This is a genomic window from Phaeacidiphilus oryzae TH49 (assembly GCF_000744815.1).
In the GTDB taxonomy this organism is placed as follows: domain Bacteria; phylum Actinomycetota; class Actinomycetes; order Streptomycetales; family Streptomycetaceae; genus Phaeacidiphilus; species Phaeacidiphilus oryzae.
Map to the genome: position 1 here is coordinate 6,330,879 of NZ_JQMQ01000005.1, position 55,329 is coordinate 6,386,207.

Below are 55,329 nucleotides of genomic sequence, written 5' to 3' on the forward strand. Positions count from 1 at the left end.
CGGCCACCAGCGCCGTGAACTCCGGGTGGGCGGCGGTGAAGCGGGGGAAGGCCCGGTGGGTGCTGATGTCGTCGATCACCATCAGGCCGCCGGGGCGGAGGGCGGCGGCCACCCGGGTCATCTCGAAGCGGGTGTTGCGTTCGGTGTGGAGGCTGTCGTGGAGGAAGAGGTCCACCGCGCCCAGCCCCCGCAGCAGCGGCGGTAGCCGGCGGCGGCTGGAGCCCGGCAGGTACTTCCAGCGGCCGCCGATCCGCTGCTCCGGCGGGACGGCCACCGCGGTCAGCCGGTGGAGCTCCGGGTGGAAGAGGTGCGGCTGGTCGACGCTGTAGAGGGTGGCGGAGGAGTCCGCGTTGGCGTCCAGGGCGTCCAGGATGACGCGGGTGGAGACGCCGTGCGCCACACCGGTCTCCAGGACCGTGCTCGGCCGCAGATGGCGGACCGCGCACCAGGCCGCCCGGGTGAGTGCCCGGTCGCCGTCGCTGTAGGCGCCGTAGGTGTGCCGGCCGAGCCGGGCCCCGGCCGACTCCACCCGGCGCCGGGCCGCCTCCCAACTGCGGTTGCAGGCAAGCGACTCCGGGCAGGGCCAGGGCGCTCCCAGCAGCGCGTGGAACCGGCTCTCCCAGTCCGGGTCCGGGCGGTACGGCGGCGGCTGCTCGCGCACGGCGATCAGCTTCTCCACGGCGTATGCGCCGACCGAGCGCGGCTCGGTGCCCAGCGCCCGCGCGAGCCGGCGGGTCCCCTCGGCCCAGCCGATCCGCTGCCGCGCGTCGTCTCCCACCCGGCCGACGCTACCGCCGCGCCCGGCCCCCGCCGAGCCGCGCACCGGCCATCGGCGGCCGGGCCGTCCTCCGGGTACCCGGGGGTACGGATTCCGGCCCGCGCCCGCTGCCCGGCGCCCCGGCCTGCGAAGGCCCCGGAGCGGGGGCCCGGGGTCCGCTTCCGCCCTGCGCGCGGGCACTCCGCCGTGGCGCAGCGGCCGATCGGCGTTCACCGGACGGCCGCCGGCCGGCTGGCCGGAAACCTTCGGGGGCCGGCGTCGGGGAGAATCGGCGGATGACTGGGCAACGAGAAGCGCGAGCGGATTCCTTCGGCCGGGTCGCCGGGCGGTACGCGGCCGCCCGGCCGGGTTACCCCGGCGAGCTGTTCGACGTGCTGGCGGAGTCGGCGGGACGCCGGCTCGCCGGCGCCAGGGTGGCGGACATCGGGGCCGGGACGGGGATCGCCTCGGCCGCCCTGCGGGCGCGCGGAGCCGAGGTGGTGGGGGTGGAGCCGGCCGAGGGGATGGCCGCGGAGTTCCGCCGGGCGCTGCCGGACCTGCCGCTGGTGCGCGGCGACGGCAACGCGCTGCCGTTCGCGGACGGGATCTTCGACCTGGTGGCCTACGCCCAGTCCTGGCACTGGACCGAGCAGCGCCGTTCGCTGCCGGAGGCCTGGCGGGTGCTGCGGCCCGGCGGCGCGCTGGCGCTCTGGTGGAACACCAGCGACCTGGGCCGGGACTGGATCGCGGAGCAGCACCAGCGGATGGCGCGGTACTGCGGGGTGGAGGCGGCGCCGGGGGCGCGGAACCTCGGCGACGCGCGGGCGGTGGAGGTCGCCGGCCTGGCCGGCTATGGGGCCGTGCGGCGGCTGATCCCGTGGAGCCGGCGGGTGCCGGCCGAACTCCATCTGGCGAACCTGGGCAGCCACTCGGCGCTGCTGGTGCTGGGGGAGGAGCGGGCCGGGGCGTTCCTGGCGGAGGAGCGGAGGCGGCTGGCCGCGCTCTTCCCGGACGGGGTGGTCGAGGAGGCGTACGTGGTGGACCTGCTGGTGGCCCGGCGCCCGGCTGATCAGTAGCGGTCAGGGGCGGCGGGGGCCGGGGCCGAGGGCGCGGCCCCGGACGCGGCCCGGCCGGGCGGCCCGCCGCTGACGCCCGCTCAGCCGGGTGGGCGCGTCAGATCAGGCCCCGCCGGGCCGCCCATACCGCGGCCTGGAGAGGGGTGCGCACGCCGAGCCGGTCGCAGAGCGCCCGGATCCGGCGGCGGACCGTACGGGAGGAGGTGAGCAGCCGGCGGGCGATCGCCTCCTCCGGGAGGCCGCGGCAGAGGAGGACCAGGAGGAGGTGCTCCTGTTCGGTGAGCCCCTCCGCCGGGGGCTGTCCGGCGGCGTCCGGTTCGGCGGGGAGCGCGGTCGCGCGGCCGGGGCCGAGGCCGGGGAGTGGGCGGGGTTCGCGGCGGGGGAGGGGTGGGCCTGTGCGGCGAGCGCGGGGGCGGGCGCGGGCGCGGCGGCGGTCGCGGGCATGGGGCCTCCGGTCGGGGTGCGGTCGATCGGGCGGGGGAGCGGTGGAGCGGGGCGACCGGACAATTCGGGCATATATTGCGAAACGCATGATAGTAAAACGTTTCATACGCAACGCGACGGTGTCGCCCGCTCCGCCAAGTCGTATGCAAGATACGGTGATTGAACCTGTGGGGGAAGACCTCTGTAGACAGCGCTTACCTGTGAACGTCTGAGTGTCGGTGATCGATCCTGCGCGATGACGTTCGAACTGGCGGACCGGAGGCGGTCATCGCCCGCCTGCCGCCGCAGGCGGTTCCCGCCGAACCGGCCGGTGTCCGGTTCCGGACGCGGGCGCGGGCTTGACGAACCGTCAGGATCAGACCGAGCGGAGGGCGATCTCGACGTCCCGCTGGACGCCGCCCACCGGGAGGAAGTCCCGGCTGCTGCGCAGGTGGTCGAGGAGCGCCGGCGCGCGCGAGGCGTTGTCGGCCACGATCAGCGCGTCCGGCGCCAGGGCCGGTTCCACCAGCTTCAGCACGTCCAGGTAGCGGTCCTTGGCGCCGTCCAGGAAGAGGAGGTCGACGGGGGCCGGGAGGGTGTCCGGAGCGAGGGTCTCCAGCGCGTCGCCCACCCGGACCTCCACCAGGTCGCCGAGCCCCGCCTCGGCCAGCGAGGCGCGCGCCGCCTCCGCCTTGGACGGCTCGTACTCGCTGCCGATCAGACGGGGGAGCCCGGGCTCCCGGCCGTCGGCGGCCGCCGCCGGCTTGGGATTGTCGCGGAGGGCGGCCGCCATGCTGATCGCGGAGACGCCGAAGGAGGTGCCGAACTCGACGACGGCACGCGCCCTCCGGGCCCGGACCAGGGTGTACAGCAGCCGGCCGGTCTCCGGGGATACCGCCAGGTACAGCGTCCGCGCCGCCGCGTAGTAGGCGCGGGAGTCGTGCTCCATCGCCGCCCGCTCGGAGGCGGAGAGCTCGGACATCCGCCGGTTGAAGTCCTCCCCGCTGCGCCGGGCGTCCTCGTAGAGCCGGCGCAGCAGCCCGGCCACCGGTTCGCTCGTCAGTGTCGTCGTCATGCCCTCCAGACTGACATTCAGCCATGAGAGGAAGCTCAACCTCCCACCGACGAACCGCCTTTGCCCCGGCGGCCCGACAGCCCGGCGGCCCGGCGGTGTTCCGGAGCCGTGGCGCTATCCTCATCGCCCAGCGGTACGCCGACTCGCTGACCGTGGCCGGGATCGCGACCGGCGAGGGCGGCGGCAGGGGCGGCGGCCCCGAGGAGACCCCCGGCCGGGCCCGGCCGTCGAGGATCGGAGCGCGGATGGCCACCCCCCGGGCAGGCACCCTCCACCACGTCGAACTCTGGGTCCCCGACCTCGGCCGGGCCGTCCGAAGTCTCGGATGGCTGCTCACCGCCATGGGCTACCAGCCCTACCAGGACTGGCCCGAGGGCCGCAGCTGGCGCCTCGGCGGCACCTACCTGGTCGTCGAGCAGTCCCCTGCGCTCACCTCGGACGTCCACGACCGCCGCCGTCCGGGACTGAACCATCTCGCCTTTCACGTCCACGGACGGGCGGCGGTCGATGCCCTCGCCGATGAGGCCCCGCGGCACGGTTGGCGCCTCCTCTTCCCCGATCGCCATCCCCACGCTGGCGGTGAGCGGCACTATGCCGCCTATCTGGAGGACGCGGACGGGTTCGAGGTCGAGTTGGTCGCCTCCGATCCGGGAGTGGTCAGCGGTGCGGGTCCGGGGTGAAGCCCTCCGGGGGTTGGTCGAGGAAGGCGATGATCGAGACGATGCGGCCGTTGTCGGCGATGCTGAGGACGTCGGTGCCGGTGGCGAAGGAGGTCTCCTCCTTGCCGGTGAGGAGTTCCCACTTCAGGCGGGCGCAGTGGTGGTGGCGCTGCGGCTGCTCGCGCAGCCGGAGGGTGAAGGCGCCCACGTGGTCGGCGAACTGCCGGCGGAAGCCGGCCAGCGCCTGCTTGCCGCCGAAGACGCCGACGTGGGAGCTGTACTCGACGCCCTCCGCGAAGACCTCGTCGGCGAGCCGCCGCTGCTCCTCCTCGCTGCCGGCGTTCCAGAACCGGACGTAGCGGTCGAGGAGGTCGAGCGCCCGGGCGTCGGACTCGGTGGTGGTGGTGTCCGTCATGGTCGTCTCCCTGGTCGGAACGGTTGCTGTCTCGACTCTGCGGGCGTCCCCGGCGGACTGTCGATGACCTCCGAGGTCATTGCCGCCGCCCGCGCCGCCGGGCAGCCTTGGCGGCATGACGACCACCACCACCGAGCCGGTCGGGGCGCAGCTGCGGCGCTGGCGTGAGCGCCGACGGCGCTCCCAGCTCGACGTCTCGCTCGCGGCGGAGCTCTCCACCCGGCACCTCAGCTGCATCGAGACCGGGCGGGCGAACCCGAGCCGGGAGATGATCGGGCGGTTGTGCGACGAGCTGGACGTGCCGCTGCGCGAGCGGAACACCCTCTACCTGGCGGGGGGTTTCGCCCCCGTCCACCCCGAGCGGGCGCTCGCCGATCTCGGTGCCGCGCGGGCCGCCGTGGACGCCGTGCTGACCGGCCACGAGCCGAACCCGGCGCTCGCGGTGAACGTCCGCTGGGAACTGCTGGCCGCCAACCGGGCGGCGGGGCTGTTCCTCGGGGACGTCGGCGGAGGCCCGGCGCCGGAGCCGTTCAACGTGCTGCGGGCGACGCTGCGGCCGGACGGGCTGGCCGGGCGGATCCGCAACCTCCCGCAGTGGCGGGCGCAGGTGCTGCGACGGGTGCGCCGCCAGCTGGAGCGCACCTCGGCGCCCGGACTCGCCGAGCTGCTGGCCGAGTTGGAGGGCTACCCGGCCCCCGCCGAGGTGGAGCCGGACTCCGCCGGCGCGCCGGGGCCGGCCAACGACCTGGTCCTTCCGCTGTGCCTGGGCACCGAGTACGGGGAGCTCCGACTCCTCTACACCACAACGGTGTTCGGCTCGCCCCGCGATGTCACCCTGGACGAGATCGCCGTCGAGACCTTCTTCCCGGCGGACGCGGCCACGGCGGCGCTGCTGCGGGCGGCGACCGCCCAGCCGGCCGGCTGAGCCGCCGGGGCCGCTACGGCCGGGCCGTCCCCTCCGGCCGTGCCGTCCCCTCCGGCCGTGCCGTCCCCTCCGGCTCGAACCCGTCGGCACCTCGACGGTCGGCGACCGCCACGTGGAGGTCCCGGACCACGTGGACGCGACCACCGGGCACCCGCTGGGCGTCTGACCGGCGGGCCGCGCCTGCGTGCTAGTGTTCGGCTGCCGGAAACCTTCACGATCGTGCAGATTTCCGGCAGCGCGCCAGGCAGCGAAGCCGGTGACGTCCGTGCCGCTCCGGTACGGGCCAGTCCGGCGCTGTCCCGCAACTGTATGGGCCGCCGCCCCCGCGGCGGCCCGAGCCAGGTCGCCTCCTGTCGCGCGCTCTACGACATCGACCCTCGAGGGAAGGGCGATCCGTTTCCGTCGGCGCGTGGGTGATCCGCACCGGCGCGGCCTGCCGGCGGATCAGCTTCCTCCCGAGCGCACAGGAGGAAGCCGCGCCATGGCGCAACACCCCATCCCGTCCCGGTCCCGCTCCGGGTCCCGCTCCCGCTCCCTTCGGCGCGGGCCGGCCGTCCGCGCGGCGGCCTCGGCGGTCGCCGCGGTCGCGGCCGTGGCCGTTCTCGCGGGCTGCGGTTCCGGCTCCGGTTCCGGCTCTGCTTCCGCCTCTGCTTCCGGCTCCGGCGGATCGTCGGCGGCGGCCCCGTCCGGCTCCTTCCCGGTCAAGGTGACCGCGGCCAACGGCTCGGTCACCGTCAAGAGCCGGCCCGAGCACATCGTCTCGCTGGCGCCGACCCTCACCGAGGACCTGTACGCGGTCGGCGCGGGCAAGCAGGTGGTCGCGGTGGACGCGGACTCCGACTACCCGGCCGGCGTCCCGCACACCGGCCTCAGCGGGCTCACCCCCAACATCGAGGCGATCGTCCGGTACCAGCCGGACCTGGTCGTCGCCTCGCAGGACTCCGGCGGCCTGGTCGCCGGCCTGCGCAAGCTCGGCGTGCCGGTGCTGATCGAGCCCGCGGTGGCCACCCTGAACGGCGCCTACGCGCAGCTGCAGCAGGTCGGCCAGGCCACCGGGCACGCCGCGGAGGCGGCGCGGACCGTGGCCGGGATGAAGTCCTCGATCGCGGCCACCGTCAGGAAGGCCGGCAGCGGCCACGCCGACCTCAGCTACTTCTGGGAGCTCGGCGCCGACCCGTACTACTCGGCCACCTCCAAGACCTTCGTCGGCGAGATCGCCTCCCTCTTCGGTCTGAGGAACATCGCCGACAAGGCGGACAAGGCCACCGACGGGGGCTATCCCGAGCTGTCCCAGGAGTACATCGTCAAGGCCCGGCCGCAGCTGGTCTTCCTGACCGACGGAGGCCCGTCCAACGGCGGCCAGTCCCCGGCCGGGGTCGCCCGCAGGCCCGGCTGGGCGGAGGTTCCGGCGGTGAGGAACCACCAGGTCATCGACCTGAACGCGGACATCGCCTCGCGCTGGGGACCGCGGCTTCCGCAGCTGGTCGCGGAGATCGCCCAGGCGGTCGAGAAGGCCTCCGGGCGATGACCCCGTCCCGTCGCTCCCGTGCCGTGCGCGGCTACGCCCTCGCGGTGGTCTTCCTCGCCGCCGCGGTGCTGGTCGGCGCCATGGCGGGGGCGGCGGACCTCAACCCGCTGGCCACCGCGGCCGCGCTGGTGGACCGGCTGCCGCTGGTCCACCTGCCGGGCGGGCTGGGCCCGCTGGACCGGGCGGTGCTCTTCCAGATCCGGCTGCCCCGGGTGGTGCTGGGGGCGCTGGTCGGCGGGGCGCTCTCGCTGGCCGGCGCCGGCTACCAGGGGGTGTTCCGCAACCCGCTGGTGGACTCCTCACTGCTGGGGGCCTCCGCCGGGGCCGGGCTCGGCGCGACCGTCGCGATCGTCTCGCTCGGCGGCACGGCGCCGGCCGCGGTGCCGGTGGCCGCCTTCGCGGGCTCGCTGGCCGGGGTCGCCTTCGCCTACCTGGCGGGCACCGCCGGCGGGCGGGGCACCGCGACGCTGCTGCTGGCCGGGCTCGCCGTCTCGATGTTCCTGACGGCCGTCCAGACCTACCTGCTGCAGCGGTCCAGCCAGGACATCCAGCGGGTGTACTCCTGGCTGCTGGGCTCGCTCGCCGGGGCGACCTGGCACCAGGTGCTTGAGGTGCTGCCCTATCTGGCGGTCTCCGCGGCGATCGTGCTGCTGCACGGCCGCCACCTGGACGTGCTGTCGGTCGGGGACGAGGAGGCCCGGGCGCTCGGCCTCCACCCGGGCCGGGTGCGGCTGGCGGTGGTGGCCTCCTGCGCGCTGGCGGCGGCGAGCGCGGTCGCGGTCAGCGGGCTGATCGGGTTTGTCGGGATCGTCGTCCCGCACGCGGTGCGGCGGCTGGCGGGGGTGTCGTACCGGGTGGTGCTTCCGCTGTCGCTGCTGTTCGGGGCCGGATTCCTGGTGCTGGCCGACACCCTGGCCCGTACCGTCGTCGCGCCGGCCGAGCTGCCGATCGGGGTGGTCACCGCGCTGATCGGCTCGCCGGCCTTCGTCTGGATCCTCCGCTCGACCCGGGCGGTGCGGACATGAGCGGGGCCCGGGGGGCCGCTCTCGACGTCACCGCCCTGGACGTCGACCTGGACCGGGCGCCGGTGGTCCGGGACGTCTCCTGCTCGGTCGCGCCCGGCGGCTGGCTGGCGCTGATCGGGCCCAACGGCGCCGGGAAGTCCACCCTGCTGCGCGCCGTCGCCGGGCTGGTCCGGAGGCGCGGCGGCACCGTCCTCGTCGACGGCGGCGACCTCGGCCGGCTGCGGCCCCGGGAGCGGGCCCGGCTGATCGGCTACGTCCCGCAGACCCCGGTGCTGCCCCCCGACCTGACGGTCCGTGAGTACGTGCTGCTCGGCCGCACCCCGCACCTCGGCTACCTGGCCAACCCGGGGGAGCGGGACCGCTCGGCCGTGGAGCGCACCCTGGACGCCCTGGACCTCGCCCGGTTCGCCGACCGCCGGCTCTCCGCGCTCTCCGGGGGCGAGCGGCAGCGCGCCACCGTGGCCCGGGCGCTGGCCCAGGAGCCGCGGCTGCTGCTGCTCGACGAGCCCACCTCGGCGCTCGACCTCGGCCACCAGCAGCACGTCCTCGACCTGGTCGAGGGGCTGCGGGCGGACCACGGGCTGACCGTGGTCACCACCCTCCACGACCTGACCACCGCGGGCCAGTACGCCGACCGGCTGGTGCTGCTGGACAAGGGGCGGGTGGAGGCGGCGGGCGCCCCCGGCGAGGTCATCACCCAGGAGCTGGTCGCCCGCGTGTACGGGGCCCGGGTCGCCGTCACCCGCGGCCCGGACGGGCGGCCGGTGGTCACCCCGCTGCATGGCGGGTGAACGGCGCCGCGCGGCCGGTCAGCGCCCGGCCGTTCAGCGTCCGGGTTGATCGAGGCCCGGCCGGTCAGCGCCCCGCCCGGCCGGTCAGCGCCCGGTCGCCAGGCCGAGTGCCAGGGCGGCGGCGGCCAGCGCGAGGTAGAGGCCGGGGAAGGCGAGGTTGTAGAGGACGCGGGCGCGCAGGTGCGCCGCCATCGCGCCCAGGTAGAACAGGACCAGGCCGATCGCGGCGGCGGTGCCGACCACCGGGACGCCCAGCAGGCCGAGCAGCAGACCCCCGGCCCCGGCCGCCTTCAGAGCGGCGAGGCGCGGCAGCCAGCTCTCCGGGACGCCGACCTCGGCGGAGTTGGCCAGCACGAAGCGGGCCCGGGCCAGATCGGCGGCGGCGATTCCGGCGTTGGCGACCAGGGCGGCCACGGTGACGAGAAGGTATCCGGCAGTCATGGGACGAGCCTCCGCGCGGCGCCGGGCCACCGTCCAATACCTGCTTCTATAACCTGGGAGCATGGATGTGGACACCCGCCTGCTGCGCTACTTCGCGGCCGTCGCCGAGGAGGGCGCGCTGACCCGGGCCGCCGAGCGGCTGTTCGTCTCGCAGCCCGCGCTGACCAAGCAGATCAAGCAGTTGGAGGCGCTGCTCGGGGTGCGCCTCTTCGAGCGTTCCCGCTCCGGGATGGCGCTCACCGAACCGGGCCGCGCGCTGGCCGGCCGGCTGCCGGAGCTGCTCGGTGTCTGGGACCGGACGGTGGCGGAGACGCGGGGCGCGGCGAGCCGGGCCGCTCGGGTGCTGCGGGTCGGCTTCATCGCCAGCGCCGCGAACGAGGCCACCCAGGAGATCGTCGCCGGGTTCGCGGCCCGGCGCCCGGGGTGGCGAGTGGAGATGCGGCAGGCGTCCTGGGGCGACCCGAGCGCGGGTCTGGCCGACGGCGAGGTCGATGTGGCGCTGCTGCGGCTGCCCTTCCCCGGGCAGGAGGCGCTGCGTACCGAGGAACTCTTCGCCGAGGCCCGCTGGGTGGCTCTGCCCGCGGGGCACCGGCTGGCCTCCCGCGAGGTGGTCGCCTTCGCCGAGCTGTGGGACGAGCCGTTCGTCGCCGCCCCGGCGGAGACCGGGGGCTGGCGCGACTACTGGCTGGGCACGGACGAGCGTGGCGGCCGGCCGGTACGCGTGGGCGCCGTCACGGACCAGCCGGACGAGTGGCTGAGCGCGATCGCCAACGGCTACGGCGTCGCCTTGGCCCCTGCCTCGGCCGCCCGCTTCTACGCCCGGCCGGGGGTGGTCTACCGCCCGGTGGAGGGCGTCGGGCCCAGCCGGGTGGGGGTCGGCTGGTCGCCGGTGCACGACTCCGACCCGGTGGTCCGGGACTTCGTGGACTGCTGCCGGGAGACCGCGTCCGAGGAGGACCTGCGGTGGGGACCGCCCCCGGCGGGAGGCGGCTGACCCTGGATCAACTCCCGGTCCGCGGATCCCGGTCGGTCAGGCAGTACAGCCCGCCGGCCGGGTCGCGCATCACGGTCCATCCCCGGAACTCTTCCACGAAGGAGGCGCCGAGGCGCTCGTGGGCGGTGCGGGCGGCGGCCCTCGCCCCGCCGCAGGCGAAGTCCAGGTGGGCGCCGATCGGACCCGGGGTGTCCAGCCGCTGAAGCAGGAGGTGGACGGGCGGGGCCGGGACCTCGTCCGGCGCGTTCGGCCGCACCGTCCGGAACTCGGACCGCTGCCCGGGGACCACCCGCCACTCCGTCAGCCCGGCCCAGAACTCCGTCTCCGCCTCGTACGCGTCCGGCGGGACGTCGATGCAGACCTGGTCCAGGCGGATGCCGCCGGACTCCTCCGGCCGGGTGGTCTCGCCCTTCCAGGGCACCGCGCAGAACGGCTGCCCGGCCGGGGAGGACAGCACGGTGTGGCTGCTGTGCTCGGCGACCACCGCCGCCCCGCAGGAGACGGCCCGCGCCACCAGCGCCGCCACGTCCTCGACCGCGAGGCACACATGCGCGCCGCCCGCTCCCTCCCGCACCCCCTGCACCTTCACGCAGGGGTCCGCCCCGCCCGGCGGCAGCAGGGTGGCGAACTCGCCGTCCTGGCCTCGCCGTTCCGAGACCGAGGCCCCGGTGGCCGCCGCCCAGAACCGGGCCGCCTCCTCGAACCCCGCCGCCGGTCGATCCACGAACGCCCACACCCAGCGAATCACGCCTGCTCCTCCGTCCACTCGGTACCCGTCCCGCTGTATCACCTGCCCCATCCTGGCCGGTCGCGCAACGCCCGCGCGCTTCCTGTGATGTGCTGGGGCTTGATCAAGGAAGCGGCTCGGGAGAGGAACGCACGGTTGATCGACGGAGTGATGTTCGACTTCTCGGGGACGCTCCTGCGGATCGAGTCCGCGGCGGAGTGGCTGCGGGGGGCGCTGGACGAGGCCGGGGTGGAGGTCGGCGAGGAGGAGTTCGCCGGGTGCGTGGGGCGGCTGGAGGAGTTCGGGGCGCTGCCGGGGGGTGGGGAGCCGCGGGTGGTGCCGGGGCATCTGGAACGGCTCTGGCGGGAGCGGGACTTGACTGCCGAGCGGCATCGGGCCTGCTACACCGCGCTGGCGCGGGAGGCCGGGCTGCCGGATCCGGGCCTGGCCGACGTGCTGTACGACCGGCACCGCCGGCCGGTGGCCTGGCAGCCGTACCGGGACGCCGAGTCGACGCTGCGCGGGCTGCGCGAACGCGGGCTGCGGACCGCGGTGGTCAGCAACATCGGCTGGGACCTGCGGCCGGTCCTCGAGTTCCACGGTCTCGCCCGGTACGTCGACGCGTGGGTGTTGTCCTACGAGTTGGGGGTGAAGAAGCCCGATCCGCGGATCTTCGGTGCCGCCTGCGAGGAGCTCGGCCTGCCGCCGGCCTCGGTGCTGATGGTGGGGGACGACCGGCGGGCGGACACCGGCGCCGCCGCGCTCGGCTGCCCGGTGCATCTCGTCGACCACGCCCCGGTCGCCGAGCGCCCTGACCAGCTGAGCCGGGTCTTCGAACTGCTCTGAGCCGGCCTCCGGGCAACCCCTAAGGGGTCCCCGGACATCGCCCCCGGCCCAGGACGTCCGCGCCAGGACCAGCAACGGCGCGATCACGGTGACGGTGCCGGGCGGGCCGTATGCCGTCACCGCGGAGACGGGCGGCGACAAGAACATCGGTGTGCCGGACCCGGCCTCCGCCCCGCACACCCTGGACCTCCACACCAGCAACGGGGCGATCACCGTCAAGCCCGCGGCGTAGCGAAGAAGGCCGAGGGGCAGGGGGACAGGGAGGGCGAGAGGTCGGCTACCCCCACAGCTCCTTGGTGGCGGGGGCCGCCGCCAGTCCCTGGGCCAGCCCCGCCTCGCCGGCCGGGGTGCGGCTCGCGGGCGACAGCGGGTCGGTGCCGAAGGCCGCGCGGGCCGCCTCGTCCGGGACGATCACCTGGATCCGGCCGCCGGCACCGGCGATCGCGTCCGCGTCCGCCTCCAGCACCGGATCCGGCATCGGCGCGACGACCAGGGTACGGCCCGCCCGTCCGGCCGCCAGGTCGAGGTTGGTCATCGAGCGGACGCCGCCGTCGGTGTAGCGGGCCCCGCCGATCGTCACCGGCGGCCAGACCCCGGGCACCGAGCAGCTGGCGGCCACCGCGTCCACCAACGGCACGCCCGAGGAGCGGTCCAGGACCCTGGACTGGCCGGTGGCGGCGTCCACCACGACGATCTCCAGCCGGTGCGCGGGCCACTCGTGCGAGGGCAGCCGGGCCTCGATCACCGCCCGGCGGGCGGACTCGGGGACCGTCGCCGCCTTCAGGGCCAGGGCCCCGACCCGGCGCCGGCGCTCCACCGGGTCCCCGGTGTCCGAAGCCAGCTCCTGGAGGGCCGCGAAGGCCGCCTCCACGGCGCCCTCCGCCGGAAGTAACTCCTGGCGCTGGTGGGCGGGTTCGACCTGGGCCCGATACAGCTCGCCGAGCGGGGTGCCACTGCTGATCTGGGCCGTGACCGAGGAGCCGGCGGAGGTGCCGATCATCAGATCGGCGGCGGTGGCGTCCACGCCGCCGCGGGCCAGCCCGGTCAGCACGCCGGTGGCCCAGGCGATCCCGGCCACCCCGCCCCCACCGATCACCAGGGCCCGCTCGAATCCCGACTCGGCCATCTCCACGTTCCCACCCGTCACATTCGCCTCCGCACGCCCATGGGACCACCGGACCACTCCGGCACCAGGCCCCAACCGCCCGCGCGGGCGGGCCATTCCCCCGGCCCGGCGCCGAGGCGCGTCCGGGTGCGGGTGCGGGTCCGGGTCGGGAAACGAGCAGAACTGTGAGAGCCGTTGACGGGGCTCCGGGCGGGTGGTTCTCTTCCTGGCTGACAAATCGTCAGCAGAGAGGGGTGGGAGGATGGCAGGGACGGCCGCCTCACCCGTTCCGGTCGGCAGAGCCAGATGGACCAGGCTCATCCCGATCGCGATCGTGGTCTACGTCATCTCGTTCATGGACCGGACCAACATCGGCTTCGCGTTCACCGGGATCGGCAGCGATCTCCACGTCAACGCCGCCGACCAGGGACTGGCCGGCGGCATCTTCTTCATCGGCTACATGGTGCTGCAGATCCCCGGCGGGCACCTCGCCGAGCGGTGGAGCGCCAAGAAGTTCGTCGGGATCATGATCCTGGTCTGGGGCCTCTTCGCGATCCTCTCCGGGGTGGTGCAGAACTTCGCCGAGCTGCTGGTGGTGCGGTTCCTGCTGGGCGTCGCCGAGGGCGGCATCTGGCCCGCGATCCTGGTCCTGATCAGCCACTGGTTCCCGGTGGCGGAGCGGGCCAGGGCCTACGGCTTCTGGATGATGAACATCGCGATCTCCTCCATCATCACCGCGCCGCTGTCGGGCTGGATCCTCTCGATGGCCGACTGGCGGGTGCTCTTCTTCGTCGAGGGCGCCTTCCCATTCGTCATCGCGGCGCCGCTGTGGTGGGCGTTGGCGGCGGACCGGCCGTCGGAGGCCTCCTGGGTGTCCCGGGAGGAGCGCGAGTACATCGAGACGGCACTGGCCCGGGACGAGGTCGGCGCTCCGCAGCGGGCCGGGATGCGGGACGTCTTCCGCAGTGCCACGGTGTGGCGGCTGGTCGTGGTCTACTTCCTGATCCAGATCGGCTTCTACGGGCTCAACCTGTGGCTGCCCCACCTGGTGAAGACCACCACCGGCGGCTCCAGCACCATGGTCGGGCTGGTCACCGCGATCCCCTACCTCTTCGGCATCGCCGGACTGTGGTTCAACGCCCGTGCCGCGGACCGGGACCGGCGGTACTCCTTCCATGTGCTGGTGTCGATGGCGATCGGCGCGGTGGCACTAGTGCTGTCGGTGGCACTGGGCCACCAGCCCGAGGTGTCCATCCTGCTGGTGAGCATCGCGATGGGCGGTGCGCTGGCGTACGACGGGCCGTTCTGGGCCAGTGCCTCGCGGGCGATGCCGGTGGCGATCGCCGGCGGGGCGATGGGGCTGATCAACGCACTGGGCAACCTGGGTGGTTTCGCCGGTCCCTACCTCGGGGGCTATCTCCAGGACGTCAGTGGCGGCAGTTTCATGTCCACCGCGGTGGTGCTGGCGGTGGCCCTGCTGCTGGCCGGTCTGGTGATGTTGACGGTGCGTCACCGGACGGAGAGCGGCGGGGCAGGCGAGCCAGGCGGCGGCGAGCGGCAGGCGGTGGAGGCGGCGAGACGGGCGGCCGGCGAGGGGCCGGGTGGGGCTCCCGGTTCCGGCTCCGGGCCCGGCTCTGCGCCCGGCTCAGGTTCCGGCTCCGGCACCGCCGACTGAACTCCGGGCGCGCCTGCGGTGTCGAGGGCGCGGCCGGCCGTCGCCGGCCTTCCGCGAGCCCCGCGGGAGAGGCCGGCCGCGCACCGGTCGCGGGGAAAAACCCGCCACGGGTCTGGAGTTGTGCTGCGCCGGGGCGGACCCTGAACGGCCGGCGAGTCGCGGCGGCGACGGTCCTCGCGGACCCAGAGGAGGGGTGGGCACATGCGCTTCGTCTTCCACTACCCGGAGCTCTCCGGGCCGGACGGTGACCTGCTGGACGCCGGGGACTTCGGGGAGGTCGCGGCCGCCGCAGAGCGGTCGGGCTTCTCCGGGATCTCGGTGAGCGAGCATCCGGCGCCCGGAGCGCGCTGGCTGGCCTCGGGCGGGCACCAGACCCTCGACCCGTTCGTCGCCCTCGCCTTCGCCGCCGCCCGCACCAGCCGGCTGCGTCTCCTCACCTGTCTGGCCGTCGCCCCCTACCGGAATCCGGCCCTGCTGGCCAAGCAGGCCGCCACTCTGGACCGGCTCTCCGCCGGGCGGCTGATCCTCGGCCTCGGCGCGGGCTACCAGAAGTCCGAGTTCCACGCCCTGGGCGTGGACTTCGAGGAGCGCAACACCCTCTTCGACGAGGCGCTCGACGTCCTCCCGCTGCACTGGAAGGGGGAGCCGTTCAGCTACCGGGGCACCCACTTCAGCGCCCGGGACGTCCAGGCTCTGCCGCGCCCGGCCCAGGACCCGATACCGGTCTGGATCGGCGGCAACTCGAAGCTCTCCCGCCGCCGGGTGGCCGGCCGGGCCCAGGGCTGGATGCCGATGGCCGGACCGCCGCGGCTGGCGAGCACCGCCCGCACCCCGGTGCTCACCGACTCGGTGGCCGGGTTCGGCGCCGCCATCGCCGAGTTGCGGGCCGCCGCGGACGCCGCCGGCCGGGACGGCCAGGCCCTGGACGTCCTCCACGGCTACCGGGCCGAGGGCCTCCACGTTCCGGAGCGGGAGCCGGAGCGCCATCTGGCGGCCTTCGCCGAGCTGGAGAAGATCGGCGTGACCTGGACGGCGGTCTCCGTCCCCAGCCGGTCCCGGTCCGCGACCGTCGAGTTCATCGAGGCCTTCGGGGAGACGTACCTCGCTGACGGGCCATCAGAGGACTGACCGCGCAAGGCGGTTCGCCGTTCGCCTTCGCCGGATGCCGGACGGCGGGCGACGCGCGGACGCCCCGCCCGGGCCGCGTACGGCCGGACGGGGCGCCCAGGTGCCAGGAGCCGGTGCTACCGCGTCAGTTGGCGGTGACCGAGATCGGCGTCGAGCTCTGCGGGGCCGCGGCGTCGTTGCCCGCCCACGTCATGCGGTACTTGCCGGTCCACGGCTTGACCACGGTGGCTATCGACCCGGTGGACGTGGAGGAGATGGTCTTCCAGGTCTGCCAGGTGGACGAACCGGGCTTCTGGTACTGCACCGTGACCGTCTTCGGACCGTAGGCGGTGTAGGTGTGGGTCGCCCAGTTCGCCACGTTCAGCTGGCCGGTCAGGTTGATGTTGGTGCCGGACTTCACCGTGGTGGCCGAGGCCGTCTCGGTGAGGGTGGTGAGCCGCTCCATGTAGGGGGCCGAGGTGTCCGTCTCCTTGTACGGAGCGGTCGAGCTGTTCGGGTCGGTCGTGGCGTACATCGCGGTGTGCCAGACGTTGCCCGAGTCCAGCGCGGACTTGAGGTTGCTCCGCGGGTCGACCACGTAGTTCCCGGAGACCTTGAACTCGGTGCTGCTGACGTACGTGAAGGTCATGTTCGGGCCGTCGGCGCCGATGAAGTTGACCGGGTTGTTGGTGTCCCCGCGGAACAGCCCGGAGCCCACGTACAGGCCGTTCAGCTGGCTGGCGGTGCCCTTCACGTAGAAGTGGAAGGCGATGTTCTCCGCGTAGTACGTACCGATCCGGATCGGCTTGTTCCAGTTGATCGACAGCCCGGTGAAGGTCAGCCCGGAGAGGCTGGTGGCGGTGGCCGGGCGGATGGTGCCGGAGGTGCTCGCCGCACCGGTGTGCTGGGCGAAGGCCGTGGCCGGCGCGTGGAGGCCGGCGGCCGACGGCGTCGCCGCCTGGGCCGCGGGCATCGCCAGGGCGGTCCCGCCCAGCGCGCCGGCGAGCGTCGCCATGGCGGCGGCGGTGGCACGAATACGCATGTGTTGATTCCCAGAGGAGATGCGTCGCCGCCCGCGGACGCGGGGCGCCCGGTGGGCGGCGACGAGACGCAAGAGAACCGATTGGTTCTGATCCGGAGACCTCCGATGAGGCTGTTGGGTTGCATATGACAGCTGAGGCTTGGTGAAGGCTTGGCGAACGCATTGCAAAGGCATACGAACAACCCATGACCGATGGGGACACATGGGGTGTCACCGCCTCCGGAACCGGCGCCACTTGTGGAGGTCGCTTGCGGTGGCCGTCCGCCGTGCTGGAGCCTTCGGGGGTGACCTCCTCGATCGCCGCCTCCGTCGCCCACCTCTCCGACCCGCACTTCACCACCGGCCAACTCGGCGTCCCCCGGGCGCAGTCGCTCCACCAGGCGCTCAGCCGGATCCTGATGCTCGAACCCCGGCCGGACTGCGTGGTCGTCACCGGCGACCTGGTCGACGGCGGCAGCGCGGAGGAGTACCGGGAGCTGCGCGAGCTGCTCCGCCGCTTCCCGCTGCCGCTCCACCTGGTGGCCGGCAACCACGACCACCCCGGGCGGCTGGCCGCCGAGTTCGGCGGCACCGCCTTCCTGGGCGGCGGTGCCGAGACCCACTACGCCGTGGACTACCCGGGCTTCACCCTGGCGGTCCTGGACTCCTGGGTGCCGGGCGAGCCGGGCGGCCGGCTCGAGGCCGCCCAACTCGACTGGCTGGACGGCGAGATCGGCCGCCGGCCGGACGTCCCGGCGCTGGTCTGCCTCCACCATCCGCCGGTGCCGATCGGCATCCCGATGCTGGACGGGATGCGGCTGGAGAACGGGGAGGAGCTGGCCGCGGTGCTGGCCCGGCACGGCAACGTGGCCCGGGTGCTGGCCGGCCACGTCCACCGGCCGGTGACCGCCGCCTTCGGCGGGACGGTGCTGACCACCGCGCCGAGCACCTATCTGCAGAGCACCCTGCTGCTCGGCGAGGGCCGGCCCGGCTACCTCCCCGAGCCGACCTCCGTCCTCCTCCACGCCCGGGCCGGCGACGACTGGGTCACCCACACCGTCCAGGTGAGCCACGCCGCCGCGCCGGTCCTCGCCTTCTGAGCCTGCCGGGGCCGGCGTCCCCGCTCAGCCCTGCCAGCTGTCCGAGGTGGTGTAGCCGGCCGAACTCCCGGTGGTGTACGAGCGGTTGCCGCCGCCCTCCCAGGTGACGTTCCCCGAGGAGTCCTTCAGCAGGTACTTGTACTGGAAGGAGGTGCTCTTCGGGACGATCGCGAGACGCGACCAGCCGCCGGAGCCGGCGGAGTCGAGCGGGATCGCGTCCGCGGTGTTCCAGGCGCCCAGCTCCGGGATCGAGCCGGAGACGTAGACCTGCTCCGTGGTGGGCTCGGTGACGTGGAAGGTGACGTCGGTGGCGTCCGCGTCGGCCAGGTCCCAGCTGTTGTCCACGGTCTGCGGGGCGGTGGCGGTGGTGAGCGAGCGGTTGGCGTTGGACTCCCAGGTCACATTGCCCGAGGAGTCCTCCTCCAGGTACTTGTACTGGACCGCGCTGCTCTGCGGCAGGTCGACCGTGCCGCTCCAGACCGGGTAGCCGGCGGAGGACAGCTTGATCGCGTCCGCGGTGTTCCAGCCGCCCAACCGGGAGTCGCTGCCGACCAGGTAGACGCTGGTGCCGGGGGTGGTCGACGCGTACTCGTCGAAGGTGACCGGGGTCGCGGACGAGCCGGCCGCGGTGGTCTGGGCGGTGTCGATGGCGACCGCGCCGTAGGCCGGGACGGTGATGCTCGCCTTTCCGCCGGAGTCCACCGTCACCTCGGTGCCCTTGCAGCCGGAGCTGCCGGCCGCGCTGCCGCCGCCGCTGACGAGGTCGCAGTAATCGCCCGCCGCCAGGCCGGTGGTGAAGGTGTAGGCGGTGGCCGACGCGGTGTTGTTCAGCGCCAGGAAGCCGGTGGAGCCGCGGCTGAAGCCGATGATGTTCTGGCCGTCGGACTGCCAGTCGGAGACGCCGGTCCCGGCCACCGCGTTGTGGAAGGCGACCATGCCCAGGGTGGCGGTCTGGCGGTCCAGGCAGTACCAGGCACTGCTGGAGCAGTCGGTGTCGGTCACGAAGCCGCTGCCGTCGGCCGGCGGGCTCTGGTCGGTGCTGCTCCAGGTGAAGCCGGAGAAGACCTGCGGGGAGCCGTAGTCGAAGCCCAGCAGGAAGTCGGTGGCCAGCGGATAGCCGGTGGTGTCCTTGTAGTTGAGGGTCTGGCCGTTGCGCTCGGTGTCGTGGTTGGTGACGAAGGTGACCGCGTCCGCGCTGGGGTTGACGCCGGTCCAGGTCGAGCCCAGCGTCTGCAGGTTGGCCAGGCCGCCGTTGGAGCCGTCGAAGGCCTGCTTGAGGAAGATCGGGTACTGGAAGTCCAGCACCTTGCCGGTGCTGTAGTACTGGCTGGGCTGGACGGCCTCGCCCGAGCCCCACTGCACCTCCTGGAAGACGTACGGGCTCTCACCGGCCGCCGTCTTGTTCAGCAGGCCCTCGATGGCCGCCAGGTCGGCGTCCGGGATGTGCTTGGCCGCGTCCACCCGGAAGCCGTCCACGCCGTCCGCCTCAAGGGAGTTGAGGTACCCCGCGATGGCGCCGCGGACGTCGGACCGACCGGTGGCGAGGTCGGCCAGGCCGAGCAGCTGGCAGTTCTGGACGTTGCTCGCGCTGCCGGTGTAGTCGCCACTGGCGATGTCGTCGTCGCTGTTGGAGCAGTCGGCGGGGTAGTAGTGGAAGTCCGAGGTGGAGTACAGCGAACCGTAGCTGTACTTGCTGCTGGTGCTGGTCCCGGCATAGCCGGTGGCGCTGGTCTGCGCGGTCATGTGGTTGATCACGGCGTCCGCGTAGACCTTGACCCCGGCCGAGTGGCAGGCCGAGGTCATCGCCTTGAACTGGGCCTCGGTGCCGAAGCGGGAGTCGATGCGGTAGCTGATCGGCTGGTAGACGTCCCACCAGGGGTGGCCGTCTGCGGAGTCGTCGTAGGACTCCTCGGGCGGCGAGACCTCGACGGCGCCGTAGCCGCCGGGGCCAAGGACGCCGGTGCACTCGGCGGCGACCGAGTTCCAGTTCCAGCCGAAGAGATTGGCGCTGACATCGCTGGAGTTGAAGCCGGCGGCGTGGGCGCTGCCGCCGGCCAGGGTGAGGGGGAGCGTCAGTCCGGCCACGACCGCCAGCGCCGCTCCCACGGCGGCGGATGGTCGGAGTCGTCCTGGGCGCGAGAGCGTTCTCATGGTGAACCTCCGTTGCGGGTGGGGTCCCCGTGCGCCCATGACAGTGGACCGTCACCTGACGACCTATCAACCCCTGTGCGGCAACTTTCAGAAATTCTTTGCAGGCAGCGGGCCGGTCTTGCCGGTCATGGTGAAAGAGATTGCAGCGGCTTCACGCCAGGAGCGCTTTCAGATACCAGTCCCGCTGGTCCGCCACCCCCGGCAGGGCGAAGAAGTAGCCGCCGCCGAACGGCTGGACGTAGTCCACCAGCGGCTCCCCGGCCAGCCGCTCCTGGATGGTCTCGAACTGCCGCTTGAGGTCCTGCTGGTAGCAGACGAAGATGTGCCCGGCCTGCATGTTGCCGTTCTGGTCCATCCCCAGGTCGTAGTTGTACGAGCGGCGCAGCAGGCGCTGGTTCGCGGTGGCCGGGGTGCGCGGGTTGGCCAGCCGCATGTGGGAGTCGAGCGGGACCACCTTGCCGTGCGGGTCCGCCTGGTAGTCCGGGGTGTCGAACTCGTTGTTGCCGTCCAGCGGGGCGCCCGAGTCGCGGCGCCGGCCGAACATGTTCTCCTGCTCGTTGATGGAGACCCGGTCCCAGAACTCCACCAGCATCCGGATCAGCCGCACCACCTGGTAGCTGCCGCCCATGGTCCAGGCCGGCTCGGCCGGGTCGGCGCGGTGGTCGACCCAGACCAGGTCGGCGGCGGTGCCGCCGGTCGGGTTGGCCGTGCCGTCCTTGAAGCCGAGGAGGTTGCGGCCGGTGCCGGAGGGCCGCGGCGGCGAGTTGTAGCCCTCGATCTTCCAGCGGATCTGCATGGCCCCGCGGGTGTGCCGGGTGATGTCCCGGACCGCGTGGTGGACGGTGTCCTGGTGGTTGGCGCAGAACTGGATCAGCAGGTCGCCGTGCATCCAGGCGGCCTCGGGCGAGTCGTCGGGGAAGACCCGCATCGGGGTCAGCCGGGCCGGCTTGTGGGCGGCCAGGCCGAAGCGGTCGTCGAAGAGCGTCGAGCCGACGCCGAGGGTGACGGTCAGCCCGTCCGCCGGGACCACCGGGCCGAGGACGTCGCTGTCCGCCGGGGGCCTGCCGACCCCGGCGGGTGAGGGGGTGCCGCCGGCGGTGAGGAAGCGCGCCCGCTCCGTCAGGGTCCGCATCAGCCCGGCCAGTTCGGCCCGGCTCTTCGCGGTGACGTCGAAGGCGACGAAGCTGGACGCCATCTGCTTGGCCACCGGGTCGAGGATGCCCGCCTGGTGGGGGCCGTGGAACGGGTAGGAGTCGGCGGTCTCCACGGCTCCCGAGGAGGAGTCGGCCGCGTGGGCGTCGGCCCGCGCCCCGCCGATCACCAGTCCGCCGGCCAGCGCGGTACCGGCGGCACCCGCGGCGGTGCCGGAGAGGAAGCGTCGGCGGCTGACGTTCATGTGAACACCTGTCTGTATGCGAGGGGTTGGGGCGTGCGGCTGGTACGGGAGCGGCCGGGGCCGGCGCGGCCGTCAGTGGGTGGGCGGAACCTCAAGGAGGTTGGGCACCTGGGAGAGGTCCTCCAGCGCCTGGCCGAGGGCGGCGTCCACCGCCTCGCGGCGGGCGGTGGGCGTCTGGGCGATCGAGGGCCAGGTGCCGCCGTTGCCCGCCTTGGCGGCCTGCAGCGCGGACTCCAGGCCGTCCAGGTCCTTGTCCAGGGTCCCCGCCAGGGCGGGGGCGCGGCCGGCGAGGAGCGGCTGGAGCTCGCCGAGGACGGTCCGGGTGACGGCGACGTCCGCGTCCGTCATGGCGTAGGCGGCGCCCGCGCCCTCGTCGTCCATCCCGGAGAGGTGGTCGCGCTGGGCGTCCTCCAGGATCTCGTGGGCGCGGGTCGGCAGGTTGACGGGGTCGCCCGCCAGGTCGTCGCTGCCGAGGTTCTTCCGGACCCTGCCGATGTCGGCGGCGAGGCGGTCCGCCACCGGCATCAGCTCGGACGCGGACCGGCCGTGCCACAGCCCGTACTCCAGGCGGTGGAGGCCGGTGAAGGAGGGGTCGTCGACACCCTTCTGGAGGCCGTCCGGCAGTCCGTCGACGGCGGTGCCGAGGTCGCCGAAGCTGTTGTAGGAGGCGCCGACCCGCTCCCATTCCTGCTGCGCGGCCAGCCAGTCCCGCTGGGCGGCGGCACGGTCGTCGCGCTTGAGGTCGCCCTGGAGGGTCCGGACGTCGCCGGCCAGGGTCTGGAGGACACCGGCGGCGTAGGCCTGGTAGCGGTCGTTGGCGGGGGTGAGGTCCTTGGCGGTGACGGGGGCGACGGCGGCGGTGTCGGCGGCGCCGGTCGCCGCGCCGGCGCCGGCGACCTGGAGGGTGGGCGAGGAGGTGGTGGCCGAGCCGGACATCAGGCACTTGAAGGTGTAGCTGCCGCTGCCGAGGGTGCCGGTCATGTCGGCGGTGGTGGCCGGGCCGATGGTCTCGATCTCGGCGACGATCGCGCCGGCCGAGTTGACCAGGTTGATCTCGCCGGCCTTGCCGGACTCGTTGTCCACCTTGAAGGTCTGGGTACCGGCGTGCGCCTCGGTCCAGTCCTTGGCGCAGGAGGACTTGGTGACGGTCACGGTCTGCGCGGCGGACGCGGCCGGGGCGGGCAGCAGCGAGATCGTCGTGGCGGCGGCCGCGGCCGGCACCACGATCAGCACCCCGGCGACGCTCCACGGCCTGCGCCCTGCGGCCCGCTCCCACCAACTGGCATCCGCCACGGCGTCCCCGGCTCCGCCGGATCCGCCGCCCGGAGCGCCGGCGCCGGCGCCGGACGGCTCCGCTTCGCCGGACCCGTCGACCTTGGTGGCCACGGGGGCGGCCACACCCGCTCGTCCCTGCCCCGCTTCCCCCGCGCCCGCGGCGGCGGCGGCCGACTGTTCGTGCCGGCCGGTCTCGGCCCGCGTCCCTTCGGCGGTCCCGCCGGCCGAGCCGTCGGCGGCCGCGGCAGCGGTGGTCTTCGCGGCGGGGCGCGCCGTGGGCTTGGCGGCGGCGTAGAAGCAGATGAGGACGATGGCGAGGTAGACGGCCCAGACGACGACCTGGAGGACCGTCATCCTCGGGGTCAGCTCGGTGACACCGGTGATGATCGTGACCCACCAGGCGTTGGGATCGATGTGCGAGCTGAGGTCGAACGCCACCCAGTGGGTGCCGGGGATGATCCCCGCGTCCTGGAGGTCGCCCAGACCGTACGCGAAGACGCCCGCCGCGATGACGATCAGCGCCAGCGCGGTCCGGTTGAAGAAGACCCCCAGGTTCAGCCGCACCGCCTGGCGGAACAGCAGCCAGCACAGCACGATCGCGACGACCAGCCCGATCCCCGCGCCGACCAGCGGCGCCACCGTCGACCCCGAGGCCTTGGCGGCCGTCCAGAGGAAGAGGGTGGTCTCCAGGCCCTCCCGGCCCACCGCCAGGAACGCGGTCACCGCCAGCGCGCCCGAGCCGATCGCGACCGCCCTGGCCACCTCGCCGCGCAGCTGGCGGGAGAGCCCCGCCGCGGTCTTCCGCATCCAGAAGACCATCGCCGTGACCAGCCCCACCGCCAGCACGCTCAGCGAGCCGCCGACCGCCTCCTGCGCGGAGCTGGAGAGCACGTCGGTGGAGAAGGTGAGCACCGCGGCGAAGCTGCCCGCCACCGCCACCGCGCCCACCACGCCGAGCCAGACCGGCGCGCTGGAGGTCTTCGCTCCGGGCGCGGCGGTCTTGCGGAGGGCCGCCAGCAGGATGCTGACGACCAGTCCGGCCTCAAGCCCCTCGCGGAGCCCGATCAGGAGGTTCGGTACTGCTTCAGCCCAAGTCACAGTCCATAAGGTAAGGCATGCCTAATAAGGTCCGTCAACGGGGGGTCGCCCCGGAGTGGGTCACACCCCGATCGGGCCCAGGTGCCGTTAGGATCGCCGGGTGGCCGACGCCGTACGCGAGATCGCCCCCGGTGCGCGGCTGATCGCCGCCGTCGGGGTCCCCGGCCTCGTGCTGGAGGAGGCCGCCGCGGACGCCGAGGACCCGGCCCTCGACCTCCTGGGCCCCGAACACGCGGCCGTGGCCCGGGCGGTGATGAAGCGGCGGCGGGAGTTCGCGACCGTGCGGGCCTGCGCCCGGCGCGCCCTCGCCCGGCTCGGCGAGCCGCCCGCGCCGATCCTGCGGGGCGAGCGCGGGGCGCCGGTCTGGCCGGACGGGATCGTCGGCAGCATGACCCACTGCGAGGGGTATCGGGCGGCGGCGGTGGCCCGCTCCCGGCACGTTCTCTCGGTCGGCATCGACGCCGAGCCGGCCGGACCGCTGCCGCCCGGCGTCCTGGACCTGATCGCCCGGCCGGAGGAGCGCGCCCGCCTGGCCGGGCTCGACGCCGGCCGTCCCGGGATCCCCTGGGACCGGCTGCTGTTCACCGCCAAGGAGGCCGTCTACAAGACCTGGTTCCCGGTCGCCCGCCGCCGGCTCGACTTCCACCAGGCCGAGGTCGTCCTGCGGGCCGGGCCGGACGGCAGCGCCGGGACCTTCACCGCCCGCCTGCTCACCGCCGACCCGGCGCTGCCCGAGGCGCTGCCGGGCCACTGGCTGCACGCCGCCGGCCCCGGGCTGCTGCTGGCCGCGATCGCCCTGCCCGCGCCGCCCCGATCCGTTCCGGACCTCGAACCGGCGGGTTCACCGGCACCCTGACGTGGCTCGCCACCGGCCGGGTCGTCGGCAGCGGCGCCCGGGTCGCCCGCCTCAGCGGCCGGGGAGGCTGGACTGACGGACCACCAGTTCGGGCTGGAGGACGGTCTGCCGGTGGCGGTGGAGGTCCGCGTCCGGGCCGGTCTCCTCGATCAGGAGTTCGGCGGCGAGCCGGCCTAGGGCCACCGCCGGCTGGCGGACCGAGGTCAGCGGGACCGCGGCGGCCGCCGCGAACTCGATGTCGTCGTAGCCGACCAGGGCGATCTCCTCGGGCACCCGGACCCCCGCGGCGAAGAGCGCCTGGAGGACGCCGAGCGCCAGGAGGTCGTTGGCGCAGAAGACCGCGGACGGTCGGGGGGAGAGGCCCAGCAGCCGGGCGCCCGCGTCCCGCCCGGCGGCCACGTCCAGCCGGACCGCGTCCACCTCGCGCAGCACCCGCCCGCCGTCCAGCCCCGCCTCGGCGATCGCCGCCAGGGCGCCCGCCCGCCGGTCCCGCACCTGCGGCAGCTCGGAGGGGCCGCCGACGTAGGCGATCGAGCGGTGCCCGGCGGAGACCAGATGGCCGCCCGCCAGCCGGCCGCCGGCCACGTCGTCCACCGACACCGAGCACAGGTCCTCGCCCGGGGCCACCCGGTCCACCAGCACGTACGGGATGCCCTGGGCGCGCAGCGAGTCCAGGTTGCGGCCGGTGGTGTCGGCGGGGGTGACCAGCACCCCGCGCACCCGCTGCTCGGCGAAGAGCGAGAGGTACTCGGACTCCTCCGCCGGGCTCTGCGCGCTGTTGCAGACCATCACCCCGAGCCCGGCGGCCCGTGCCGCCCGCTCGGCGCCGGAGGCCACGTCCACGAAGAACGGGTTGCCCATGTCCAGCACCAGCAGCGCCACGATCCGGCTCTGCCCGGCGCGCAGATGGCGGGCGGACTCGCTGCGGACGTACCCCAGGCTGCGGATGGCGGACTGCACCCGGAGCCGGCTCTCCTCGCTCACCGAGTCCGGGCGGTTGAGGACGTTGGACACGGTGCCGACGGACACGCCGGCCTGCCGTGCCACGTCCTTGATGCTCACCATGCCGCGGGCCCTCCACCTGGGTGCCGAACGCTCTGCCGTCAGGTGAACCTATCCAAGCACGCGGGGCGGCGGCGGGAGTCCGGGGTGTCCGCGCCCGGCAACGGCCCCCGGATCAGCCCCGCCAGTCGAAGCGGTACGCCCGGTAGCTGTTCACCCCGGCCGGGAACTCCGCGTCGAAGACCAGCCGGCCCGCGCGGTCGAACTCGGACAGATAGGGCAGCGAGCCCCAGCCCACCACCTGGTCCCCGCCGGGGAGGGTCTGCGCGTCGCCCTGCGAGGAGGCGCTGCCACCGGCCGGCTGGTCGTTGCTGGCCACCAGCGTCGCGGTACGGGCCGCGTAGTCCAGGCTGACCGTCACCGAGCGGCTGTATGGGAGTTCCTCCACCGCGCCGGCGCCGGTGTTGCCCGCCCCCGCGGACTCGTTGTCGAAGAAGGTGTAGCGGCCGCCGCCCTGCGGCTCCGGGTCGTGCTGCCAGGCGAAGATCGTGCCGGCCTGGTTGAGCCGCTGGCCATCGGCCGCGCGCGGCGTGAAGCTGCTGTCCTTGCCGCCGAGCCGCCAGGCGATCCGCCCGCTGCGCCGGTCCACCTGGTACGTGGTCCAGGTGTTGCGGGCGCCGATCAGCAGCCGCCGCCCGCCGTCGTCCAGCTTGACCGCGTTGAGGTGGAACCAGTCCCAGGGGGTGCCGGCCGATGCGGGCAGCGGCTGCTCGCTCTCGCTGTAGGGCACGTGGTCGGCGGCGTCCCACTGGTGGAGGACGCGGCCGTCGGCTATGTCGATCTCCTGCACCACGCCGTCGATCACCTTCTGGTCGGCCGGGCCGCCGAGGGAGCGCAGGTCGGCGGTCTCCTCCCGGTAGGCGATGATCAGTGCGGTGTTCTGAGGGGTGATCAGGAACTCATGGCCGTCCGCCTGGTAGCCGTTGCCCGCGCGCACCTCGGCGATCCGGCGGTAGTGGGAGTCGTAGACGTAGTCCACGCCCTGCGAGACCCCGCCCAGGCCGGTGCCCTGCCACCAGGTGAGGACCCGCTGCCCGCGGTAGGTCTGGGCGCGGAAGTCGGCGGCGGCCTGGCCGGCCGGGAGGGTCTTGGACCAGACCACCCGCCGGCCGTCCGGACTGAGGATCTCCAGCCCGCTGGCGTAGTCCGGGCTCTGCGACTGCGGGGCGAGGAAGAGGTCCCCGCCTGAGCGGGCGCCGGCGGTGGCCGGGGTCAGCACCCGCACCGGCGGGAGCGGCTTGCCGGCCGCGGCGGCGGGCGGGGCGGCGGTGAGGAACGAGCCGGCCAGAGCGGCGACGGTGGCGGTGGCGGCGGCCGTGGCCGCGAGGAGACGGTGGTGGATGCGCATGGGGGCATGCCTCTCTCGCCGCCGGCGGGCGCGCCCGGGGCGCGGGCCGGCGGCAGTGGTCCTCGGAAGGGGTTCGCTGTCGGGCTCAGCGGCGACAGAGCGCGCTGCTCACCCGCAGCAGGTCCACATGCCGCCGCCCGCAGAGAGCGGCGGAGCGGCTGCGGGCAGGCCCGGCGGAGCGGCCGGAGAGGTGTCCGCGGCACGGTGCTGCCCGACGCATGCCGCCTCCTCGATCCGGTGACGATCACCGCCGACCAGGACCCTAGCCCGGGGCCGTCCCACCCCACAACGCCCGGGGGCCAACCGTCATCCGGCGCAACACGGCCGCAATGTTCGCGCGGCCGCCGGTAGCTGACGGTACGTCAACTCGCCAGCCAGGCCAGCGCCGCCACGCACAGCGCGGAGATCCCCGCGTCCAGCGTCGGCTGGACGACCGGTGCGAAGTACGGGCTGTGGTTGCCCGGGATCTCCTGGTCGGTGGTGCCCTTCCGCTCCGCGGCGGCGTACTTCGCGGGGTCGGTGCCGCCGACGCCCCAGTAGGTGGCCGGGCAGCCGAGGGCGGCCGGGAGGTCGCCGAAGTCCTCGCTGGCCGGGACCGGTTCGTCCAGCGTGGTCGCCCGGTCCGGGCCGAACCACTCCCGGAAGGCGTCCGCCACCCGCTCGGTGGCCGGGCCGTCGTTGGTCATCAGCGAGAAGTCGGCCAGCGTCTCGAACTCCGGCTCGGCCTCGGCGTGCGAGGCGGCGGCCTCGTCCCGGCAGATCCGCCGCACCGCGTCGTTCACCCGGCGGCGGGTGCCGTCGTCGAAGGTGCGGATGTTGAGCTGGAGTTCGGCCCGGTCCGGGATGATGTTCGGTCCGCTGCCGGCCCGCACCGAGCCGACCGTGACCACGGCGGGCGTGGTCGCGGCCACCTCCCGGGAGACGACGGTCTGCAGCCGCATCACGGTCGCGGCGGCCATCACCACCGGGTCGACGGTCCGCTCCGGCATCGAGCCGTGGCCGCCGCGGCCGTGGAGGGTGACCCGGAGGCTGTCGGCGGCCGAGGTCATCACCCCGGCCCGGGTGGCCAGCAGGCCGGCCGGCAGCGGCAGCACATGCTGCCCGAGGGCGACGTCCGGCCGCGGGATCCGGTCCGCGAGGCCGTCGGCGACCATGGCGCGGGCGCCCTCGCCGCCCTCCTCGTTCGGCTGGAACAGGGCGATCAGGGTGCCGCTCCAGTGCTCCTTGCCCTCGGCCAGCAGCCGGGCCGCCCCGAGGAGGCAGGTGACGTGGACGTCGTGGCCGCAGGCGTGCATCACCGGGACCTCGTCGCCGCCCTCGCCGTCGCCGGTGGCGGTCGCGGTGGAGGCGTACGGCAGCCCGGTGCGCTCGCGGACCGGCAGCGCGTCCATGTCCGCGCGCAGCAGCACCACCGGCCCGTCGCCGTTGGCGAGGACGCCGACCACGCCGGTCTCGCCGAGCCCCTCGATCACCTGATAACCCCAGCCGCCCAGCAGCTGGGCCGCGCGGGCGGCGGTCCGCCGCTCCTGGAAGCCGAGTTCGGGGTGGGCGTGGAGGTTGCGGTAGAAGGCCTCGGCGTCCGGGCGCAGGGCGTCCAGGCCGCCCAGCACCCGGCGGGCCGCGCCGGCCGCCGTCGCCGTCGCCGTTCCCTCTGCCGTGCCGTCGTCTGCCATCGCGGTGCCTCCCCGGGCCGGGACTGTGATCTCCGGCCAGCCTCGCCCGGCGCCGGTCGTCCTGCCACTCGGCTGGGAGGCGGGGCGAGGGGCGCGGGTCAGCGCGGGTCAGAGGGCGGAGACCCCGCCCTCCGGCGCCCGCTCCGTGCGGGCGAGCGCCCGCAGCACCGCGCTCTGGCCGTGCCGGCGGGCGGCCAGCCTGGCCAGCAGCACCAGCACGAGGTCGTAGGCCTCCTCGTCCACCGGCGGGGCCGGCTCGCGGCCGAGGGAGGCGGCGAGGTCGTCCAGGTGGACCACCAGCTCCAGCAGACGCGTGGTCAGGAACGTCCCCAGGGTGAGCGACCAGCCGGCGCGGGAGTCGTGGACCACACGCTCCTCCCACCCGCCGGAGTCCGTCCCGTCGGCGTCCGTCCCGAACTCCGCGCGGAGGCCGTCGAGAACCTTCCGCACCTGCCCCGCCACCGCCTCCGGGCCGGGGCGCGCCAACTCCTCGGCGCGGGCCAGGATGCCCGTGTTGATCTCCGCCTCGCGCGGGGCGCCGAGCCAGTCCGCCCGCGCGTAGCGCTCGTCCAGGTCGATCGGCTCGTCGCCCGGCGGCACGGGCGCGTCCACGGTCTCCCGGACGCTGTGGATCTGGTACGCCAGATGCGCGGCCAGGCCGCCGACCGTCATCCCGGGCAGGGCACTGGGCGCCGTCCACTCGCGCGCGACCTCGGGCTCGGAGAGCCGCCGCACCGTCTGCTCCGCCGTTCGAAGAAACGCCCCGAGGATTCCCATACCGCGTCCCACCTCATCCTCCGCCGCCGCCGACCTTCCGGCGGAGAACGCTCCCGGTTTCCGGGGGACCGGTCAAGCGGATTCCGTTGACCTGACGGGTCATCCGAGCTGACGGGTCATCGGCCGGACCGCCGGCCGGAGGTAGCGTGGAGGAAGGCAGCGGGGACGAGCGTCCGGACCGAAAGGGGAGACGGTTGTCCGTCGAACTGAACCACACCATCGTGAGCGCCCGGGACCGCGAGGAGTCGGCTGAGTTCCTGGCGGGCGTGCTGGGGCTGAAGGTCGGCGCGCCGACCGGCCCGTTCCTCCCGCTCACCACCGGCAACGGGGTGACGCTGGACTTCGCCACCGTCCCCGCCGGACAGGAGGTGGCCGGCCAGCACTACGCCTTCCTCCTCTCCGAGGACGCCTTCGACGCGTCCTTCGCCCGCATCCGCGCCCAGGGCCTGGACTACTGGGCCGACCCGGCGGGCGCCCTCCCCGGCGAGATCAACCACCGGGGCGGCGGCCGCGGCTGCTACTTCCGCGACCCGTCCGGCCACTGGATGGAGATCTTCACCCGCGGCTCGGGCTGATACGCCGTCCGACCTCAGTCCCGGGCCGGGTTGGCCAGCGCGGTGGTGGCCGAGTAGCCGATCGGGCCCGCGAGGTCGTACAGGTTGGCGCTGCCCACCGCGACGCCGTCGCTGCCGCTGTGCGCGGTCGCCTCCAGGCCGATCACGTCGCCGACCGGGAGCCGGGAGAGCAGCATGGTGAAGTCCGCGTTGATGTAGCGCAGTCCGCTGTCCGAGGCGTGCGCCAGCGGGCTGCCGGTGTCCGCGGCCAGCGCCGCCCGGACCAGCGGGCCGAGCTCCTCGCCGGCCACCAGCGGGGCCGTCTCGCGGAGCCAGGAGCGCCGGCGCTGGTCGCCCTTCCAGTTCCGCACCAGCTGGTGCTGCTCGTCGAAGCGCCAGAACTGCACGCCGTGCGCACCCTCCTGGTACGGCGGGGGCAGCTGCTCGGGCGGCGGGGCGTCCCACGGGCCGGTGGCCGGTATGTGACCGGGCGGCTCCTCGCCCTCCCGGAGCAGCACCGCGCTCGCCCGGGCGACCGTCCCGATCTCGCCCCGGACGGCGACGTCGACCACGCGGATCCGGCGGCCGTCGCGGACCCGCTCCGAGTCGAGGCGCAGCGGGCCCATCGGGGCGGTCCGGAACAGGTCGACGGTCAGCCGGGCCACCCGCAGGCCGGGCTCGACGTGGCCGCGGTCGACCTCGCGGGCGAGGAGGCCGGCCAGGAGCCTGCCGTGCACCATCCCCGGGGTCCACCAGCTGACGGCGTGCTCGGTCGGTATCAGGGCGTCGCCACTCGGCCGGAAGTACGCCTCGCTGTCCGCCACGCCCGTCCCCTGACTTCCCGCAGCCGCGCGCCTTCGCAGCCGTCGCCTCCGCCTGACCCGTTCAGTTTACGGGTGCGCACCGACACAAGATCGCCCCAGCCCCCCGCGACCGGCGGTCAGCCGCGCAGGACGCGGAAGCGGAGGCTGGTGGCGGTGGGGGACTCGGTCAGCGCGACCCGCTCCAGCGGGACCGGGCCGGCGCCGCCAGGCCGCTCGAAGAGCCGGACGCCGTCGCCGAGCAGGACCGGCACGATGGACACGAAGATCTCGTCGAGCTGGTCCTTCGCGATGCACTGGGCGGCGATCCGCGCGCCCAGCACGCCGACGTCGGACTCGCCGGCGGCCGCCTTGGCCGCCCCGATCGCGGTGTCCAGGTCGGTGACGAAGGTGATGCCGGGCCGGGGCGCGGCCGCCGGCACGGTGTGGGTCACCACGAACTGCGGGCCGTCCCAGCCCCCGCCGTACGGCTCGCCCTCGTTCTCCGTGCCGCGGTACGGGTCGTCGCCGGAGAAGGTGCGGCGGCCGACCAGGAGGGCGCCGGTCTGCCGGGTCAGCTCGGCGGCCGCCGGGTCCGGGGCGAGGTAGCCGGCGAGCCAGGACATGTCGCCGCCGGGGCCGGCGATGAAGCCGTCCAGGGACATCGCGCACTGGTACTGCAGACTCGCCATCGCCGGTCTCCGTCCGGATCGCTCGGGTGGTTCGGTCCTCGGCCGATGATGCCGCAAGCCGGCCGGCCGTGCGGCGGGCCCGGCCGTACGGCGGGCCCTGCCGTGCGGGTCGCGGCCGGGCCGGGTCAGCCCCCGGCGACCGAGACCGTCCCCTGGGCGACCGCGCACAGCATCCCCGGGCCGCCGTCCGCCGGGTGGACGGTCAGGTCGCAGCGGACGACCACGCGGGTGCGCCCCGCGCGGACCACCTCGGCGCGGGCGCGGAGCACAGCGCCGCGCGCCGGCCGCAGGTAGTCGATGGTGAAACCCGCCGTCAGCACCTCGGGCCCGGCCGCCGCGCCGGCCGCGAAGGTGATCGCGTTGTCGGCGGCGTAGGACAGCACTCCGCCGTGGAGGAATCCGTTCTGCTGGAGGAGGTCGTCCCTGAAGTCGAGTTCCAGGGTGGCCGTCCCGTCCCCGAACCCGGCGAGCCGGGTGCCGAGGAGGACGCTGAACGGCTGGGCGGCCAGGACCGCCTGGGCCTCCGCCCGGTCGATCCGGCGAGTGGCTGCGCTGGTCATGAGGCCGGAGCATCCCGGTTGCGGACCGGGCCTGTCAATGCCGGGCGGCAGGGTCGGCCGCGTCCCAGGGCAGCACCGAGGAGGTCCAGTGGGTGAGGACCGCCAACTGCTCGTTGGTGTAGAGGTGGCGGGGCGGCGTGGCGAAGGTCCCGTACGGCCGGCAGCGCAGCACCACCCGCTCCTCGGCCTCGCAGCGCTTGGCGACGAACGGCCTCGCCTCCTCGGCCAGTCGCTGGCCGGACATCCGCCAGCCGACCGCCATCAGCACGTCCACCGCCAGCGCCGGATCGCGGTCGACCACCGCGTCCGCGTAGACCTGGAGGTAGCTGAAGGGCCAGCGCTCGTCCAGGACGCAGAGCGATACCTTGCCGTCCCGGGCGACCGTCCTGGCCTTGCCGCGGCCGGCCATCGTGGAGACGAGGAGCTCGTCCTCGTCGGTGGGGACGTAGTAGACCACCGACATCCCCGGCCCGTCGTTGCGGCGGCGGTGGCCGAAGACGCAGGTGCGGTGGGTGCGGACGAACTCCCGTCGCTCGGACGGCAGCATGTCCCGGTCGGTCGGCGCGGTGAAGGGCTCGGCGGCGAACGGCAGCAGCTGCATACGCGCCGATTATCCGCGCCGGCCCGGGGAAGCGGAACCCTCGCGGCCCCCGGTGCGTCCTTCTCCAGCAAGGTCCACCGGCGTTTCGGGAGGTGCTGGGGAGCAGTGTCGCAGCGTGTGGTGCCGGCCGCTTCGGGCGAGGCGGGGAACGCGAGCGAACTCCACCTGGGCGCGGCCGTCGCGGAGATCGAGGGCCTGTGGGCGGCCGCGGTGCACGCCCGCCGGCCGGGGCACCGGAAGCGCCTGCTGGACGAACTCGGGCGGGCCGGCCTCCGGTTGACCGAACTGGCCGCGGCCGCGGCGGAGGAGGCGGCGGCCCGGGGCGGCTTCGCGGGCGCGGGCGGGGTCGCCACCCCGCGGCTGCTCGCGCCGCATGTGGGGCGGCGCTGCTCGACCGCCGCCCGCCATGTCGACTGGATCATCGACCGCTTCGGCCACCGGAGTTGACGACCGGGCGCGGGCCAGGCCGCCGGCCCTGCCGCGCGCGGTCGCGGCACGCCCGGTGACCCGGCGTTCGCCGCGGTCCGGTGCGCCCGCGCATATGGTGCGGTGGTCGGATCGGGGAGCCGCACGGCGGGAGGGACGGGATTGGCCAGGGTGGGTACCGGAGTCCGGCGGCGCTCCCGGCTGGCGGTCGCCGGCCGGCTGGGCGCCGCGGCGCTCTCCGCGACGGTGCTGGTGGTCGCCGGATGCTCCTGGTACGGCTACGGTTCGCTGACCGACGGCCTGCGCACCTCCGACGCCCTCTCGGTGACCGGGAAGGGCGCCCCGCCCGCGGCGGGCGACGCGGTCAACCTCCTCCTGATCGGCCTGGACAGCCGGAAGGACCAGAACGGGAACGACCTCCCCAGACGGTTCGTGCAGACCGAACTCCACGCCGGCTCCAGCGACATCGGCGGCTACAACACCAACACCCTGATCCTGCTGCACATCCCGCACGGCGGCGGCAAGGTGCAGGCCTTCTCCGTCCCGCGCGACGACTACGTGGAGACCTATGACGGGGACGGCCGCCCGCAGGGAATGCACAAGATCAAGGAGGCCTACGGGCTGGCCAAGGCCGCGGCCGTGCCCGGGCTCCGGGCCCAGGGGCTGACCGGCGCCGCCCTGGAGCAGAAGAGCCGCGAGGTCGGCCGGGAGGCGACCATCACCACCGTGCAGAAGCTCCTCGGCCTGCGGGTGGACCACTTCGCCGAGGTCAACCTCCTCGGCTTCTACGACATCGCGCAGGTGGTGCAGCCGATCACGGTCTGCCTCAAGCACGTCACCTCCGATCCGGCGATGGCCGGGCAGGGCTCCGGCGCCGACTTCCACGCCGGCCTCAACACCCTGGACGCCTCGCAGGCCCTGGCCTTCGTCCGGCAGCGGCACAACCTGACCGGCGGCGACCTGGACCGGACGCACCGTCAGCAGGCCTTCCTGGCCTCGGTGGAGTACAAGCTCAAGCAGCAGGGACTCTTCTCCGACCTGGGCCGGATGCAGTCGCTCTTCTCGGTGGTGAAGAAGGACGTGGTGCTGGACGACCGGTGGAACGTGCTGGACTTCGCCCAGCAGGCACCGAATCTGACGGGCGGTCATATCGCGTTCAACACCCTGCCGATCCAGGGCTTCGGCACCCGCGGCGGGGAGTCGGTCAACCTGGTGGACCCGGCGCAGATCCAGCGGATCGTCCGCCGGGTCACCGAGCCGGCGCCGTCCGCCGCGCCCGCCCCCTCCTCGGCGTCCGCCTCCACCTCCCCGGCGTCCGTCGCCCACGCGGTGGTCGACGTCTACAACGGCTCGGGGGTGGACGGCGGCGCCGCGGCCGAGGCGGACGCGCTGGCCGCCGCGGGGTACACCCGCGGCCGGGTGGCCAACGCCGCGCCCGCCGCCCGCACCCTGGTCCGCTACGGCAGCGGCGCCGCGGCGGCGGCCGGGCAGATCGCCGGCCGGCTGGGCGGCGGGGCGGGCGCGACCGCGTCCGGGTCGGTCGCCCCCGGCCATGTCGAGGTGGTCCTCGGCGCGGGCTTCACCCCGCCGCCGGCCACCGGGGGCGGCGCGGCCTCGTCCGGCGGCGGCTCGGCCATCCCGTTCCAGGGGCAGGCGGTCCAGGCCGGCGGCATCCCGTGCGTGGACTGACCCGGGACGGGAGGACTGGGCCGGGGGCGGCGGCTTGGGGAACCCTCAGGGCTGGGACGGGAGTCCGGCGCAGTTCGAGGCGGCCGGCTCGCCGTTGAGGCGGTCGGCCATCCAGGAGATGGCGGCGGTCTGGTCGGCGATCATCGGGGCCAGGTGGTTGGTGAGGAGCTTGTCGCCGAGGTTGGGCAGCCGGACCGGGACGTAGTCGACGTCGGCGCCCTTGGCGCACCACTCGACGGCCAACTGCCGGGCCTGGGCGTGCGGGACGATGTCGTCCCGGGTCCCGGTGGCGATCCGTACCGGCACCCCGGACGCGGGCTCGCCGTCGCCGATCCGCTGGTCGTCCAGGACCTGCTGGAGCGCCGGGACCTCGGCGATGATCCGGCTGAGCGATTCGCCGTCCTTGGTCCAGGAGGTGCTCCGCTGGAAGCCGTAGTGGAGGATCGCGTCACCCACGCACATCGTGGACAGGTCGGCGAGGGCGGCCTTCCCCTGCGCGTTGACGTACCGGTCGACGACCGCCTTCAACCGCGGGTAGCTCTGCGCGAATCCGTTGATGGACCAGCCGAGGGCGCCGGCCAGGGCGCTGCCGTCGATGCCCTTCACCACGGCGGCGAGATCCGCGGGCGGCGCGCCCGAGTAGACGCCGGCCAGCTGGACGTCGGGGGCGTAGGAGGGCTGGAGCTCGGCGGCGGCCGCACTGGCGCCGCCGCCCTGGCTGTAGCCGTAGAGGCCCACCTTCGAGTCCGGCGCCAGGTCGGTGCCGGGGAGCTCGCGGGCGGCCCGCACGGCGTCCAGCAGGGCGTGTCCCTCGTCCACCCGGTTGACGTAGGTGTGCAGCCGGTCGGTACTGCCGAGCCCGACATAGTAGGTGGCCACCACGGCGATGCCGCGCGCCAGCAGGCGGTAGATGCCCAGGTCCTCGTAGCCGACCGAGAGGGTGCCCGCGGTGACGGTCAGCGGGTTCTGCAGGGCCAGCGAGGGGGCGCACTGGTCGCCCTGGCCCATGGTGCCGGAGGCCACTGCCACCACCGGGCGGGGGCCGGTGCCGTGCCAGGCGGCGCTGGGCTGGATGTAGGCGCCGGTGACCGCGACCGGCCGGCCGCCGGAGTCGGTCGACCGGTACATCAGCCGGGTGGCGGTGCCGGGCAGCGGTCCGTTCAGGCCGGGCAGCGACAGTGCCAGGCGCAGCGGTTCGGTGCGGACCAGCGCGCCGTCGGTGGAGGGCAGTTGCGCCGGCGGGTCGTAGAACGGGGGGATGGCGACCCCGCGGGACACCTCCTGGGGGCCGGCGGCGCCGGTGCTCTGCCCGGTCGCCGCCGGGGCGCCCGGGGCGGCCGAGGCGGCCGGCGCCGCGGTGGCCGCCGTGGAGCCGAGCGGGCCGACGGCGGCGGCGACCACCAGTGCCCCGGTGGCGAGCAGCCGGCGCGACCGGCGCGACCGGTGCGGACGGTGCGGACGGTGCGGTCGGTGTTCCGGGTGTCGCATGGGAACTCCCTTGTTCCAGCCGTCACAGGACGTTCGGAGGCTAACCCCGGATGTTTCCGGCCGGTAACCCGCCGGTCGGTTACGGTGCAGTAACTTTCTGACGGGTAAGTAACCTTGAGGTCCCGGTGCGCCCGGCGGCGGCTGGTGGGGGCGCGTCCGTCAGCGGAGGCCCTCCCACACCGTCCGCTCCTCGGGGCGCGGGTCGTCCAGCACCTCGGAGGCGAGGTCGAACCGCATGGTGGCGCGGCGGCCCGGGTCGTAGGCGGGCCAGCCGGGGTCGCCGGTGGCGGCGAAGGACACCCAGGCGGAGTGCATCGCGTCGGCCACCGGCTGCGGCGGCGCCTCGCCGAGCAGCGGGGTGAAGCCCGGGTCGTCCAGGTTGTCGAAGACGAAGGCGATCTCCGAGGCGTGGCAGGCGCCGAGCCGCCCGCCGAACGTCGGCGGCCGCCAGGCGAACTCGTAGACGAAGGTGGCGCCCTGACGGGTCCGCGCATGCGCCTCGGCCAGGCGGATCGCGGGGACGCGGTAGAACCAGTCGGTGCCGACGGCCGCCAGCAGGTCGCCGTACGAGGCCTCCGGGCGGCTCTTGGCGTAGACGGCGAGGGCGGTGTCCGGGTCCAGCCCGTAGCCGGCCGCGCGCGCCCGCAGCAGCGGTTCGGTGACCGCGTCGATCAGGCCGGGGGGCACCAGGAAGAAGCGGAACTCCTCCGCGTTGCTGCCGACCAGCAGGTCGATCCCGGCCGCGCTGCCGTCCGCGATCGCCTCCAGCGGCGGCCGGGGCAGGGTGCGGCCGTCCACCACCGACTCGAAGGGCATGATGTTCCGGGCGGCCTCGCCCCAGCGGGCGGGATCGGGGTCGGCGGAGATCTCCGCCCTCAGCCGCTGCCCGGCCTCGACCAGCCGCTCGACCGGGACGCCGGCCAGCGCGGTCCGGTCGGCCGGAACGCCGAGCACCTCGGCGAGCCGACGGCCGACCAGCCGGGCGCTGTCCGTGCTCAGGGTGTGCTGGGCGGCGCCGCTCTGCAGGGCCGCGCGGTGGAAGAGCCCCTCGGCGGCGGGCATGGCGAGCAGCGCCCCGATGCCCATCGCCCCGGCCGACTCGCCGAAGACGGTGACGTTGCCGGGGTCTCCGCCGAAGTCCGCGATGTTGTCGCGGACCCACTCCAGGGCGGCGATCTGGTCCAGCAGCCCGAGGTTGGCGCGGTCCTCGCCGCCGAGGTGGAGGAAGCCGTCCGCGCCCAGCCGGTAGTTGACCCCGACGCACACCACCCCGTCCCGGGCGAACCGCGAACCGTCGTACCCGGCCACGGAGTTGGAGCCGTTGGCGAAGGCGCCGCCGTGCAGCCAGACCATCACCGGCAGCCGGGGGCCGGCGCCCGGTTCGGGGGTCCAGACGTTGAGGTTGAGGCAGTCCTCGCCGGCGATGAAGTTCTCCGGGATCAGGCGGTCGAAGGGGGCGGCGTAGGGCGCCTTGGGGGCCGTCGGGCCGTGCTCGACCGCCTCCCGCACCCCCGTCCAGGGGGCGACCGGGCGGGGCGGCAGGAAGCGGCGCTCGCCGAACGGCGGGGCGGCGTACGGCAGGCCGAGGAAGGCGGCGCCGTGCGCGCCGCGCAGGCCGCGTACCGCTCCCGCGCGGGTGCGGACGATCGGGTTCATGGGGCGGCTCCAGGGGATGGCGGGGTGCTCGGGTCCGCGGTGCGGCCGGGTACCGGTCAGCGGTAGACGCCGACCACGCGGAGGGCGTACTGGGCGTAGGAGTTGGCGACCTGTTCGCGGGTGAAGGCCTGGTCGGGGCCGAACCAGTGGGCCACCCGCAGGCCCATCGAACCGATCGCGGTGGCGGCCAGCAGGACGTCCGGCAGGTCGAACTCGCCGGCGGTCACCCCCTCCTCCAGGACGTCGAGGAACATCCGCCGGGAGTCCTTGCGCAACTCCAGGGCGGGGGCGGCCAGTTCGGGGGAGAGGCAGTGCAGCTCGCCGTTGGTGACCACGGCCAGCAGGGGGTGGTCGGCGTGCACCAGGACATGCGCCCGCACCAGCGCGGCCAGCCGGGCGGCGGCCGTCGGACGGGCGGTGGCCAGGGCCTCGGCGAGCCGGGCCCTGGTCTCCTCGTGGCCGATCCGGACCAGCGCCGCCAGGATGTGCTCCTTGGACGGGTAATGGGTGTACAGCGTCGCCGAGTTGATCCCGGCCGCGGCGGCGATCCGCCGGATCGACCCGGCAGCGAAGCCGATGTCGGCGAACACCCCGAGCGCCGCCTCCAGCACCCTCCCGCGCGTACCGGGCGGGGTCACCCCGTCCGGCAGCACCGGGGCGACGGCCGTCAGCCGGCGCGGCTCCCAACCGGGATCCTCCACCTGTGGGTTCCTTCCGGGCAGCCAATCGATCGATTGGGCCAGCCTTGGCCGCCGAGCGCCCGCTGTCAAGGACCGGGGCGCTGCGAGCACCGTTGACATGGCTCCGTCGGGGGCCGATGGTGGCTCAGCACCCATGCGGAAACCGATCGAACGATTGGCCCGGAGGATTCCCCGCCACCCAACGGAGTGTGTCCCATGAGGTTTCGCCCGTCCCGCCTCCTGTCCGGGAGGGCCAGAGCCCTGGCCGTCACCGGCACCGCCGCCCTCGCGGCCGCCGCGCTGTCGGCGCTCGGCCTGGTCGTCCCGGCCGCCCCGGCGCAGGCCGCGTCCGCCCCGCCCCTGCCGCGACTCGACATCACCGGCGACTACGTCACCGGCGTCTCCTCCGGCGGCTTCATGGCCACCCAGCTCCAGGTCGCCTACTCGGCCACCTTCAAGGGGGCCGGGATCGTCGCCGCCGGACCCTACGACTGCGGGCAGGGCACCGTCGTCGGCTTCGACGCCTGCGATCTGGGCATCGGCCTCGGCACCCTGGAACAGCAGGCCGCCACCTGGTCGCAGCAGGGCCGCATCGACCCCGTCGCCGACCTTCAGGGGAAGCCGGTGTACACCTACCACGGCACTGCCGACCCCGTGGTGAACTCGGCGGTCTCGGACGCCGGTGTGAGCTTCTACCAGCACTTCGGCGCCCGTACCACGTACCACGACACCGACCCCGCCGGGCACTCCTGGGTCACCCCGTACGGTCCGGTGGCCTGCTCGCTGACCTCGGCACCGTTCATGAACGACTGCGGGGACGACCCCGAGGGCGAGATGCTGCGCAGCTGGCTCGGCACCGTCGAGGCGCCCGACACCGGTGCCCCGCGGGGGACGCTGAGCCGGTTCGACCAGAACGGCTACGCTCCCGGCGGCTCGGCGCCCGCGCTCAGCATGGACACCACCGGGCAGGTCTACATTTCGCCGTCCTGCGCCGCCGGCGCGGCCTGCAAGCTGGTGGTCGCGCTGCACGGCTGCCTGTCCGGCCAGTACCTGCTGGGCGACGAGTTCGCCCGGCTCGGCAACCTCGACACCTACGCCGACACCAACGACCTGGTGGTGCTGTATCCGCAGGCCATCGCGAGCACCCTGCCCTACAACCCGCAGGGCTGCTGGGACTGGTTCGGCTACGACGGCGCGGACTTCGCCCTGAAGAGCGCCCCGCAGATGCGTGCCATCACCGCGATGGTGCACGCCCTCGGCGGCTGACCCGCAGGGCGAGGAGGGGCAGGCCGCGGCCGTCCGGGTCCAGCCGGGCGGTCGCGGCGGCGAAGAGCTCCGCGGCCCGGCGGTAGGACAGCCGGCCGCGGCCGGTCACCGGGCAGCGGTCGGCCGGCGGGGTGCTCGCGGGCGCGCGGCGGTCGGTGACGAAGACCGGGCCGGAGGCGCGGCCGAGCAGCAGCATCGGCAGCAGCCGGGCGGTTCCGGGGCCCCAGCGGACGGGCGGCGTACCGGCGTTGGGCCTGGTGCCGCGGCCCGGCAGGTCGAGGTGCTCGATGTCCAGGGCGAGCAGCCGGCCGACCGGCGCGCCGGACTCGTGGACGAGGTGCCAGAGCGTCAACTCGCGCAACGGGGCGGGGAGGGCGAGGGCGGCGCGGGCGGCGGTGGCGCGGGCGGCGGTGCGGGCATCCGCGGCCGGCTCGCCGGCGGGCCCGTCGGTCGGCCTCCGGGTGCTCAGGTGGTCCGTCGGTTCCGGCTCGGGCTCCCGCTCCGGCTCGGGTGGGGGCTTCGGCGCCTGTGCCGCGGCCGGGTCGACGGTCAGCCAGCCCTGCGCCCGCCACCAGGTCAACGCCGAGCGGAGGCAGGCCAGTTCGCGCCCCAGGGTGCGCCGGTCCACCTGCCCCGCGCGGATCCGTACGGCGGACCGGAGGCGTTCCTCGGCGCCGCCACCGTCCAGCAGCGCCAGCGGGAGAGTCGGCGGCACGGCTCCGCGGCGTTCGCGGCCGACCGGCGTGCCCCGGCCGACCAGCGGCCAGGCCAAGCCGGTCAGCGAGATCCGGTAGACGCGGGCGGAGGCGGCGCTCAGCACCGCGCTCGCCAGATACCGCTCGACGGCGGCGCCGTATTCCACCGGTACCGCAGTAAACGACTGGCTTCCCATCGGTCGGCAGCTCCTTCGGGTCTTCTCCGGCCAAGGGTATCCACCAGTGGATTCGCAGTAAACGGACGGCATTTACCGCGGCTGCTGCCAGAATTCGCCGAATTGATGCCGGAAGACTCAACTTCGCCGTTCCAGGGCCTTGCGCGGGGGTGGTCGGCGGGGGCAGATTCCCGAGGCATGGACTCCCGTGGCCGCGCCCTGCGCCATCCCGCGTTCCGCCGCTTCCTGATCGGGCAGAGCACCTCGCTCCTCGGCAGCGGAATGAACACCGTCGGCACCGCCTTCGCCGTCCTCGCGCTGCCCGGCGGTGGGCCGGACGCCGTCGGCCTGGTGATGGCGGTGCGGATCGTCGCCGTGCTGGTGGTGCTGCTCCTCGGCGGGGTGCTCACGGACCGGCTGGGCGCGCGGGCCGTGATGCTCGGCTCGGACGCGCTGCGGTTCGCCGCCCAGGGCGCCCTCGCCGCCCTCCTGCTGACCGGGGCGGCACGGCTCTGGGAGCTGGTGCTGCTCGCCGTCCTCCTCGGGGTGGGCGAGGGCGGCTTCGGGCCGGGCCTGACCGCGCTGGTGCCGGGACTCGTCCCCACCGCCGAGCTCACCAGGGCCAACTCGCTGCTGCAGATCGCCAAGGCGGTCGCCACGGTCGCCGGGCCGGGGCTGGCCGGACTGCTGGTGGCGGTCGCCGGCGCGGGGACGGTGGTCGCCGCCGACGCCGCCAGCTACGGGGTGAGCGTGGTCGCGCTGTGGGGGCTGCGGACCGTGTCGCCGGCCGCCGGCACACTGCCCGGCCGCGCCGGGCTGGCGGCCGAACTGGTCTCCGGCTGGCGGGAGTTCGCGTCCCGGACCTGGCTGTGGGTGACCACCCTCCACATCGGTCTCTTCAACCTGCTGCTGTGGGCGCCCTTCCTGGTACTCGGTCCGGTCATCGCCGCCCGGCGGCTCGGCGGCGCGGGGGAGTGGGGGATCGTCCTCGCCGTCTACGGCGCGGGTTCCGTGGCCGGCGGGGTGGCGCTGCTGGGGCGGCGGCCCCGGCGGGCGCTCTTCTGGTCGATGGCGGCCTCGGCCGGCTGGGCGCTGCCGGCCGGGGCGCTCGCCCTGGGGCGGGCGGCGGCTGGGTGGTGGCGGCGGCGTTTCCGGCCGGGGTGGGCGCGGCGGTGTGCGGGACGCTGTCCAGCGCGGTCGTCCAGAGCGAGGTGCCGGCCGAGGTCCGGGGCCGGATCGGGGCGTTCGACGCGCTGGGGTCCTTCGCGCTGGGCCCCCTGGGGCTGGCACTGGCCGGGCCGGTCGCGGCGGCGGTGGGTGCGGGACGGCTGCTCGGGGCCGGTGTGCTCTGGCAGCTCTGCGCCGTCGCGGCGGTGCTGAGCGTACCCTCCGTACGCCGGCTGTCGGCGGCGCCGGCCGACCCCGTTGACCTTCCCCCTGGGGGAAGCCGCAGCATCGGCGGGGCCGGGCGGACGGGCCCGGCCCGAGGAGGAGCGGAGGACCCGGAATGGAGTGGCTGACCATCGGGGCCTTCGCCAGGGCGTCCGGGCCGTCGCCCAAGGCGCTGCGGCTCTACGACGAACTGGAGCTGCTGAGCCCCGCCCGCGTCGACCCGCTGAACGGCTACCGCCGCTATCCGCCGGCCCAGTTGGAGCGCGCCCGGCTGACGAACCGGCCGAGCCGCGCCTCCAGGGCCGCCCGGCACTCCGGCCACTCCTCCGCCGTGATGGAGAAGATCGCCGAGTCCCGCAGGCGGCCCTCCTCGCCCGGCGCCCAGGAGCGGGACCAGTTCCGCAGCACCCCTTCGAACCGCCCGCCGACCGCCTCGATGGCCGCTCGGGAACGGGCGTTGCGGGCGTCCGTCTTGAGGTCGATGCGGGCCACGCCCCAGCTCTCGAAGGCATGCCGGAACAGCAGGTACTTGGACTCGCTGTTGATCCCGGTGCCCTGCGCGGAGGCGGCGAGCCAGCTGAAGCCGACCTCGATCGCGGACAGCCGCTCCTCGCCGTCCGGCGCCGGCCAGAGCCGGGGGTCCCAGTAGGCGGTGGCGCCGACCGCCCGGCCGGAGGCCTGGTCGATCTGGGCGTAGGGGGCGAGCCGTCCCGTTGCCGCGCGGGCCAGTTGGGCGTCGATGTACCCGCTCACCTCGTCCGCGGCCGGCACCCAGGTGAACCGGTACGAGTCCCGGTCCTCCTCGGCCGCCTTCGCCAGCTCCGCCGCGTGCTCCGGCCGCAGCGGCTCCAGCCGCACCAGCGCCCCCTCCAGCAGCGGGTGCTCAAGCGCGAAACCCATGGTCCCCCTCGCCGTCGTCCGCTTCCGCGCCGTTCGCGCTTCGTTCGCGCTCCGTGTGCGCTCGCGCTCGCGCCAGTCTTCCGCATCCGATGCCGCACCGTCGTACGATTTTCGCCGCTGCGACGGGCGTCGCCGTCCGCCGGCTCGCGTACGGCACCGAGCTGCCACACCTGCCTGGCGCAGGGCATCGGCCATGCGCCGGACGTCGGCCGGGGGCCGTGACTTCGGCGCCTTGGAGCGGTCGCTGATGTGGCGTCAGTTCGTCGCCGGAGACTGCTGGTCGAAGGCGGCGGACCCGGCCGGCCGGGAGCGGGGAGGCCGAGCCGGGCCGGCCGGGGCCGCGCGCGTCAGGGGCGTCCGGCCGGCGGCAGCAGCCCGAGTTGGCGCAGCTGGGTGAGGGCGTCCACGACCCCGCGGATCTCGGTGATCCGGCCGTCGGCGACGCGGAGGATGAAGATCTCGCCGTAGTCGACGGTCCGCCCGGTGGCCGGCAGGCCCTGGAACTCGCCGCTGTGGGTGCCGGTCACCCGGTTCCGGGAGACCACCCGGTCGCCCTCAGCGACCGTCTCCTCGATGGAGACGTGGATGTCGGGGAAGGCCCGCAGCAGGGTCTCCCAGACCAGCTTCAGCGCCTCCCGCCCCGACAGTCCGCCGATCGGCACCGGTGGGTGGAAGTCCACGTCCGGCGCGACGAACTCGTCCATCGCCTTCGCCAGGACCTCCGGGTCCCCGCTGTTGGTCGCGGCATGGAACCGCTCGAGCAATTCGATGGTGGCTGCTGTGCCGGTAGCGGACATGGTCCCGATCCTTCGCTCCGTGCGATGCCGAACGGCCTGACACCCCTACGACGGGACAGCCCCCGGAAATGTGACGGACCGGCCCGCCGGGCGGCACGGTTCCCGCCCCACAAGCACCGCTTCGCCCGGCTGGCCAGACTGGCAACTCCGGCGGTTGACGGGCATATCGGGCTTGCGTAGCTTCGGCCGCGAAGCTGCGTCCCCCAGGTAAGGGAAGCGGGTGGGTGATGACCTCGTCGCCGCTCTTCGCCGTGTACGGAGCCACCGGGCACACCGGTCGGCTGGTCGTCTCGCGGCTGCGCGAACTGGGGCGGGAGGTGCTGCTGTCCGGGCGCGACTCACCCGGCCTGCGGCAGCTCGGCGCCCGGCTGGAGGCACCGGTACTGGCGGCCGGGGTCGAGGACGCACCCGCGCTGCGCCGACTCGCCGAGCGGGCCGATGTGGTGGTGCACTGCGCCGGTCCGTTCTCGGTGACCGGTGCCCCGGTGGCGGCCGCCGCGGCGGAGGCCGGCTGCGGCTATGTCGACCACGGGCTCGAACCCCACCATGTGAAGCGGGTCTTCGACACCCTGCAGGCGCCCGCGCAGCGCTCCGGCGCGGTGCTGGTGCCCGGGCTCAGCTTCTACGGCGGGTTCGGGGACCTGCTGGCCGGGGCGGTCGCCCACGGGCTCCCCGAGGTGGAGCGGGTGGTGATCGGGTACGCGGTGTCCGGCTGGCGGCTGACCGCCGCCGCCAAGGCGACCGCGAGCCAGCTCTTCGCCGAGACCCAGCGGATCACCTTCCAGGACGGCGTGCTCCACACCGGCTATGTGGAGCCTCGCACCGCCGTCTTCGCCTTCCCGCCGCCGCTCGGGCCCCGTCAGGTGATCACCCCGATGCCGTTCTTCGAGCCGATCACCGTGCCCCGGCACACCCCCGCCCGCGCGGTGGACGTCCAGCTCACCGAGTCCACCTTCCAGGAGCCCGGCACCTTCGAGAGCGAGGAGATGGGCGACGAGGAGCGGGCCCAGAGCACGTTCACGGTGGCGGTGCACGTGGACGCGGGACCCGGCGGAGGGGGGCCGGACGGCGGCGGAAGGCCCGTCCGGCCGGACGGCGCGCCCGCCGTGATCTCCGGGCACCTCGACGGCCGGGACCTGTGGCGGGCCGCCGCCCTCGCCTCCGTCGAGGGCGCCATCCGGCTCGCCGAGGGCCGCGGCCCGGGCAAGAGCGGGGTGTCCAGCCCGGCCGAGGCCTGGGAGCCCCGCGAGCTGCTGCGGTCGCTGGAGGCGGCGGGCGCGTTCCGGCTGCATCTGGCACCCGCGGCCGGGGTCGCGCCCGGGACCGGGGGAGGCGAGCGGTGACGACGGCCGGTCGGACGGACCCGGACGGGCCGGTGCTGGTCACCGGGGCGGCCGGTGGGCAGCAGGGGTCGACTGGTCGACATGTCGTCAGGATCCTGCTGGAGCGCGGCCGTTCGGTACGGGCGCTGGTGCATCACGAGGACGAGCGCGCGGCCGCACTGGCCAAGCTCGGCGCGGAGGTCGTGGTGGGCGACCTCCGGGAGATCCAGGACACCCGGCGGGCGATGCGCGGGGTGCGCAGCGCCTACTTCACCTACCCCGTGACGGACGGGCTGCTGGAGGCCACCGGCGCGTTCGCGGCCGCGGCCCGCGAGGAGGGCGTCCAACGGGTCGTCGAGACCTCCCAGCTGGCCGCCGACCCGGACGCCGGCACGCCGCGGATGCGCCAGCACTGGGTGTCCGAGCAGGTCTTCGACTGGGCCGGGGTGGGCGCCGTCCACCTCCGCGCGGCGGTGTTCTTCGAGAACCTGGACTTCCTGCTGCGGGCCGGCGGCGAGGGCTCGGAGCTGCGGATGCCGCTCGGTCCCGGCGGCACCGTGCTGCCCCTGGTGGCGGGCGAGGACGTGGCGCGGGTGGCGGCCGGCCTGCTGGGCCACCCGCGGGCGGAGCCGCCCGGCTCGGTGGTGCTGCTGGTGGGCGAGGTGCTGACGGTCGGTCAGGTGGTGCAGACGTACAGCGGGTTCGGGCCCCGGCACGTCCGCTATGTGGACGTACCGCCGAAGACCTGGCGCCGGCAGGCGGAGGCGATCTACCGGGACGAGCACACCGTCGACCACCTCGACCATCTCTGGGCCCTGTTCCGCGCGATCGACGCCCACCACGAGCTCTACCACGTCACCCCGACGATCGAGACCCTGGGCGGCCGCCTGCCGATCCGCCTCGCGGACTTCGTCGCGGGGGGCTGAGCGCGAGGGGTCCCGTAGCCCGTAGCCCGTAGCCCGGTTGGGAGGGCGATGGGGCCGCGGGCAGCGGCGCGCGGACGGCTGATCCGCGTCCTCGGGGCGCTCTACCTGCTGATCGGCATCGGGGTGATCGCGGCCGCCGTCGTGGTCGCGCGGAACCCCTCGCCCGACGTCGTGGGAGCGGCGACGCTGGGGATCGTCGTCCTCGGACTGGTGCTGGGGTTGCTGACCGGCCTGGGCGGGGTGTTCTGGATCCTCGGCCGGTACCAGGCCGGGGTCCTCGCCCTGTGGCTGCCGGCGAGCCTGGTCGGACTGATCGGCGCCGGGAACGCGGCCTATGGCGTCCGACGGCGACGGGCGACCGGACCGGCGGCGGTAGTGGCGGCCCAGTGTCAGTTGAAGGCCACCCGCTCCAGCCAGAAGTCGAGGAACTCCGCGTCCCCGAGGACCTTCGTCGGCGGCCGGCCCGGGGTGTCGGCGGCTCGCCTGCGGTAGACGAGGAGCAGCAGTTCGGTGAGCGGGCCGCGGACCGCGACCCGGGCCTTCTCGTGGGACCGGCGCCAGGTGAGGGCTTCGCCGGTGAGGTCGGCCACCCACTCGGCCCGCGCCTCGGGGTCGGTGTCGGTGGCGTGGAGGTGGACGCTGTTGCCCGGGCCGAGGAGCTCCCGCACCTGGGGGTGGACCTCGAAGTGGAAGGGCAGCGAGCCCAGTTCGAACCACTCGTCCAGCGCGTCCAGCGCCACCTCCCGCTCCGGGGCGAACTCGCCGCCCAGCGCGGGCACCGCGTCCGCGCGGTGGATCAGAGTCTCGTGGGCGAACCGGCGGGCGTAGAAGCCCGCGGAGCCGGGCGGGCCGGGGCTGAACAAGGGGGTCGCCGGATCGGTGGCGCGCAGCGTCTCGGCGAGCCGCTCGGCGCCCTCGGCCACCCACGGGCCCAGCGCGCCCGCGTCCTCCCGCTGCTTCTCCTCCTCGGCCAGCCGGGGAAAGAAGTCCTCGGGCACCGGCTCCGTCCTCCGGGTGCGGACGATCTCCTCCGCCCACCGCTGCACCCGCCCCACGTGCCGCAGCAGCTGGGCCAGATCCCATTCCGGGCAGCTCGGCACCCGGGTCGACATGTCGGCATCCGCGACGGCGGCTCCCAGCGACCGCCCCTGCGCCGCGATCTCGTCCGCGCACCGCGCGTAACTGAGCGAAGTCATGCTCCGGACCCTAGGCCACCCCACTGACAACCTGTCAGACCCCGGTCGCCGTCCGTCCTCAGACGAGGGCGTCGCGCCCCGCCACCAGGGCGCGCACGGCCGCCGCGGCGCGGCGGGCGGCGCACTCGGCCGTGCCGGCCGTGCCGGCCGCGTCGGCCGTACTGGCTGTGTCGGCGGGTGCGGCGTCCCCGGCTTCCCCCGCCGGTGCGAAGACGCCGTCGAGGAGCAGTGCCGCGTGGCCGTGGGCGGTCGCGACGACGGCCGAGACCAGCCGCTCGGCCGTGCGGCGGTCCCCGTCCGCGAGGGCGGCGGCGGGGGCGAGGAACGCGGCCGCGACGGGCTCCGCCGCCCGGGCGATCCCGGGGTGGCGGGCCTTGTCCAGGGCGGAGCCGGACAGCGCCAGGAAGAGGGCGCGCTCGGAGTGGGCGAAGCGCACATAGGCCGCGGCGGCGGCCGCCAACCGCTCCTCGGGGCCGCCGGATCCGGACTCGGCGGCCAGTCGCTCGGCCAGCAGCCCCGCGGCGCGGACGGCGACCGCCGCGAGCAGCGCCTCGCGGTCGGTGAAGTGGCGATACGGCGCCGAGGACGCGACGCCGAGACGCCGGCTCGCCTCGGCCATCGAGAAGGTGGCGGCCCCGCGCTCGCCGAGGAGGTCGACGGCGGTGTCGATCAGCGCCTCCCGCAGATCGCCGTGGTGGTACCGGCCCTGCCGCCCGGCCGGCCCGGACGCGCGCCCTCCGGCGCCTTCGCCGCCCATCAGCGCGTTCCGGCGATCGGGCGGGAGGCGGCGGCCTCCACCGGGAACGGCACCAGCCTGCGCATGAACGCGTCCCAGCCGCGGTCGCCGAGCAGCCGTCGCGCCACGGGGGCCAGCCGCGCCTGCGAGCCGGCCCGGTAGCGGGCCTTCGGCGCGGACGACCGGACCGCTCTGAGGACCACCCCGGCCACCTCCTCCGCCGAGAGCACGCCGCGCGCGCCCTCGCGATGCGCCCGCGCGACCATCCGCGCGACGCTCTCCTTGTAGGCGGCGTACGGGTCGCCCGCGCCCGCGCTCACGCCTTCGCTCGCGCCCTCGCCCGCGCCCTTCGGCGTCCAGGACCGGCTGTTCTCCAGGAACCGCGTCCGCACCGCTCCCGGCTCGATCAGCGAGACCCGGACGCCGAAGGGCGCGACCTCGGGCCGGAGCGCGTCGGAGAGCGACTCCAGCGCGTACTTGGTCATCGCGTACGGGCAGCCGGTGGGCGGCGTCACCAGTCCGGCGGCCGAGCCGATGGTGACGATCCGTCCGCTGCGCCGGGCCCGCATCGCCGGCAGCACCAGCTGGCACATCCGGACCACGGCGAAGAGGTTGGTCTCGAAGGTCTCCCGGACGCTCTCCAGCGGGACCTCCTCGACCGGCCCGCCGCCGCCGTGGCCGGCGTTGTTGATCAGCACGCCGACCGCCCCGTGCTCGGCCTCGACCGCGCGGACGGCGGCCACCCGGGCCGCCTCGTCCGTCACGTCCAGTTCCAGCACCCGGCAGCCGGCCCGCTCCAGCTCCCGCAGGTCGCCGACCCTCCGGGCCGAGGCCCAGACCGGATACCCCGCCCGCAGCAGCGCCAGCGCACTCGCCCGCCCGATCCCGGACGAGCAGCCCGTCACCAACACGGCCTCGACCGGCCGTGCCCCAGACCTCATGTGATGACTCCTCACAATGTGAATGGCTATCACTTTTCCTGAGCCCTCGTCAACGCCGCCCGGGCGGGCGCACGTCCGCCGCACCCCCGGCGGGCCGGGCGGCTCCCGTCGAGCCGCTGGGGCCGGCCGTTCCAAAGCCCCGGAAGGCCGTGGCCCCGAGCCCGCCCGACGTCAGGCCGACCCGGCCGCGGCAGCCCGCGGGGACCGGCCGAGGAGGGGTCAAGTTTCGAAATTGGGGCGGGGATTGAGGGCGTCCAGCCGACAGGGCTTGAACGGGCGCCGCCGGGCCGATCGCCCCGACCTGGCCCTTCGCCCGCGCGGAGGCTGGTGGGTCCCGCCAAGTCGCCTGTGGTGCATGAAGGTTGTGCAAGAAAGACTTGCGGAAGGAGTTCCCCTGCTGTGTGGTTCCCGCTAGTCTCCTGCGCTTAGTGGGAGCGCTCCCACGGACGAGGTCCACCACCCCGGGCCCGCCCCGCGCTCGCCCATCGCGTGCACAGTCCCGCCCGCTACGGCCCGACCCGTCCGGCATTCCGAATGACATGTTCCCGCCATCCGCGATGGAGGATGTCGGCCGGCCGGGACGTCGATCCGACACGGAGGAACGCTCGATGCACCTGCGCAAGAAGCACCTGCGCGAGAAGCACCACGGTCCGCCCGCGCCCGCGTTCGCGCCGGCGCCCGCGCTGGCGCGGCGCGGTCTCGCCGTCGCGGCGACCCTCGCGGTCGGCGCCGCGCTCTCGCTGGCCGCCGCGCCGCAGAACGCCGACGCGGCCGGCGCCCGTGCCGCGGTCACCCCCGCGGCCCGGGTCGCCAACCCGTTCGTCGGCGCGAGTCCGTACCTCAACCCCGACTACGTGAGCGAGGTGAAGAGCCAGGCCTCCTCGGACGGCAGCAGCGCCGAGGCCGGCGTGGCCCAGTACCAGACCGCGATCTGGATGGACCACATCGGCGCCATCACCGGCGACAGCACCCATCTCGGCCTCCAGGCCCAGCTGGACGACGCCGAGGCGCAGGCGCAGAGCAGCACCAACCCGGTGCTCTTCGAGGTGGTGATCTACGACCTGCCCGGCCGCGACTGCGCGGCACTGGCCTCCAACGGCGAGATCCCCGCCACCGCCGCGGGCCTCACCGAGTACGAGTCGCAGTACATCGACCCGATCGCCGCACTGCTCGGCCAGAGCAAATACGCCAACCTGCGGATCGCCGCGATCGTCGAGCCCGACTCGCTCCCCAACGCGGTGACCAACCAGTCGAAGACCGCCTGCGCGACCGCCACCCCGTACTACGAGACCGGCATCGAGTACGCGCTGAACAAGCTGCACGCGATCTCGAACGTCTACGACTACATGGACATCGGCCACTCCGGCTGGCTCGGCTGGTCCAGCAACATGGGCCCGGCCGCGCAGGAGTACGCCAAGGTGGTCAAGGCGACCACGGCCGGCTTCGACAGCGTCCAGGGCTTCATCTCGGACACCGCCAACTACACCCCGACCGACGAGCCCTACCTCCCCAACTCCACGCTCCAGGTGGGCGGGCAGCCGCTGGACTCGGCCAACTTCTACCAGTACAACCCGTACTTCGACGAGCACACCTACGACGAGGCGATGCACTCGGCGATGGTCTCCGCGGGCTTCCCCAGCTCGGTCGGGATGCTCATCGACACCTCGCGCGACGGCTGGGGCGGCAGCTCGCGTCCGACCCGGCTGAACTCCAGCCCGACCAACGTCAACGACTACGTCGCGGCCAACAAGATCGACCAGCGCCCGTTCCGCGGCGACTGGTGCAACGTCAACGGCGCGGGGATCGGCGCCCGCCCGCAGGCGAACCCGTACGGCAGCGGCGACCCGGTGCAGGCCTTCGTCTGGATCAAGCCGCCGGGTGAGTCGGACGGCGACTACCCGACCGCCAGCCACACCCACGGCGACCCGCACTGCGACCCCGCCGGCACCCAGACCGACGGCAACGGCGGCACCTACCCGACCGACGCCATCCCCGGCTACGACGTCCCGGCCGGCCAGTGGTTCGCGTACCAGTTCCAGATGCTGGTCGCCAACGCCTACCCGTCCCTCGGCTCCTCCACCGGCGGCGGCGACACCACCGCCCCGACGGTGCCGACCGGGCTGACCGTCACCGGCACCACCAGCAGCGGGGTCTCGCTGTCCTGGACCGCGTCCACCGACCCGGACTCCCCGGTGGCCGGCTACGACGTCTACCGCAACGGGACGAAGGTCGGCACCTCCGCCTCGACCACCTTCACCGACTCCGGCCTGACCGCGTCCACCCAGTACAGCTACACGGTGGCGGCGTACGACGCGGCCGGCAACACCTCCTCGCCCTCCTCGGCAGTGTCGGCGACCACCGCCTCCTCCGGCGGCGGGACCGGCGGCGGAGGGACACTGAAGGTCCAGTACGCCGACAACGACACCAATGCGACGGACAACCAGATCCGCCCCGGTCTGCAGCTGGTGAACACCGGCAGCACCGCCGTGGACCTCTCGCAGGTGACCGTCCGGTACTGGTTCACCAGTGACGGCGGCGCGAGCACCTTCACCACCTACTGCGACTACGCGGTGATCGGCTGCTCCAACGTCTCCAGCAAGGTGGTCGGGATGACCACCGGGGTCACCGGCGCCGACCACTACCTCCAGGTCTCGTTCGGCAGCGGCGCCGGCTCGCTGGCCGCCGGGGCCTCCACCGGGCAGATCCAGAACCGGTTCAACAAGACCGACTGGTCGTCCTTCAACCAGGCCAACGACTACAGCTTCGGCAGCAACACCTCCTACCAGGACTCCACCAAGATCACTGTGTATCTGGGCGGCAAGCTCGTCTGGGGCACCGAGCCGTCCTGACCCCCGAACCGGTCACGGGGCCGGCGGCACTGCCCGCCGCCGGCCCCGTGGCCTCCACACCCCCACCCGTGCCAGCCACCCGAGGAAGGACACCGATCCCCCATGGCAGACCCCGTATCGCGCAGACGGTTCGCCACCGCCGTGGGCGCCGCCCTGGTCGGGGCGGTGACCGGTCCCGCACTGGCGAAGTCCGCCTTCGCGGCCACCGCCGCCCAGGACCTCGCCGCCGGCCCCGCCGCCACCGCCACCGACGCCTACACCCAGCAGTTCCTCACCCAGTACAACAAGATCAAGGACTCGGCCAACGGCTACTTCAGCCCGCAGGGCGTGCCCTACCACTGCGTCGAGACACTGATCGTCGAGGCCCCGGACCACGGCCACCAGACCACCTCGGAGACCTTCAGCTACTGGTTCTGGCTGGAGGCCACCTACGGCCGGGTGACCGGCGACTGGACCGCCTTCAACCACGCCTGGGCCACGGCCGAGCAGTACATCATCCCGCAGCACACCGACCAGCCCAGCAACGCCTCCTACAACCCGAGCTCACCGGCCAGCTACATCCCCGAGTCGCCCAACATCACCGACTACCCGGCGGCCATCAACACCTCGGTGGCGGTGGGCCAGGACCCGCTGGCGAGCGAGCTCTCCAGCACCTACGGCACCCAGGACGTCTACGGGATGCACTGGCTGCTGGACGTGGACAACACCTACGGCTACGGCAACACCCCAGGCACCGGCGCCGAGAACGGCCCGACCGCCACCGGGGTCTCCTACATCAACAGCTACCAGCGCGGCTCCTCCGAGTCCGTCTGGAAGACCGTCCCGCAGCCCTGCACCGACCTCTTCGCCTACGGCGGCCCCAACGGCTACCTGGACCTCTTCGTCGCCCAGAGCGGCGGCTACGCCAAGCAGTGGAAGTACACCAACGCCCCGGACGCCGACGCCCGCGCCGTGCAGGCCGCCTACTGGGCCTACCGGTGGGCCTCGGCGCAGGGCGCGGAGGGCCAGATCTCCGCCTCCGTGGCCAAGGCCGCCAAGCTCGGCGACTACCTGCGCTACGCCCTCTTCGACAAGTACTTCAAGCAGATCGGCAACTGCACCAACGCGCAGACCTGCTCGGCCGGCAGCGGGCGCAGCTCCGCCCACTACCTCCTCTCCTGGTACTACGCCTGGGGCGGCGCCGAGCCCGGCGGCGGCTGGGCCTGGCGGATCGGCGACGGCGCCTCCGCGCAGGGGTACCAGAACCCGCTGGCGGCCTGGGCGATGTCCAGCATCCCCGCCCTGACCCCCAAGTCGCCCACCGCGCAGAGCGACTGGACCACCAGCCTGGGCCGCCAGCTGGAGTTCCTGCGCTGGCTGCAGTCGGCCGAGGGCGGCATCGCCGGCGGCTGCACCAACAGCTGGAACGGCCAGTACGGCACCCCGCCCTCCGGCGACTCCACCTTCTACGGGATGGCCTACGACTGGGAGCCGGTCTACCACGACCCGCCCAGCAACAACTGGTTCGGCTTCCAGGCCTGGGGGATGGAGCGGGTCGCCGAGTACTACTACGTGTCCGGCAACGCCACCGCCAAGGCGATCCTCGACAAGTGGGTCCCCTGGGCGACGTCCAAGACCACCGTCACCGCAACCGGCTTCACCATCCCCTCCGACCTCACCTGGAGCGGCCAGCCCGACACCTGGAACCCCAGCAGCCCCGGCGGGAACACCGGACTGCACGTCACGGTCGCCTCCACCGGCAGCGATGTGGGCGTCTGCGCGGCCTACGTCAAGACCCTCTGCTACTACGCGGCGAAGTCCGGCGACAGCGCCTCGGCCGCCCTGGCCAAGAGCCTGCTGGACGCGCTGTCGACGATGACCGACAGCAAGGGGATCACCGTCCCGGAGACCCGCACCGACTACAGCAACTTCAGCGGCACGGTGTACGTGCCCTCGGGCTGGTCGGGGACGATGCCCCGCGGTGACAAGATCGCCCCCGGCGCGACCTTCCTCTCCCTCCGCTCCTGGTACAAGAACGACCCGGACTTCGCCAAGGTGCAGAGCTATCTGAACGGCGGCTCCGCGCCCGTCTTCACCTACCACCGCTTCTGGGCCCAGGCGGACGTCGCGATGGCCTTCGCGGTGTACGGCGAGCTCTTCGAGGGCGGCGGCGGAACGGGCGACACCACCCCGCCGTCCGCGCCCACCGGGCTGACGGCGACGGCGGTGACCGCCTCCTCGGTCTCGCTGTCCTGGCAGGCCGCCACCGACAACGTGGGGGTGGCCGGCTACCAGGTGCTCCGCGGCGGCACCCAGGTGGGCTCGACCACCTCGCTGTCGTACACCGACACCGGACTGACCGCCTCCACGAAGTACACGTACACCGTGACGGCCTCGGACGCGGCCGGGAACGTCTCCCCGCCCTCGGCGGCGGTGACGGCGACCACGGCGGCCGGGTCCACGGGCTCCGGGACGGTGAAGGTCCAGTACGCCGACAACGACACCAATGTGACGGACAACCAGATCAGGCCGGGCCTCCAGGTGGTCAACACGGGCAGCGCCCCGCTCGACCTGACCACCGTGAAGCTGCGGTACTGGTTCACCGCCAACGGTGGCGCGAGCACCTTCAGCACTTATGTCGACTACGCCGCGCTGGGCTCGTCGAACGTGTCGAGCCGGGTGGTCGCGATGGCCTCGGCCAAGACCGGTGCGGACCACTACCTGGAGGTCTCCTTCGGCAGCGGGGCCGGCTCACTGGCCGCGGGCGCCTCGACCGGGCAGATCCAGAACCGGTTCAACAAGACCGACTGGTCCGCCTTCAACCAGGCCGACGACTACAGCTTCGCCACGAACACCTCGTACGCGGACAGCACCAAGGTCACCGCCTACGTCAACGGCACCCTCGTCTGGGGCACGGAGCCGGCCTGAGGCGCACCGCGCCCTCGACAGAGAGAAGGGAGTCAGGCATGGCCCGATCCCCGAGCCCGGGCAGGCGCTGGGCCGCCACCGCCACCGCGCTGGCGCTCACCCTCGCCGCCGCAGGAACCGCCGCGGTGCTGTCGGCCGCCCCGGCCCCCGCCGACACCGGCGAGGGCTCCGCGAGCGCGACCCTCAGCGGCTCGCTCGACCCGCTCGGCGTCAACACCGCCGCCTGGGACGGCGGTTTCACGGACGCGGCGATCGCGCCGGCCCTCTCCGCCGCCCACACCGGGCTGGTCCGCTACCCCGGCGGTTCCTGGGCCGACCAGTACCTCTGGCAGAGCAACTCGGTCTCCGGGCAGACCCAGTCGGTGGACTTCGGCGCCTACGCCAAGCAGGTGGACGCGGTCGGCGGCGGCCAGAAGCTGGTCACCGTCGACTACGGCTCGGACACCCCGGCGTCGGCCGCCGCCTGGGTCAAGCAGTCGCAGACCAGCGGCGAGGGTGTGGCCCTGTGGGAGGTCGGCAACGAGGAGTACGGGTCCTGGGAGGTGGACGACCACGCGAACCCCCACACCGCCTCCTCGTACGCGACCAACGCCCTCAGCTACATGCAGGCCATGAAGGCCGCCGACCCCCATGCGCAGATCTGCTACGACTACGCGATGGACGGCGACCTGGCGCCCGGCGCGGGCGTGTCGGGCTGGCAGGACTGGAACGACACCATCCTCCAGGCGGACGCCGCCGACATCGACTGCGCGGA

The 55,329-nt window shown here is 74.2% G+C and carries 53 protein-coding genes and 2 pseudogenes (2 of these 55 running past the window's edge); 26 read left to right on the forward strand and 29 right to left on the reverse strand.

The features are described 5' to 3' along the window. Window positions 1-778, reverse strand: partial view of a class I SAM-dependent methyltransferase gene (locus tag BS73_RS35330; protein WP_152617796.1) — the 5' portion only. The gene continues 50 nt to the left of window position 1, outside the view; only the first 778 of its 828 coding nucleotides appear in the window; the start codon lies at window positions 776-778; its stop codon lies beyond the left edge, outside the window. A gap of 275 nt (window positions 779-1,053) precedes the next feature. On the opposite strand from BS73_RS35330, the gene BS73_RS31875 reads away from it, so the two are divergent. Next, complete coding sequence (locus BS73_RS31875) at window positions 1,054-1,833, forward strand: class I SAM-dependent methyltransferase (protein WP_037577839.1); 780 nt, start codon at window positions 1,054-1,056, stop codon at window positions 1,831-1,833. A gap of 97 nt (window positions 1,834-1,930) precedes the next feature. Here BS73_RS31875 and BS73_RS40140 read toward each other — a convergent pair whose 3' ends face one another. Beyond that, window positions 1,931-2,365, reverse strand: coding sequence for a LuxR C-terminal-related transcriptional regulator (locus BS73_RS40140; RefSeq protein ID WP_084704968.1), 435 nt, complete (start codon window positions 2,363-2,365; stop codon window positions 1,931-1,933). A 267-nt stretch (window positions 2,366-2,632) separates the two neighbouring features. Continuing rightward, the gene (locus BS73_RS31885) at window positions 2,633-3,331 is read right to left on the reverse strand and encodes an O-methyltransferase (RefSeq protein ID WP_037577841.1); all 699 of its coding nucleotides are present in this window, start codon (window positions 3,329-3,331) and stop codon (window positions 2,633-2,635) included. Between the two features lie 245 nt (window positions 3,332-3,576). Here BS73_RS31885 and BS73_RS31890 point away from each other — a divergent pair, with 245 nt between their 5' ends. Next, window positions 3,577-4,011, forward strand: coding sequence for a VOC family protein (locus BS73_RS31890; RefSeq protein ID WP_037582155.1), 435 nt, complete (start codon window positions 3,577-3,579; stop codon window positions 4,009-4,011). Here BS73_RS31890 and BS73_RS31895 read toward each other — a convergent pair. After that, window positions 3,989-4,405, reverse strand: a complete 417-nt coding sequence (locus tag BS73_RS31895) for a hypothetical protein (protein ID WP_037577842.1) — start codon at window positions 4,403-4,405, stop codon at window positions 3,989-3,991. The two genes, BS73_RS31890 and BS73_RS31895, sit on opposite strands and share 23 nt — an antisense overlap. Window positions 4,406-4,520: 115 nt before the next feature. On the opposite strand from BS73_RS31895, the gene BS73_RS31900 reads away from it, so the two are divergent. From BS73_RS31900 to BS73_RS31915, 5 genes and pseudogenes are all read left to right on the forward strand, one after another. Then, entirely contained in the window at window positions 4,521-5,330 is an 810-nt protein-coding gene (locus BS73_RS31900) for a helix-turn-helix domain-containing protein (protein WP_037577843.1), read from the forward strand. Window positions 5,331-5,397: 67 nt separating this feature from the next. Continuing rightward, window positions 5,398-5,496: pseudogene (locus tag BS73_RS40145) on the forward strand (cupin domain-containing protein); the annotation flags it as partial. A gap of 315 nt (window positions 5,497-5,811) precedes the next feature. After that, on the forward strand, window positions 5,812-6,858 hold the full coding sequence (locus tag BS73_RS31905; RefSeq protein WP_084704510.1) for an ABC transporter substrate-binding protein: 1,047 nt from the start codon (window positions 5,812-5,814) through the stop codon (window positions 6,856-6,858). After that, complete coding sequence (locus BS73_RS31910; protein WP_037577844.1) at window positions 6,855-7,883, forward strand: FecCD family ABC transporter permease; 1,029 nt, start codon at window positions 6,855-6,857, stop codon at window positions 7,881-7,883. Before BS73_RS31905 ends, BS73_RS31910 begins: the two co-directional genes overlap by 4 nt. Continuing rightward, complete coding sequence (locus tag BS73_RS31915; protein ID WP_084704511.1) at window positions 7,880-8,674, forward strand: ABC transporter ATP-binding protein; 795 nt, start codon at window positions 7,880-7,882, stop codon at window positions 8,672-8,674. Before BS73_RS31910 ends, BS73_RS31915 begins: the two co-directional genes overlap by 4 nt. An 84-nt stretch (window positions 8,675-8,758) precedes the next feature. On the opposite strand, the gene BS73_RS31920 is transcribed toward BS73_RS31915, so the two are convergent. Further along, window positions 8,759-9,115 (reverse strand): DoxX family protein, encoded by a 357-nt coding sequence (locus tag BS73_RS31920; protein WP_051941224.1) that lies wholly within the window; start codon window positions 9,113-9,115, stop codon window positions 8,759-8,761. Window positions 9,116-9,176: 61 nt separating this feature from the next. Between BS73_RS31920 and BS73_RS31925 the strand changes: the two genes are divergently transcribed. Next, the gene (locus BS73_RS31925; protein WP_037577846.1) at window positions 9,177-10,109 is read left to right on the forward strand and encodes a LysR family transcriptional regulator; all 933 of its coding nucleotides are present in this window, start codon (window positions 9,177-9,179) and stop codon (window positions 10,107-10,109) included. A 7-nt stretch (window positions 10,110-10,116) separates the two neighbouring features. Here BS73_RS31925 and BS73_RS31930 read toward each other — a convergent pair whose 3' ends face one another. Further along, window positions 10,117-10,857, reverse strand: a complete 741-nt coding sequence (locus tag BS73_RS31930; protein ID WP_037577847.1) for a VOC family protein — start codon at window positions 10,855-10,857, stop codon at window positions 10,117-10,119. A 138-nt stretch (window positions 10,858-10,995) separates the two neighbouring features. Between BS73_RS31930 and BS73_RS31935 the strand changes: the two genes are divergently transcribed. After that, window positions 10,996-11,682, forward strand: a complete 687-nt coding sequence (locus BS73_RS31935; protein WP_152617936.1) for an HAD family hydrolase — start codon at window positions 10,996-10,998, stop codon at window positions 11,680-11,682. An 88-nt stretch (window positions 11,683-11,770) separates the two neighbouring features. Then, window positions 11,771-11,914 carry a hypothetical protein gene (locus BS73_RS38510; protein ID WP_161789726.1) on the forward strand — a complete coding sequence of 48 codons (144 nt, stop codon included), beginning with the start codon at window positions 11,771-11,773 and terminating at the stop codon, window positions 11,912-11,914. Between the two features lie 45 nt (window positions 11,915-11,959). On the opposite strand, the gene BS73_RS31940 is transcribed toward BS73_RS38510, so the two are convergent. Then, a complete protein-coding gene (locus BS73_RS31940; protein WP_051941628.1) occupies window positions 11,960-12,808 on the reverse strand; it encodes a patatin-like phospholipase family protein in 849 nt (282 codons plus the stop codon). Between the two features lie 241 nt (window positions 12,809-13,049). On the opposite strand from BS73_RS31940, the gene BS73_RS31945 reads away from it, so the two are divergent. Further along, window positions 13,050-14,462, forward strand: a complete 1,413-nt coding sequence (locus BS73_RS31945; protein ID WP_084704512.1) for an MFS transporter — start codon at window positions 13,050-13,052, stop codon at window positions 14,460-14,462. A gap of 201 nt (window positions 14,463-14,663) precedes the next feature. Further along, window positions 14,664-15,590, forward strand: coding sequence for an LLM class F420-dependent oxidoreductase (locus BS73_RS31950; RefSeq protein ID WP_037577849.1), 927 nt, complete (start codon window positions 14,664-14,666; stop codon window positions 15,588-15,590). Window positions 15,591-15,714: 124 nt separating this feature from the next. Here the strand turns inward: BS73_RS31950 and BS73_RS35335 are convergent, their stop codons facing one another. Continuing rightward, complete coding sequence (locus BS73_RS35335) at window positions 15,715-16,611, reverse strand: hypothetical protein (protein ID WP_152617797.1); 897 nt, start codon at window positions 16,609-16,611, stop codon at window positions 15,715-15,717. Window positions 16,612-16,859: 248 nt separating this feature from the next. Here BS73_RS35335 and BS73_RS31960 point away from each other — a divergent pair, with 248 nt between their 5' ends. After that, window positions 16,860-17,690 carry a phosphodiesterase gene (locus BS73_RS31960; RefSeq protein WP_322987302.1) on the forward strand — a complete coding sequence of 277 codons (831 nt, stop codon included), beginning with the start codon at window positions 16,860-16,862 and terminating at the stop codon, window positions 17,688-17,690. Window positions 17,691-17,714: 24 nt separating this feature from the next. On the opposite strand, the gene BS73_RS31965 is transcribed toward BS73_RS31960, so the two are convergent. The 3 genes from BS73_RS31965 to efeU form a co-directional block, all read right to left on the reverse strand. Further along, on the reverse strand, window positions 17,715-19,796 hold the full coding sequence (locus tag BS73_RS31965; protein WP_235215599.1) for a carbohydrate-binding module family 20 domain-containing protein: 2,082 nt from the start codon (window positions 19,794-19,796) through the stop codon (window positions 17,715-17,717). A 196-nt stretch (window positions 19,797-19,992) separates the two neighbouring features. Then, a complete protein-coding gene (efeB, locus tag BS73_RS31970) occupies window positions 19,993-21,237 on the reverse strand; it encodes an iron uptake transporter deferrochelatase/peroxidase subunit (RefSeq protein WP_037577851.1) in 1,245 nt (414 codons plus the stop codon). Between the two features lie 72 nt (window positions 21,238-21,309). Next, on the reverse strand, window positions 21,310-23,610 hold the full coding sequence (efeU, locus tag BS73_RS31975) for an iron uptake transporter permease EfeU (protein ID WP_037577852.1): 2,301 nt from the start codon (window positions 23,608-23,610) through the stop codon (window positions 21,310-21,312). A gap of 139 nt (window positions 23,611-23,749) precedes the next feature. On the opposite strand from efeU, the gene BS73_RS31980 reads away from it, so the two are divergent. Then, window positions 23,750-24,466 carry a 4'-phosphopantetheinyl transferase family protein gene (locus tag BS73_RS31980; protein ID WP_037582175.1) on the forward strand — a complete coding sequence of 239 codons (717 nt, stop codon included), beginning with the start codon at window positions 23,750-23,752 and terminating at the stop codon, window positions 24,464-24,466. Window positions 24,467-24,517: 51 nt separating this feature from the next. On the opposite strand, the gene BS73_RS31985 is transcribed toward BS73_RS31980, so the two are convergent. The 5 genes from BS73_RS31985 to BS73_RS32000 form a co-directional block, all read right to left on the reverse strand. After that, on the reverse strand, window positions 24,518-25,531 hold the full coding sequence (locus BS73_RS31985) for a LacI family DNA-binding transcriptional regulator (RefSeq protein WP_037577853.1): 1,014 nt from the start codon (window positions 25,529-25,531) through the stop codon (window positions 24,518-24,520). Window positions 25,532-25,643: 112 nt separating this feature from the next. Then, complete coding sequence (locus BS73_RS31990) at window positions 25,644-26,876, reverse strand: arylsulfotransferase family protein (protein WP_037577855.1); 1,233 nt, start codon at window positions 26,874-26,876, stop codon at window positions 25,644-25,646. Between the two features lie 85 nt (window positions 26,877-26,961). Beyond that, entirely contained in the window at window positions 26,962-27,096 is a 135-nt protein-coding gene (locus BS73_RS41060; RefSeq protein WP_407675105.1) for a putative leader peptide, read from the reverse strand. A gap of 142 nt (window positions 27,097-27,238) precedes the next feature. Continuing rightward, window positions 27,239-28,549: an amidohydrolase gene (locus BS73_RS31995; protein ID WP_051941228.1), complete on the reverse strand. Its 1,311-nt coding sequence runs from the start codon at window positions 28,547-28,549 to the stop codon at window positions 27,239-27,241. Window positions 28,550-28,657: 108 nt separating this feature from the next. Beyond that, the gene (locus BS73_RS32000) at window positions 28,658-29,326 is read right to left on the reverse strand and encodes a maleylpyruvate isomerase N-terminal domain-containing protein (RefSeq protein ID WP_037577856.1); all 669 of its coding nucleotides are present in this window, start codon (window positions 29,324-29,326) and stop codon (window positions 28,658-28,660) included. Between the two features lie 194 nt (window positions 29,327-29,520). Here BS73_RS32000 and BS73_RS32005 point away from each other — a divergent pair, with 194 nt between their 5' ends. Continuing rightward, window positions 29,521-29,901, forward strand: coding sequence for a VOC family protein (locus BS73_RS32005; RefSeq protein WP_037577857.1), 381 nt, complete (start codon window positions 29,521-29,523; stop codon window positions 29,899-29,901). Between the two features lie 14 nt (window positions 29,902-29,915). Here BS73_RS32005 and BS73_RS32010 read toward each other — a convergent pair whose 3' ends face one another. The 4 genes from BS73_RS32010 to BS73_RS32025 form a co-directional block, all read right to left on the reverse strand. After that, complete coding sequence (locus BS73_RS32010) at window positions 29,916-30,704, reverse strand: thioesterase family protein (protein WP_037577858.1); 789 nt, start codon at window positions 30,702-30,704, stop codon at window positions 29,916-29,918. A 116-nt stretch (window positions 30,705-30,820) separates the two neighbouring features. Beyond that, window positions 30,821-31,372: a dihydrofolate reductase family protein gene (locus BS73_RS32015; RefSeq protein WP_037577859.1), complete on the reverse strand. Its 552-nt coding sequence runs from the start codon at window positions 31,370-31,372 to the stop codon at window positions 30,821-30,823. A gap of 125 nt (window positions 31,373-31,497) precedes the next feature. Then, a complete protein-coding gene (locus tag BS73_RS32020) occupies window positions 31,498-31,932 on the reverse strand; it encodes a PaaI family thioesterase (RefSeq protein WP_037577860.1) in 435 nt (144 codons plus the stop codon). A gap of 34 nt (window positions 31,933-31,966) precedes the next feature. Then, entirely contained in the window at window positions 31,967-32,533 is a 567-nt protein-coding gene (locus BS73_RS32025) for a pyridoxamine 5'-phosphate oxidase family protein (protein ID WP_037577861.1), read from the reverse strand. A 105-nt stretch (window positions 32,534-32,638) separates the two neighbouring features. Here BS73_RS32025 and BS73_RS32030 point away from each other — a divergent pair, with 105 nt between their 5' ends. Beyond that, on the forward strand, window positions 32,639-32,980 hold the full coding sequence (locus tag BS73_RS32030) for a hypothetical protein (protein ID WP_152617798.1): 342 nt from the start codon (window positions 32,639-32,641) through the stop codon (window positions 32,978-32,980). A gap of 150 nt (window positions 32,981-33,130) precedes the next feature. Further along, window positions 33,131-34,648, forward strand: a complete 1,518-nt coding sequence (locus BS73_RS32035; RefSeq protein WP_235215600.1) for an LCP family protein — start codon at window positions 33,131-33,133, stop codon at window positions 34,646-34,648. Window positions 34,649-34,693: 45 nt separating this feature from the next. Here BS73_RS32035 and BS73_RS32040 read toward each other — a convergent pair whose 3' ends face one another. The 3 genes from BS73_RS32040 to BS73_RS32050 form a co-directional block, all read right to left on the reverse strand. Continuing rightward, on the reverse strand, window positions 34,694-36,136 hold the full coding sequence (locus BS73_RS32040) for a lipase family protein (RefSeq protein ID WP_037577863.1): 1,443 nt from the start codon (window positions 36,134-36,136) through the stop codon (window positions 34,694-34,696). A gap of 159 nt (window positions 36,137-36,295) precedes the next feature. Then, window positions 36,296-37,792: a carboxylesterase/lipase family protein gene (locus BS73_RS32045; RefSeq protein WP_037577864.1), complete on the reverse strand. Its 1,497-nt coding sequence runs from the start codon at window positions 37,790-37,792 to the stop codon at window positions 36,296-36,298. A 56-nt stretch (window positions 37,793-37,848) separates the two neighbouring features. After that, window positions 37,849-38,493, reverse strand: a complete 645-nt coding sequence (locus BS73_RS32050; protein ID WP_037577865.1) for a TetR/AcrR family transcriptional regulator — start codon at window positions 38,491-38,493, stop codon at window positions 37,849-37,851. Window positions 38,494-38,688: 195 nt separating this feature from the next. Here BS73_RS32050 and BS73_RS32055 point away from each other — a divergent pair, with 195 nt between their 5' ends. Next, complete coding sequence (locus BS73_RS32055) at window positions 38,689-39,738, forward strand: extracellular catalytic domain type 2 short-chain-length polyhydroxyalkanoate depolymerase (protein ID WP_051941230.1); 1,050 nt, start codon at window positions 38,689-38,691, stop codon at window positions 39,736-39,738. Here the strand turns inward: BS73_RS32055 and BS73_RS32060 are convergent. After that, entirely contained in the window at window positions 39,707-40,600 is an 894-nt protein-coding gene (locus tag BS73_RS32060) for a hypothetical protein (protein WP_051941231.1), read from the reverse strand. The genes BS73_RS32055 and BS73_RS32060 overlap by 32 nt on opposite strands. 207 nt (window positions 40,601-40,807) lie before the next feature. Between BS73_RS32060 and BS73_RS32065 the strand changes: the two genes are divergently transcribed. Together BS73_RS32065 and BS73_RS36800 are read left to right on the forward strand one after the other, a co-directional pair. Beyond that, window positions 40,808-41,989, forward strand: coding sequence for an MFS transporter (locus BS73_RS32065; RefSeq protein ID WP_051941232.1), 1,182 nt, complete (start codon window positions 40,808-40,810; stop codon window positions 41,987-41,989). A 127-nt stretch (window positions 41,990-42,116) separates the two neighbouring features. Further along, window positions 42,117-42,275: pseudogene (locus BS73_RS36800) on the forward strand (MerR family DNA-binding transcriptional regulator); the annotation flags it as partial. Here the strand turns inward: BS73_RS36800 and BS73_RS32070 are convergent. Both BS73_RS32070 and BS73_RS32075 read right to left on the reverse strand, forming a co-directional pair. Further along, window positions 42,242-42,901, reverse strand: coding sequence for a GNAT family N-acetyltransferase (locus BS73_RS32070; RefSeq protein WP_037577867.1), 660 nt, complete (start codon window positions 42,899-42,901; stop codon window positions 42,242-42,244). The pseudogene BS73_RS36800 and the gene BS73_RS32070 overlap by 34 nt on opposite strands. A gap of 347 nt (window positions 42,902-43,248) precedes the next feature. Then, a complete protein-coding gene (locus tag BS73_RS32075) occupies window positions 43,249-43,698 on the reverse strand; it encodes an ester cyclase (RefSeq protein ID WP_051941233.1) in 450 nt (149 codons plus the stop codon). A 227-nt stretch (window positions 43,699-43,925) separates the two neighbouring features. Between BS73_RS32075 and BS73_RS32080 the strand changes: the two genes are divergently transcribed. Genes BS73_RS32080 through BS73_RS32090 form a run of 3 tightly spaced genes read left to right on the forward strand, consistent with a single transcriptional unit; the run spans window position 43,926 to window position 46,438 of the window. Continuing rightward, a complete protein-coding gene (locus BS73_RS32080) occupies window positions 43,926-45,041 on the forward strand; it encodes a saccharopine dehydrogenase NADP-binding domain-containing protein (protein ID WP_051941234.1) in 1,116 nt (371 codons plus the stop codon). Further along, the gene (locus BS73_RS32085; protein ID WP_051941235.1) at window positions 45,038-45,946 is read left to right on the forward strand and encodes an NmrA family NAD(P)-binding protein; all 909 of its coding nucleotides are present in this window, start codon (window positions 45,038-45,040) and stop codon (window positions 45,944-45,946) included. Before BS73_RS32080 ends, BS73_RS32085 begins: the two co-directional genes overlap by 4 nt. Before the next feature lie 48 nt (window positions 45,947-45,994). Continuing rightward, complete coding sequence (locus BS73_RS32090) at window positions 45,995-46,438, forward strand: hypothetical protein (RefSeq protein WP_037577868.1); 444 nt, start codon at window positions 45,995-45,997, stop codon at window positions 46,436-46,438. Here BS73_RS32090 and BS73_RS32095 read toward each other — a convergent pair. Genes BS73_RS32095 through BS73_RS32105 form a run of 3 tightly spaced genes read right to left on the reverse strand, consistent with a single transcriptional unit; the run spans window position 46,336 to window position 48,819 of the window. After that, window positions 46,336-47,142: a maleylpyruvate isomerase family mycothiol-dependent enzyme gene (locus BS73_RS32095; protein WP_037577869.1), complete on the reverse strand. Its 807-nt coding sequence runs from the start codon at window positions 47,140-47,142 to the stop codon at window positions 46,336-46,338. The two genes, BS73_RS32090 and BS73_RS32095, sit on opposite strands and share 103 nt — an antisense overlap. A 58-nt stretch (window positions 47,143-47,200) precedes the next feature. Next, the gene (locus BS73_RS32100) at window positions 47,201-47,899 is read right to left on the reverse strand and encodes a TetR/AcrR family transcriptional regulator (protein WP_051941236.1); all 699 of its coding nucleotides are present in this window, start codon (window positions 47,897-47,899) and stop codon (window positions 47,201-47,203) included. Further along, a complete protein-coding gene (locus BS73_RS32105) occupies window positions 47,899-48,819 on the reverse strand; it encodes an SDR family NAD(P)-dependent oxidoreductase (RefSeq protein WP_037577870.1) in 921 nt (306 codons plus the stop codon). Before BS73_RS32105 ends, BS73_RS32100 begins: the two co-directional genes overlap by 1 nt. 608 nt (window positions 48,820-49,427) lie before the next feature. On the opposite strand from BS73_RS32105, the gene BS73_RS32110 reads away from it, so the two are divergent. From BS73_RS32110 to BS73_RS32120, 3 genes are all read left to right on the forward strand, one after another. Continuing rightward, a complete protein-coding gene (locus BS73_RS32110) occupies window positions 49,428-51,668 on the forward strand; it encodes a glycoside hydrolase family 6 protein (protein ID WP_084704516.1) in 2,241 nt (746 codons plus the stop codon). Window positions 51,669-51,770: 102 nt separating this feature from the next. After that, window positions 51,771-54,575, forward strand: coding sequence for a glycoside hydrolase family 48 protein (locus tag BS73_RS32115; protein ID WP_051941238.1), 2,805 nt, complete (start codon window positions 51,771-51,773; stop codon window positions 54,573-54,575). Between the two features lie 38 nt (window positions 54,576-54,613). Continuing rightward, on the forward strand, window positions 54,614-55,329 hold the start of the coding sequence (locus BS73_RS32120; RefSeq protein WP_037577871.1) for a cellulose binding domain-containing protein. It continues 1,036 nt past the right edge of the window; only the first 716 of its 1,752 coding nucleotides appear in the window; the start codon lies at window positions 54,614-54,616; its stop codon lies off the right edge, out of view.

Coding starts and splice junctions, on each gene's coding strand:
- BS73_RS31875 (WP_037577839.1), top strand. CDS start 1,054: ATGACTGGGCAACGAGAAGCGCGAGCGGATTCCTTCGGCCGGGTCGCC.
- BS73_RS40140 (WP_084704968.1), bottom strand. CDS start 2,365: ATGCGTTTCGCAATATATGCCCGAATTGTCCGGTCGCCCCGCTCCACC.
- BS73_RS31885 (WP_037577841.1), bottom strand. CDS start 3,331: ATGACGACGACACTGACGAGCGAACCGGTGGCCGGGCTGCTGCGCCGG.
- BS73_RS31890 (WP_037582155.1), top strand. CDS start 3,577: ATGGCCACCCCCCGGGCAGGCACCCTCCACCACGTCGAACTCTGGGTC.
- BS73_RS31895 (WP_037577842.1), bottom strand. CDS start 4,405: ATGACGGACACCACCACCACCGAGTCCGACGCCCGGGCGCTCGACCTC.
- BS73_RS31900 (WP_037577843.1), top strand. CDS start 4,521: ATGACGACCACCACCACCGAGCCGGTCGGGGCGCAGCTGCGGCGCTGG.
- BS73_RS31905 (WP_084704510.1), top strand. CDS start 5,812: ATGGCGCAACACCCCATCCCGTCCCGGTCCCGCTCCGGGTCCCGCTCC.
- BS73_RS31910 (WP_037577844.1), top strand. CDS start 6,855: ATGACCCCGTCCCGTCGCTCCCGTGCCGTGCGCGGCTACGCCCTCGCG.
- BS73_RS31915 (WP_084704511.1), top strand. CDS start 7,880: ATGAGCGGGGCCCGGGGGGCCGCTCTCGACGTCACCGCCCTGGACGTC.
- BS73_RS31920 (WP_051941224.1), bottom strand. CDS start 9,115: ATGACTGCCGGATACCTTCTCGTCACCGTGGCCGCCCTGGTCGCCAAC.
- BS73_RS31925 (WP_037577846.1), top strand. CDS start 9,177: ATGGATGTGGACACCCGCCTGCTGCGCTACTTCGCGGCCGTCGCCGAG.
- BS73_RS31940 (WP_051941628.1), bottom strand. CDS start 12,808: ATGGCCGAGTCGGGATTCGAGCGGGCCCTGGTGATCGGTGGGGGCGGG.
- BS73_RS31945 (WP_084704512.1), top strand. CDS start 13,050: ATGGCAGGGACGGCCGCCTCACCCGTTCCGGTCGGCAGAGCCAGATGG.
- BS73_RS31950 (WP_037577849.1), top strand. CDS start 14,664: ATGCGCTTCGTCTTCCACTACCCGGAGCTCTCCGGGCCGGACGGTGAC.
- BS73_RS35335 (WP_152617797.1), bottom strand. CDS start 16,611: ATGCGTATTCGTGCCACCGCCGCCGCCATGGCGACGCTCGCCGGCGCG.
- efeB (WP_037577851.1), bottom strand. CDS start 21,237: ATGAACGTCAGCCGCCGACGCTTCCTCTCCGGCACCGCCGCGGGTGCC.
- BS73_RS31985 (WP_037577853.1), bottom strand. CDS start 25,531: ATGGTGAGCATCAAGGACGTGGCACGGCAGGCCGGCGTGTCCGTCGGC.
- BS73_RS31990 (WP_037577855.1), bottom strand. CDS start 26,876: ATGCGCATCCACCACCGTCTCCTCGCGGCCACGGCCGCCGCCACCGCC.
- BS73_RS41060 (WP_407675105.1), bottom strand. CDS start 27,096: ATGCGTCGGGCAGCACCGTGCCGCGGACACCTCTCCGGCCGCTCCGCC.
- BS73_RS31995 (WP_051941228.1), bottom strand. CDS start 28,549: ATGGCAGACGACGGCACGGCAGAGGGAACGGCGACGGCGACGGCGGCC.
- BS73_RS32000 (WP_037577856.1), bottom strand. CDS start 29,326: ATGGGAATCCTCGGGGCGTTTCTTCGAACGGCGGAGCAGACGGTGCGG.
- BS73_RS32015 (WP_037577859.1), bottom strand. CDS start 31,372: ATGGCGAGTCTGCAGTACCAGTGCGCGATGTCCCTGGACGGCTTCATC.
- BS73_RS32020 (WP_037577860.1), bottom strand. CDS start 31,932: ATGACCAGCGCAGCCACTCGCCGGATCGACCGGGCGGAGGCCCAGGCG.
- BS73_RS32025 (WP_037577861.1), bottom strand. CDS start 32,533: ATGCAGCTGCTGCCGTTCGCCGCCGAGCCCTTCACCGCGCCGACCGAC.
- BS73_RS32040 (WP_037577863.1), bottom strand. CDS start 36,136: ATGCGACACCCGGAACACCGACCGCACCGTCCGCACCGTCCGCACCGG.
- BS73_RS32045 (WP_037577864.1), bottom strand. CDS start 37,792: ATGAACCCGATCGTCCGCACCCGCGCGGGAGCGGTACGCGGCCTGCGC.
- BS73_RS32055 (WP_051941230.1), top strand. CDS start 38,689: ATGAGGTTTCGCCCGTCCCGCCTCCTGTCCGGGAGGGCCAGAGCCCTG.
- BS73_RS32065 (WP_051941232.1), top strand. CDS start 40,808: ATGGACTCCCGTGGCCGCGCCCTGCGCCATCCCGCGTTCCGCCGCTTC.
- BS73_RS32070 (WP_037577867.1), bottom strand. CDS start 42,901: ATGGGTTTCGCGCTTGAGCACCCGCTGCTGGAGGGGGCGCTGGTGCGG.
- BS73_RS32075 (WP_051941233.1), bottom strand. CDS start 43,698: ATGTCCGCTACCGGCACAGCAGCCACCATCGAATTGCTCGAGCGGTTC.
- BS73_RS32080 (WP_051941234.1), top strand. CDS start 43,926: ATGACCTCGTCGCCGCTCTTCGCCGTGTACGGAGCCACCGGGCACACC.
- BS73_RS32090 (WP_037577868.1), top strand. CDS start 45,995: ATGGGGCCGCGGGCAGCGGCGCGCGGACGGCTGATCCGCGTCCTCGGG.
- BS73_RS32095 (WP_037577869.1), bottom strand. CDS start 47,142: ATGACTTCGCTCAGTTACGCGCGGTGCGCGGACGAGATCGCGGCGCAG.
- BS73_RS32100 (WP_051941236.1), bottom strand. CDS start 47,899: ATGGGCGGCGAAGGCGCCGGAGGGCGCGCGTCCGGGCCGGCCGGGCGG.
- BS73_RS32105 (WP_037577870.1), bottom strand. CDS start 48,819: ATGAGGTCTGGGGCACGGCCGGTCGAGGCCGTGTTGGTGACGGGCTGC.
- BS73_RS32110 (WP_084704516.1), top strand. CDS start 49,428: ATGCACCTGCGCAAGAAGCACCTGCGCGAGAAGCACCACGGTCCGCCC.
- BS73_RS32115 (WP_051941238.1), top strand. CDS start 51,771: ATGGCAGACCCCGTATCGCGCAGACGGTTCGCCACCGCCGTGGGCGCC.